The organism is Ruegeria sp. BF7 (assembly GCF_056538605.1).
The window spans coordinates 731,279-787,116 of the sequence record NZ_JBQFTM010000001.1 but is presented as its reverse complement, the minus strand read 5'-3'; the positions used below and the strand labels follow the sequence as shown (position 1 = coordinate 787,116).

Annotated in this window: 56 protein-coding genes and 1 pseudogene (1 of these 57 cut by a window edge); 30 read left to right on the top strand and 27 right to left on the bottom strand. The window is 58.2% G+C overall.

The features are described from left to right. From ACR0IK_RS03985 to ACR0IK_RS03960, 6 genes are all read left to right on the top strand, one after another. On the top strand, positions 1 to 1,233 hold the 3' portion of the coding sequence (locus tag ACR0IK_RS03985; protein WP_480590641.1) for an ABC transporter permease. The gene continues 39 nt to the left of window position 1, outside the view; 1,233 of the gene's 1,272 nt are visible here — the last part of the coding sequence; the start codon falls outside the window, past its left edge; it ends in the stop codon at positions 1,231 to 1,233. Between the two features lie 5 nt (positions 1,234 to 1,238). Continuing rightward, positions 1,239 to 2,450, top strand: coding sequence for an ABC transporter permease (locus ACR0IK_RS03980; RefSeq protein ID WP_480640526.1), 1,212 nt, complete (start codon positions 1,239 to 1,241; stop codon positions 2,448 to 2,450). Between the two features lie 160 nt (positions 2,451 to 2,610). Beyond that, a complete protein-coding gene (locus ACR0IK_RS03975) occupies positions 2,611 to 3,831 on the top strand; it encodes an aminopeptidase P family protein (protein ID WP_480640525.1) in 1,221 nt (406 codons plus the stop codon). A 110-nt stretch (positions 3,832 to 3,941) separates the two neighbouring features. Beyond that, on the top strand, positions 3,942 to 4,784 hold the full coding sequence (locus tag ACR0IK_RS03970) for a glycosyltransferase family 25 protein (protein WP_480640524.1): 843 nt from the start codon (positions 3,942 to 3,944) through the stop codon (positions 4,782 to 4,784). A 116-nt stretch (positions 4,785 to 4,900) separates the two neighbouring features. After that, complete coding sequence (locus ACR0IK_RS03965; protein WP_480640523.1) at positions 4,901 to 5,269, top strand: group I truncated hemoglobin; 369 nt, start codon at positions 4,901 to 4,903, stop codon at positions 5,267 to 5,269. Then, positions 5,266 to 6,324 (top strand): adenylate/guanylate cyclase domain-containing protein, encoded by a 1,059-nt coding sequence (locus ACR0IK_RS03960; RefSeq protein ID WP_480640522.1) that lies wholly within the window; start codon positions 5,266 to 5,268, stop codon positions 6,322 to 6,324. Before ACR0IK_RS03965 ends, ACR0IK_RS03960 begins: the two co-directional genes overlap by 4 nt. Before the next feature lie 3 nt (positions 6,325 to 6,327). Here the strand turns inward: ACR0IK_RS03960 and ACR0IK_RS03955 are convergent, their stop codons facing one another. From ACR0IK_RS03955 to guaA, 10 genes are all read right to left on the bottom strand, one after another. Then, complete coding sequence (locus tag ACR0IK_RS03955) at positions 6,328 to 6,942, bottom strand: TetR/AcrR family transcriptional regulator (protein WP_475209743.1); 615 nt, start codon at positions 6,940 to 6,942, stop codon at positions 6,328 to 6,330. 79 nt (positions 6,943 to 7,021) lie between these two features. Beyond that, positions 7,022 to 7,891 carry a polyphosphate kinase 2 gene (gene ppk2 / locus ACR0IK_RS03950; RefSeq protein ID WP_480640521.1) on the bottom strand — a complete coding sequence of 290 codons (870 nt, stop codon included), beginning with the start codon at positions 7,889 to 7,891 and terminating at the stop codon, positions 7,022 to 7,024. Between the two features lie 49 nt (positions 7,892 to 7,940). Continuing rightward, positions 7,941 to 8,891: an alpha/beta fold hydrolase gene (locus ACR0IK_RS03945; protein ID WP_480640520.1), complete on the bottom strand. Its 951-nt coding sequence runs from the start codon at positions 8,889 to 8,891 to the stop codon at positions 7,941 to 7,943. Between the two features lie 4 nt (positions 8,892 to 8,895). Continuing rightward, entirely contained in the window at positions 8,896 to 9,834 is a 939-nt protein-coding gene (metA, locus tag ACR0IK_RS03940; RefSeq protein ID WP_480640519.1) for a homoserine O-acetyltransferase MetA, read from the bottom strand. A gap of 39 nt (positions 9,835 to 9,873) precedes the next feature. After that, positions 9,874 to 10,746 carry an ATPase gene (locus ACR0IK_RS03935; RefSeq protein WP_480640518.1) on the bottom strand — a complete coding sequence of 291 codons (873 nt, stop codon included), beginning with the start codon at positions 10,744 to 10,746 and terminating at the stop codon, positions 9,874 to 9,876. A gap of 50 nt (positions 10,747 to 10,796) precedes the next feature. After that, entirely contained in the window at positions 10,797 to 11,081 is a 285-nt protein-coding gene (locus tag ACR0IK_RS03930) for an EamA family transporter (RefSeq protein ID WP_480640781.1), read from the bottom strand. A 209-nt stretch (positions 11,082 to 11,290) separates the two neighbouring features. Then, entirely contained in the window at positions 11,291 to 11,641 is a 351-nt protein-coding gene (locus ACR0IK_RS03925) for an EamA family transporter (RefSeq protein ID WP_480590663.1), read from the bottom strand. Between the two features lie 145 nt (positions 11,642 to 11,786). Next, positions 11,787 to 12,911, bottom strand: a complete 1,125-nt coding sequence (locus ACR0IK_RS03920) for an OmpP1/FadL family transporter (protein ID WP_480590665.1) — start codon at positions 12,909 to 12,911, stop codon at positions 11,787 to 11,789. A gap of 125 nt (positions 12,912 to 13,036) precedes the next feature. Continuing rightward, on the bottom strand, positions 13,037 to 13,939 hold the full coding sequence (locus tag ACR0IK_RS03915) for a DMT family transporter (protein WP_480640517.1): 903 nt from the start codon (positions 13,937 to 13,939) through the stop codon (positions 13,037 to 13,039). 72 nt (positions 13,940 to 14,011) lie between these two features. Further along, positions 14,012 to 15,571 carry a glutamine-hydrolyzing GMP synthase gene (gene guaA, locus ACR0IK_RS03910; protein WP_480640516.1) on the bottom strand — a complete coding sequence of 520 codons (1,560 nt, stop codon included), beginning with the start codon at positions 15,569 to 15,571 and terminating at the stop codon, positions 14,012 to 14,014. A gap of 81 nt (positions 15,572 to 15,652) precedes the next feature. Between guaA and ACR0IK_RS03905 the strand changes: the two genes are divergently transcribed. Beyond that, positions 15,653 to 16,090, top strand: coding sequence for a GNAT family N-acetyltransferase (locus tag ACR0IK_RS03905; protein ID WP_480640515.1), 438 nt, complete (start codon positions 15,653 to 15,655; stop codon positions 16,088 to 16,090). An 8-nt stretch (positions 16,091 to 16,098) separates the two neighbouring features. Here the strand turns inward: ACR0IK_RS03905 and ACR0IK_RS03900 are convergent, their stop codons facing one another. Next, positions 16,099 to 16,800 carry a DUF2270 domain-containing protein gene (locus ACR0IK_RS03900; RefSeq protein WP_480590673.1) on the bottom strand — a complete coding sequence of 234 codons (702 nt, stop codon included), beginning with the start codon at positions 16,798 to 16,800 and terminating at the stop codon, positions 16,099 to 16,101. Positions 16,801 to 16,955: 155 nt separating this feature from the next. Here ACR0IK_RS03900 and ACR0IK_RS03895 point away from each other — a divergent pair, with 155 nt between their 5' ends. Then, complete coding sequence (locus ACR0IK_RS03895; RefSeq protein WP_480590675.1) at positions 16,956 to 18,500, top strand: trimethylamine methyltransferase family protein; 1,545 nt, start codon at positions 16,956 to 16,958, stop codon at positions 18,498 to 18,500. Here the strand turns inward: ACR0IK_RS03895 and ACR0IK_RS03890 are convergent, their stop codons facing one another. Further along, positions 18,501 to 18,800 (bottom strand): DUF6477 family protein, encoded by a 300-nt coding sequence (locus ACR0IK_RS03890; protein ID WP_480640514.1) that lies wholly within the window; start codon positions 18,798 to 18,800, stop codon positions 18,501 to 18,503. It lies immediately after the preceding gene. 241 nt (positions 18,801 to 19,041) lie between these two features. On the opposite strand from ACR0IK_RS03890, the gene ACR0IK_RS03885 reads away from it, so the two are divergent. Together ACR0IK_RS03885 and ACR0IK_RS03880 are read left to right on the top strand one after the other, a co-directional pair. Further along, on the top strand, positions 19,042 to 20,163 hold the full coding sequence (locus ACR0IK_RS03885) for a DUF6456 domain-containing protein (RefSeq protein WP_480640513.1): 1,122 nt from the start codon (positions 19,042 to 19,044) through the stop codon (positions 20,161 to 20,163). Positions 20,164 to 20,207: 44 nt separating this feature from the next. Further along, complete coding sequence (locus ACR0IK_RS03880; RefSeq protein WP_480640512.1) at positions 20,208 to 21,131, top strand: LysR substrate-binding domain-containing protein; 924 nt, start codon at positions 20,208 to 20,210, stop codon at positions 21,129 to 21,131. Positions 21,132 to 21,186: 55 nt separating this feature from the next. On the opposite strand, the gene ACR0IK_RS03875 is transcribed toward ACR0IK_RS03880, so the two are convergent. Beyond that, positions 21,187 to 21,735 (bottom strand): redoxin family protein, encoded by a 549-nt coding sequence (locus ACR0IK_RS03875; protein ID WP_480590683.1) that lies wholly within the window; start codon positions 21,733 to 21,735, stop codon positions 21,187 to 21,189. Positions 21,736 to 21,997: 262 nt separating this feature from the next. Here ACR0IK_RS03875 and lipA point away from each other — a divergent pair, with 262 nt between their 5' ends. Next, the gene (gene lipA, locus ACR0IK_RS03870) at positions 21,998 to 22,948 is read left to right on the top strand and encodes a lipoyl synthase (protein WP_480590685.1); all 951 of its coding nucleotides are present in this window, start codon (positions 21,998 to 22,000) and stop codon (positions 22,946 to 22,948) included. Next, complete coding sequence (locus tag ACR0IK_RS03865; RefSeq protein WP_480640511.1) at positions 22,945 to 24,102, top strand: amidohydrolase; 1,158 nt, start codon at positions 22,945 to 22,947, stop codon at positions 24,100 to 24,102. The genes lipA and ACR0IK_RS03865 overlap by 4 nt, the downstream gene beginning before the upstream one ends. Here the strand turns inward: ACR0IK_RS03865 and hpt are convergent. Then, positions 24,089 to 24,631, bottom strand: coding sequence for a hypoxanthine phosphoribosyltransferase (hpt, locus tag ACR0IK_RS03860; protein WP_480590689.1), 543 nt, complete (start codon positions 24,629 to 24,631; stop codon positions 24,089 to 24,091). The genes ACR0IK_RS03865 and hpt overlap by 14 nt on opposite strands. Before the next feature lie 72 nt (positions 24,632 to 24,703). On the opposite strand from hpt, the gene ACR0IK_RS03855 reads away from it, so the two are divergent. After that, entirely contained in the window at positions 24,704 to 25,150 is a 447-nt protein-coding gene (locus ACR0IK_RS03855) for a type II toxin-antitoxin system RatA family toxin (RefSeq protein ID WP_480640510.1), read from the top strand. Positions 25,151 to 25,187: 37 nt separating this feature from the next. Next, positions 25,188 to 26,483 carry an MmgE/PrpD family protein gene (locus ACR0IK_RS03850; protein ID WP_480640509.1) on the top strand — a complete coding sequence of 432 codons (1,296 nt, stop codon included), beginning with the start codon at positions 25,188 to 25,190 and terminating at the stop codon, positions 26,481 to 26,483. Here ACR0IK_RS03850 and pyrC read toward each other — a convergent pair. Next, positions 26,480 to 27,517, bottom strand: coding sequence for a dihydroorotase (pyrC, locus tag ACR0IK_RS03845; RefSeq protein WP_480640507.1), 1,038 nt, complete (start codon positions 27,515 to 27,517; stop codon positions 26,480 to 26,482). The genes ACR0IK_RS03850 and pyrC overlap by 4 nt on opposite strands. 134 nt (positions 27,518 to 27,651) lie before the next feature. Here pyrC and ACR0IK_RS03840 point away from each other — a divergent pair, with 134 nt between their 5' ends. Then, positions 27,652 to 28,560: an AAA family ATPase gene (locus tag ACR0IK_RS03840; RefSeq protein WP_480640506.1), complete on the top strand. Its 909-nt coding sequence runs from the start codon at positions 27,652 to 27,654 to the stop codon at positions 28,558 to 28,560. Next, a complete protein-coding gene (locus ACR0IK_RS03835) occupies positions 28,560 to 29,816 on the top strand; it encodes a vWA domain-containing protein (RefSeq protein ID WP_480640505.1) in 1,257 nt (418 codons plus the stop codon). Before ACR0IK_RS03840 ends, ACR0IK_RS03835 begins: the two co-directional genes overlap by 1 nt. On the opposite strand, the gene ACR0IK_RS03830 is transcribed toward ACR0IK_RS03835, so the two are convergent. Further along, the gene (locus ACR0IK_RS03830) at positions 29,817 to 30,320 is read right to left on the bottom strand and encodes a hypothetical protein (RefSeq protein WP_480590701.1); all 504 of its coding nucleotides are present in this window, start codon (positions 30,318 to 30,320) and stop codon (positions 29,817 to 29,819) included. 234 nt (positions 30,321 to 30,554) lie between these two features. Between ACR0IK_RS03830 and ACR0IK_RS03825 the strand changes: the two genes are divergently transcribed. The 5 genes from ACR0IK_RS03825 to ACR0IK_RS03805 all read left to right on the top strand — a co-directional run bounded on the left by ACR0IK_RS03825 (position 30,555) and on the right by ACR0IK_RS03805 (position 36,485). Beyond that, positions 30,555 to 31,523 carry an XdhC family protein gene (locus ACR0IK_RS03825; protein WP_480640503.1) on the top strand — a complete coding sequence of 323 codons (969 nt, stop codon included), beginning with the start codon at positions 30,555 to 30,557 and terminating at the stop codon, positions 31,521 to 31,523. Then, a complete protein-coding gene (locus ACR0IK_RS03820; RefSeq protein ID WP_480640502.1) occupies positions 31,520 to 32,521 on the top strand; it encodes a molybdopterin-binding protein in 1,002 nt (333 codons plus the stop codon). Before ACR0IK_RS03825 ends, ACR0IK_RS03820 begins: the two co-directional genes overlap by 4 nt. A gap of 151 nt (positions 32,522 to 32,672) precedes the next feature. Further along, positions 32,673 to 33,158: a (2Fe-2S)-binding protein gene (locus ACR0IK_RS03815; protein ID WP_480640501.1), complete on the top strand. Its 486-nt coding sequence runs from the start codon at positions 32,673 to 32,675 to the stop codon at positions 33,156 to 33,158. An 80-nt stretch (positions 33,159 to 33,238) separates the two neighbouring features. After that, positions 33,239 to 35,599, top strand: coding sequence for a xanthine dehydrogenase family protein molybdopterin-binding subunit (locus tag ACR0IK_RS03810; RefSeq protein ID WP_480640500.1), 2,361 nt, complete (start codon positions 33,239 to 33,241; stop codon positions 35,597 to 35,599). 94 nt (positions 35,600 to 35,693) lie between these two features. Next, positions 35,694 to 36,485, top strand: a complete 792-nt coding sequence (locus tag ACR0IK_RS03805) for an FAD binding domain-containing protein (protein ID WP_480640499.1) — start codon at positions 35,694 to 35,696, stop codon at positions 36,483 to 36,485. Between the two features lie 43 nt (positions 36,486 to 36,528). On the opposite strand, the gene ACR0IK_RS03800 is transcribed toward ACR0IK_RS03805, so the two are convergent. Further along, a complete protein-coding gene (locus tag ACR0IK_RS03800; protein WP_480640498.1) occupies positions 36,529 to 37,428 on the bottom strand; it encodes a MurR/RpiR family transcriptional regulator in 900 nt (299 codons plus the stop codon). 61 nt (positions 37,429 to 37,489) lie between these two features. Between ACR0IK_RS03800 and ACR0IK_RS03795 the strand changes: the two genes are divergently transcribed. Both ACR0IK_RS03795 and ACR0IK_RS03790 read left to right on the top strand, forming a co-directional pair. Then, positions 37,490 to 38,296, top strand: coding sequence for a beta-keto acid cleavage family enzyme (locus ACR0IK_RS03795; protein ID WP_480640497.1), 807 nt, complete (start codon positions 37,490 to 37,492; stop codon positions 38,294 to 38,296). Further along, positions 38,293 to 39,609, top strand: a complete 1,317-nt coding sequence (locus tag ACR0IK_RS03790; RefSeq protein ID WP_480640496.1) for an aspartate aminotransferase family protein — start codon at positions 38,293 to 38,295, stop codon at positions 39,607 to 39,609. Before ACR0IK_RS03795 ends, ACR0IK_RS03790 begins: the two co-directional genes overlap by 4 nt. A 330-nt stretch (positions 39,610 to 39,939) precedes the next feature. On the opposite strand, the gene ACR0IK_RS03785 is transcribed toward ACR0IK_RS03790, so the two are convergent. The 9 genes and pseudogenes from ACR0IK_RS03785 to cobA form a co-directional block, all read right to left on the bottom strand. Then, positions 39,940 to 40,080, bottom strand: coding sequence for a hypothetical protein (locus tag ACR0IK_RS03785; RefSeq protein ID WP_480640495.1), 141 nt, complete (start codon positions 40,078 to 40,080; stop codon positions 39,940 to 39,942). Next, a pseudogene (locus ACR0IK_RS03780) lies at positions 40,080 to 40,658 on the bottom strand (SAVED domain-containing protein). Before ACR0IK_RS03780 ends, ACR0IK_RS03785 begins: the two are co-directional and overlap by 1 nt. A 503-nt stretch (positions 40,659 to 41,161) precedes the next feature. After that, positions 41,162 to 41,623 (bottom strand): translation initiation factor IF-3, encoded by a 462-nt coding sequence (gene infC, locus ACR0IK_RS03775; RefSeq protein ID WP_480640780.1) that lies wholly within the window; start codon positions 41,621 to 41,623, stop codon positions 41,162 to 41,164. Between the two features lie 246 nt (positions 41,624 to 41,869). After that, positions 41,870 to 42,703 (bottom strand): ferredoxin--NADP reductase, encoded by an 834-nt coding sequence (locus ACR0IK_RS03770; protein ID WP_480640493.1) that lies wholly within the window; start codon positions 42,701 to 42,703, stop codon positions 41,870 to 41,872. Between the two features lie 108 nt (positions 42,704 to 42,811). Continuing rightward, positions 42,812 to 43,219 (bottom strand): DUF934 domain-containing protein, encoded by a 408-nt coding sequence (locus ACR0IK_RS03765; protein ID WP_480590722.1) that lies wholly within the window; start codon positions 43,217 to 43,219, stop codon positions 42,812 to 42,814. Next, entirely contained in the window at positions 43,216 to 43,977 is a 762-nt protein-coding gene (locus ACR0IK_RS03760; protein WP_480640492.1) for a phosphoadenylyl-sulfate reductase, read from the bottom strand. Before ACR0IK_RS03760 ends, ACR0IK_RS03765 begins: the two co-directional genes overlap by 4 nt. Further along, on the bottom strand, positions 43,967 to 45,631 hold the full coding sequence (locus ACR0IK_RS03755) for a nitrite/sulfite reductase (protein ID WP_480640491.1): 1,665 nt from the start codon (positions 45,629 to 45,631) through the stop codon (positions 43,967 to 43,969). Before ACR0IK_RS03755 ends, ACR0IK_RS03760 begins: the two co-directional genes overlap by 11 nt. Before the next feature lie 65 nt (positions 45,632 to 45,696). Then, positions 45,697 to 46,011: a DUF2849 domain-containing protein gene (locus tag ACR0IK_RS03750; RefSeq protein WP_480640490.1), complete on the bottom strand. Its 315-nt coding sequence runs from the start codon at positions 46,009 to 46,011 to the stop codon at positions 45,697 to 45,699. Beyond that, positions 46,011 to 46,787: a uroporphyrinogen-III C-methyltransferase gene (gene cobA, locus ACR0IK_RS03745; RefSeq protein ID WP_480640489.1), complete on the bottom strand. Its 777-nt coding sequence runs from the start codon at positions 46,785 to 46,787 to the stop codon at positions 46,011 to 46,013. Before cobA ends, ACR0IK_RS03750 begins: the two co-directional genes overlap by 1 nt. 141 nt (positions 46,788 to 46,928) lie before the next feature. Here cobA and ACR0IK_RS03740 point away from each other — a divergent pair, with 141 nt between their 5' ends. Continuing rightward, positions 46,929 to 47,408 (top strand): Lrp/AsnC family transcriptional regulator, encoded by a 480-nt coding sequence (locus ACR0IK_RS03740; RefSeq protein WP_170324770.1) that lies wholly within the window; start codon positions 46,929 to 46,931, stop codon positions 47,406 to 47,408. Positions 47,409 to 47,414: 6 nt separating this feature from the next. Here the strand turns inward: ACR0IK_RS03740 and ACR0IK_RS03735 are convergent, their stop codons facing one another. Next, the gene (locus ACR0IK_RS03735; protein WP_480640488.1) at positions 47,415 to 48,587 is read right to left on the bottom strand and encodes a cytochrome P450; all 1,173 of its coding nucleotides are present in this window, start codon (positions 48,585 to 48,587) and stop codon (positions 47,415 to 47,417) included. A gap of 47 nt (positions 48,588 to 48,634) precedes the next feature. On the opposite strand from ACR0IK_RS03735, the gene ACR0IK_RS03730 reads away from it, so the two are divergent. From ACR0IK_RS03730 to ACR0IK_RS03705, 6 genes are all read left to right on the top strand, one after another. Further along, positions 48,635 to 50,368, top strand: a complete 1,734-nt coding sequence (locus tag ACR0IK_RS03730; RefSeq protein WP_480640487.1) for a sensor histidine kinase — start codon at positions 48,635 to 48,637, stop codon at positions 50,366 to 50,368. Continuing rightward, positions 50,365 to 51,594 (top strand): sigma-54-dependent transcriptional regulator, encoded by a 1,230-nt coding sequence (locus ACR0IK_RS03725; RefSeq protein ID WP_480640486.1) that lies wholly within the window; start codon positions 50,365 to 50,367, stop codon positions 51,592 to 51,594. Before ACR0IK_RS03730 ends, ACR0IK_RS03725 begins: the two co-directional genes overlap by 4 nt. Positions 51,595 to 51,962: 368 nt before the next feature. Further along, on the top strand, positions 51,963 to 52,964 hold the full coding sequence (locus ACR0IK_RS03720; RefSeq protein ID WP_480590738.1) for a DctP family TRAP transporter solute-binding subunit: 1,002 nt from the start codon (positions 51,963 to 51,965) through the stop codon (positions 52,962 to 52,964). Between the two features lie 115 nt (positions 52,965 to 53,079). Beyond that, the gene (locus tag ACR0IK_RS03715; protein ID WP_480640485.1) at positions 53,080 to 53,757 is read left to right on the top strand and encodes a TRAP transporter small permease; all 678 of its coding nucleotides are present in this window, start codon (positions 53,080 to 53,082) and stop codon (positions 53,755 to 53,757) included. Beyond that, on the top strand, positions 53,757 to 55,133 hold the full coding sequence (locus tag ACR0IK_RS03710; protein ID WP_480590742.1) for a TRAP transporter large permease: 1,377 nt from the start codon (positions 53,757 to 53,759) through the stop codon (positions 55,131 to 55,133). The genes ACR0IK_RS03715 and ACR0IK_RS03710 overlap by 1 nt, the downstream gene beginning before the upstream one ends. Before the next feature lie 287 nt (positions 55,134 to 55,420). Continuing rightward, a complete protein-coding gene (locus ACR0IK_RS03705) occupies positions 55,421 to 55,732 on the top strand; it encodes a DMT family transporter (RefSeq protein WP_480590744.1) in 312 nt (103 codons plus the stop codon). Positions 55,733 to 55,838 lie beyond the last annotated feature (106 nt).

Below are 55,838 nucleotides of genomic sequence, written 5' to 3'. Positions count from 1 at the left end.
GATGGCACGCCACTTAAGAAATCACTGGCGCGATCCCTTCGCCGCCGCAAACTTCGGGCGCTGGCCCTTGTCGCGCCCCTGCTGTTGTTTGTATTGCTCTCGTTTGTGATCCCGATCGTGTCGATGTTGTTTCGGTCGGTTGAGAACGGTATCGTCGCTGAAACGCTCCCGCTGACTGTGGTTGAGCTGAAGAACTGGGATGCTGAAAGCGGAGAGCTGCCCGACGAAGCCCTTTACGCCGCCTTTACCAAGGACATGGTCGCAGCTGTTGAGGAGAAAACGCATACCAGACTCGGCACGCGTCTGAACTATGAACAGACAGGCATGTCTTCGATGTTCCGTAAATCAGGACGTAATATCAAACGTCTGGACCCCGAAGCTGATGCGCCTTTCAAGGAAAAGCTGATTGAGATTCACGACGGTTGGGGTGATGTGGAAACCTGGCGCACGATCAAGACCCATGCGGTGCCAATCACCAATGGCTATTTCCTGAACGCAATCGATATGCGTCGCACGCCCGAAGGCGCCCAATCGCAACCCGAGGACAAACAAATCCTGATCAAGCTGTTCGGGCGCACGTTGTTCATGTCGCTGATTATTACCGGGTCCTGCATTCTGTTGGCATACCCGGTCTCGTACCTGCTGGCGACACTTCCGATGCGGGTGTCCAACATGTTGATGATCCTGGTGTTGCTTCCCTTCTGGACCTCGCTGCTGGTGCGAACCTCTGCGTGGAAAGTCATGTTGCAGCAGCAGGGCGTGATCAACGAAACGCTGGTCTGGCTGGGTCTGGTCGCTGATGATGCGCGACTTGTGATCATCAACAACCAATTTGGCACGATCATCGCGATGACCCACATTCTGCTGCCGTTCATGATCCTGCCGATGTATTCGGTGATGCAGACGATCCCGCCATCCTACACCCGCGCGGCCAAGTCGATGGGCGCGACCAACTGGACAACCTTCTGGCGGATCTACTTCCCGCAGTCCATTCCGGGAATCGGCGCGGGGTCGATCCTCGTATTCATTCTGGCCATCGGCTACTACATCACGCCCGAGATCGTGGGCGGCACCAAAGGTGTCTTCATCTCGAACCGGATTGCCTATCACATCTCGTCCTCGCTGAACTGGGGTCTGGCTGCGGCGCTGGGGACGATCCTGCTGGCGGTCGTTCTGTTGCTCTACTGGTGCTACGACAAGATCGTGGGCATTGATAACGTGAAGTTGGGATAAAGATCATGGCAGCACTTACACCCATATCCCGCAAACCGTTGTCGGTCGTTCTGCCGGCTGTCGCCATTGCCGGAGGTTTTGTCGGCATGTTCGTCGGCGCCGGGCAGGGCAATGTCCTCCTGGGCATCCTGATCGGCGCCGCGCTGATGGCGGCGCTGGCCTGGGTCTATATCACCGTGCTCGACAATGAACGGGTTGCGCGCTGGATCACTGTATTGGGGCTTGCCGCCATCGGGTTCTTCTTTGCCGGGATCACCGGTTTGATCGCCGGGCTGCTGGTCGGCTGGTTCTTTGCCTTCTTCATCTTCTGGCTGTACGAGGGCCGCTATCGGCAAAAGCTGTTGCCCTATCTGACAGGTCGGCAGGTGTTCGAGCATTACCTGTTTCGCGTGATTTGCGGCGCCATCTTTGTCTTCCTGATCACGCCGATCCTTGTGGTTCTGCCGCTGTCATTCAACGCACAGGATTTCTTCACCTTCACTCCCGAGATGCTGCGGCTGGATCCCGAGGGGTACTCACTGAAGCACTACCGCGATTTCTTCACCAACAATGAGTGGCAGCGCAGCTTCAAAAACTCGCTGATCATCGCGCCGATTGCGACGATCATTTCGGTGTCTCTAGGGACATTGGCGGCCATCGGCCTCAGTCAGAGCCACGTACCGGGGCGCCGGGCCATCATGGGCATCCTGATCTCACCGATGATCGTGCCGCTGATCATCTCGGCGACAGGGATGTTCTTCTTCTACAGCGACATCGGGCGCTTCCTTGAGGGCACGCTGGGCATGGACAAAAACTTCGTAGGCTATGTGAAGGTCATCCTTGCCCACGCGGTTCTGGGCATTCCTTTCGTGATCATCACGGTGACGGCTACTTTGGTCGGTTTCGATCAGTCATTGACGCGGGCAGCCGCGAATATGGGGGCAGGGCCGGTGCGGACCTTCTTCAAGATCCAGATGCCGCTGATCCTGCCGGGTGTGATCTCCGGCGGGTTGTTCGCTTTCATCACCTCGTTCGACGAGGTTGTGGTGGTGCTGTTTGTTGGTTCGGCCAGTCAAAAAACGCTGCCGTGGCAGATGTTCACTGGCCTGCGGGAACAGATCAGCCCGACCATTCTGGCGGTGGCGACGATCCTTGTGGTGATCTCGATTGCGCTGCTGACCACGGTTGAACTGCTGCGGCGGCGCTCCGAACGCCTGCGGGGCCTCAGCCCGGCTTGACGCGACTCGAAAGCTGATTTAGCGATTTCACCATGCACCCCGGTCACGATGGCGTCGTGACGTAGGGCGGGGTGCATGGCTCTCGGTTCCCGAGGCCGCTTGTCCTGAACGCCGGGACTTGTGGCCGGGCGGTGCCTGTCCGGCATTGAGGAGAGACCAAATGACTGAATTGCAAAATCGCCCCGAGTTCTTCACCAGTCACAATGGCGACAAGGCTCCGTTGCCCTTCAGCAAAGCGGAATACGCCCGGCGTTTGGCCAGTCTGCGCGCGACGATGGCGGCGCGTGATATCCCGGCAGTGCTGCTGACGTCGATGCACAACATTGCTTACTACTCGGGCTTTCTGTATTGCGCGTTCGGCCGTCCGTATGGCTGCGTTGTAACGCAGGACAGCTGCACCACGGTATCGGCGAATATCGATGCGGGCCAGCCGTGGCGGCGCTCGGTCGAGGAAAACGTGATCTATACCGACTGGAAGCGGAACAACTACTGGCGCGCAGTGGCTAGTCTGATTGGCTCGGCCCGTCGGATCGGCATCGAAGGTGATCACATGACGCTGGCCATGCGGGATACGGCGCTGGACATGTTGGGCGGGCCGGATCTGGTGGATATTGCTCCGGACACGATGGCTGCTCGGATGGTGAAATCTGCGGAAGAGATCGAGTTGATCAAGGGCGGCGCGCGCACTGCGGATGTTGGCGGCGCAGCCATTCACGCCGCTATTCATGAAGGCGCGACCGAGATCGAGATTGCCATGGCCGGACGCGACGCGATGGAGGCCGAAATCGCGCGTGCCTATCCGGATGCGGAATACCGTGATACCTGGGTCTGGTTCCAGTCCGGCCTGAACACCGATGGCGCGCATAACCCGGTTACCAAACGTGCGCTGCAAAAAGGCGATATCCTGTCACTGAACACTTTTCCCATGATCTCAGGCTATTACACCGCTTTGGAGCGCACCCTGTTCCTGGGAGAACCAGATGCGGAAAGCCTGCGTATCTGGAAGGCCAACGTCGCCGCGCATGAACTGGGCCTGAGCCTGATCAAACCCGGCGCGACCTGCTCGGGTATTACGGCCGAGATCAACCGCTTCTTTGCGGATGAAGAGCTGCTGCAGTACCGTTCTTTTGGTTACGGCCATTCGTTCGGGATCCTCAGCCACTACTACGGCCGCGAAGCCGGGCTGGAGCTGCGCGAAGATATCGACACCGTGCTGGAGCCGGGCATGGTCGTCTCAATCGAGCCGATGCTGTGGATTCCCGAAGGCCAGAAAGGCGCAGGCGGTTATCGCGAGCATGACATTCTGGTTGTCGGGGAAACCGGCGCCGAGAATATCACCGGTTTCCCGTATGGCCCGGAACACAACACGATCAGTGCCTGATCGCATTGCACGGAAGGGTCACCGGCCCTTCCTTTTTTCAGTGCCCATGGTGGGGTTGATTGTCCGGTTCTGAGGTGTGTATCTGGCGACACTATCGGAAAGGATATGCCGTGGGACAATTCGAACTGCCATCGGATACGGGTGTCTGTTTTATTAACCTCGACCGGGTGCCGGAACGGGCCAGCTTCATGGAAGCTCAGTTCGCCCACACAGGTTTGGTCGGTGCCCAACGGTTCAGCGCATTGGACGCGCAGAAACCCGGCGCACTTGAGGACAATGGCTATGTCCCCGGAACCGGCAGTCGCTGGGGACTGAAGCAAAGCGAAATTGCCTGTTTCGAAAGCCACCGCGCCGTGTGGCAAGCCGCTGTGGATCAAGGACTGAAGGCGGTGGCTGTCTTTGAGGATGACGTTGAAATGTCCGCGCAGGCTGGGGCGGTCATAGCTGCACTGTTGGATGGTGGAAACGGGTTTGACCTCATCAAGCTGGATTACTCGCCGCGGTCCATGCGGTTCGGAGTATTGCAGAGGATTGCAGACGTCCCGGTCAGACCAATGCTGGAAATGGCCCCTAGCGCGGCCGCCTATATCGTGACGCAGGCGGCCTGTAGAAAGCTGTTGTCGTGGTCGGAGCAGTATTCCGATCACTTGGACGACTTCATCTCGATCCCGCGTTCGGATTGGCGCATGTATCAGTGCTTTCCGGCGATAGGAGTTCAGGTGATCTGGTCGAAACAACAGGAACAGACCGCCGAAACCGTCAAGCTCAGTGAGCGGTCGCAGGACCAGAAAACCAACAGCGGTTTGGACAAGGGGCCATTTTGGTTCCGCGTTCGGCGCGAACTGCAGGCGGCGGGGCGCAAATTGTACTGGCGCACTGGCGGTCAGCGCCGTTTGTTGGATGATGGCGGGTTCGTCGGGTTCATTCCGTGCGCTGACGACCTGAGCGTGTGACTTATAATCAGGCTCTGAATCCCCTGATATCTGCCATGCAACGCATAAGCGTTAACAAAACTGTCGATTTGATATAATCTTCCAGTGTTTTTGTGGTTAACGTTCGGGTGTTTGGTGTGGGGCAGACTATTTACGAAAAATACGGCGGGTTCAAAACCATTAGTCGGATCGTGATGACATTTTATGAAATGGCCTTGGAATCCGATCAAATTGGCGGCCATTTCGAAGATATAGACATGCCACGTCTGATCGACCACCAAACCAAATTCGTGTCTTCCTTGGTGGGCGGGCCTGCATCTTTCAGTGATGATCGGATCGAAGCGGTTCACCGGCACCTCAATATCTCACATGCGGATTTTGACGAAATGGCTGAGCTGTTTGGCGAAGCGCTGGCCATGCACGGGATGGAAGACAGCCATATCAAAATCGCCCTGAATGCCATTGAATCCAAACGTTCAATCATTGTCGCGCGTGACGCCGCATGAGTATTCTGGCCATCAATGAGCAGCTGCTTCGGGCGATCGGAGTTGGTGTTGCGGTCGTTCGCGCCTCAGATCTCAGTTTCGTATTTCACAACGGGCCGTTCGCGGAGTGGTTCGGCAAGCCAAAGGAAGGGCAGACGCTGCTGGATGTGCTTCCATCGCTTGAAGTTCGTGAATTGGAAGACGTAAAGCAATCCGGTCTGCGCTATTCTGTTGAACTGCAGATCAAACCAAAGCGCAGAACGCTGATTTTCGCGACGACTGTGTCGCTGGCAAATGGCCTGTCTGAACAGGTTTTGGTCATCGAATGTCAAAACATCACCCGCATCCGCGAGCTTGAAAGCATGATCGACAGCTACTCGACCATGGTCGAGCGCAACACGCGTGAATTGGAGCGGGAAAAAGAGCGGGTTGAACGTCTGTTGCTGAACCTGATGCCACGCGCGGTGTACGAAGAGTTCAAGACGTTCGGCGTTGTCACGCCTCAGCTATACGATCAGGTGTCGGTGGTGATGCTGGATTTCGTAGGCTTCACGGATTTTGCGGCCAAGACCGACCCGACCGTGACACTGAGCGAGCTGAACGATATTTTCACTGCCTTCGACCGCATCGTTGAACAGTTCGGGTGCGAGCGGATCAAGACCATTGGCGACGCCTATCTTGCAGTGTCAGGTATGCCCGATGCGACGCCGGACCATGCAACTGCAGTAGCGCATTGTGCAGTACGGTTCCTGCGGTATCTCGAGCGGCGCAACGAAAGCCACCCGCATAAATGGCAGGCCCGGATCGGTTTGGGAATGGGGGCTGCTGTTGGCTCGGTCGTGGGAATACAGAAATACGTCTATGACGTGTTCGGTCCGGCGGTTAACATTGCCGCGCGCCTGCAAGTCTTTGCAAACCCGATGAATATCGTTGCTCCGGAAGAGATGAAATACGCCCTGATCGACGAGTTTCAGGTCTCGGACATTGGGCGTGTGGACATCAAGGGCATGGGTGAAATGGATCTGATCAATGTGACCTCTGGCCTTAGCGTGCCGCAGCCGTTGTCGCGTTTCTGACCATTAATCGTCCTGCGGGACAAGCCCCAGACCACGCAGATAGATACCGATCCCAGATTCCAGCAAGTCCTCGGGCGGGAAGGGGGAACTGGCGCCAGTGTTGCGCGCGAACAGTTCGACAACGCCGTGGCTCATGGCCCAGATATGGGCGCTGAACATCGACGCGGGTGGGCGTTTTTCGGGCGGAATGTGCTGCGATAGATCCGAGGCTGCTTTTTCCAGTACCGCTTTTGCCCGGTTCGCCGCCAGCGCCAGTTCGGGCGTGCGGTTGATGGAAATGCCGCTTTCGAACATGGCGATGTAATGACCCGGGTGCTTGCGTGCAAAGGCCAGATAGGCGCGGCCCGTCGCCTCGAACGCGGCTAGGGCCGAGGGCTGGCCTTTGTCATAAGCGTATTGCATCAGGTCCGCGAACATCTCATACCCCTGCCGGGCGGCCTCGGCGATCAGGTCTTCGCGCCCGTGGAAATGCCGATAGACCGCAGCCGGTGTGACCCCTGCGGTTTTGGCAGCCTCGGACAAGGTAAAGCCAGTTGGACCTTTTTCCTCGATCAAAGACAGTGCAGCCTCGATCAGAGCCTGTTTCAGGTTCCCGTGGTGATACCCGCGTTTCGTCATCCCCGTTTCAGGTGCCTTTGCTGTTTAAGCTTTCGGAATACATGACATAATCCGCGTTGTGGCCTTCGTCCACTCTTGGTCATGCATCCCAGATTTTCGGCCCGCCGCAGATTTTGGGATCATTCGGCCCAATTGCGTCCTCGTCCTTTTCATCATAGTCCAACGCATGCAGCACAGTGCGAATGGCCGCCAGCCGCGCGCGTTTCTTGTCGTCGGACCGGACGATGGTCCAGGGGCAATGCTCGGAATTGCTGCGGGTCAGGGTTTCCGAAATCGATTCGCTGTATTCGTCCCATTTGTTCAGGCCCGCTACGTCGATTGGGCTGAGTTTCCACTGTTTCAGCGGGTCCGTTTCACGAGATAGGAACCGGTTCAGTTGCTCGGCACGGCCGACATTCAGCCAGAACTTGAACAAGGTGATCCCGTCATTGACCAGCCCGGTTTCCAGCGGCAGAACCTGCCGAAAAAACCGTTCGCGCTCTTCTGCCGTACAGAAACCAAACACGTTTTCAACGACGCCGCGGTTATACCAGCTTCGGTCGAAGAACACGATCTCACCGGCTGAGGGAAGATGCTGAATGTACCGCTGGAAGTACCACTGGCTGCGCTCTGTATCAGATGGTTTGCTGAGCGCGACGTTGCGCGCGCCGCGCGGGTTCAGGTTTTCGCGGAACCGCTTGATCGTGCCGCCTTTGCCAGCCGCATCCCGGCCCTCGAAAATGAGGGCTACACGTCTATCAGTCTCTTTTACCCAGGACTGCATTTTGACTAACTCAATCTGCAGTTTTTCCATTTCTTTTTCGTATTCCTTACGCTTCATGCGTTCGTCGTAAGGGTAGGTCGGGTTCAGAATGTCGTCCTTTTCAGACCTTTCAATGGCTGAACGCACCTCTTTCGGGGCATCCTTTTTGAAGTACTTTTCGATGGAACCTTTTTCGGAACGGGCCATGTGTTACCTCGCCATAAAAGCCATATCCTACTATGGATTAGCCGTGGGCTTAACGCAAACCCGCACGTTGTGCGGCGCGGTCGATGGCGGCGGCAACCTCGGGGGCGGCCACGACCTGCGGCATGTGCCCGATGCCCGGCAGCTCGATCAGTTCTGCCCCAGGGATTTCGTCGATCAAACGATGTGAATGCCATTCGAGGCCAACGGTGTCATCGGCGGTGCCGTGAACAATCTCGGTCGGGACGTCGATCTCGCCGTATCGGGGTCGCAGTGCGGTGACCTCATCCAACAGATTGGCGCGCTGCTTGGCGTTGGTGTGCATCGAATTGCGGCGCATGGTCAGACCTGGGCCGAAGTGATCGGCATAGCCCGCAGGGGCCGTCTGGGGTGCGAACACGCCGTCCAGCGCTTTTTCGACGTACCAACTGGGTACAAAAGCGGTGATCAAAGGCAGAGTTACTGCGCTGCCGACCGAGGTGGATGCCAGTTGGTTGAAACCGTCCAGAGGCGTCTCCCACGGGATCGCCGCAGGCGCGATTAGAACCATTGCCGAAATGTTGTCGGGCCGTGTCACCGCCCAGGCGAGCGACACTGATCCACCATAGCTTTGGCCTGCGACGATGGGTTTTTCGGCACCAAGCAGGGCAGCGGCCTTTTGCAGGATTTCCGCCTGTTCTTCGATGGTTTCCCCGTCTGGGTTGAAACCGGCACTATAGCCTAATCCGGGGCGATCAAATACGATCACGCGGTAGTTTTCTGCCAGTATCGGGGCCAGCGCAAAGGTCATGTCGCGCGTGTTGCCACTGGACCCGTGAATCAGCACCACGTCCGGCCCTTCGCCCATCACAACGGCATGGACGGGCACACCATCGACGTCGACAATCTGGCCTTCGGGGGGAAAGGCGGCCTCGGCGCGCGCCTCGTTCCGGGCTGAGCGCCAGATTGCGACGGCCCATAGCATGACCATCAGGGTCAGAACTATGACGCCGACGCGTAACATGGGGTCAGGCCCTCAGATCGGTTTGATCGACACCGATCCGGCTGATGTCGTAGGGGGTGGTGCCGTAAATCTCACTGATCCAGTTGCCATAAAGCAGATGCGCATGGCTGCGCCATCTGTTTTGCGGCGTTTGGGTCGGATCGTCGTCCGGATAGTAGTTCATCGGCACGTTGATCGGGGTGCCATTGGCAACGTCGCGGTCATACTCCTGTTTCAGAGTGTCGCTGTCGTACTCGAAATGGTTGAAAATATAGATAGCCCGGTGCTCCCGATCTTCGACCAGGCACGGCCCGACATCATCACTGCCCAGCAAGGTCACCAAGCCGTTCGCGGCATCAATCTCGTTTTGCTTCATCTCAGTCCAGCGGCTGACCGGGATCACGCAGTCATCTGAAAATCCGCGCAAGAAAGGCGAGGCCGGGTTGAGGTTCGAATGACGGAAACAGCCGAAGGCCTTTGCGTCCAACATATGTTTCTGCACGCCGTGGAAATGATTGATCATCGCCATCCCGCCCCAGCAGACGCCAAAGGTCGAATGCACGTTTGTCTGTGTCCATTCGAAAACCTCGCGCATTTCGTCCCAATAGGTGACTTCGGTGAAATCCAGATGCTCAATCGGCGCGCCGGTGATGATCAGGCCATCAAACTTCTCGTTCTTGACCTCCTGAAAAGGGCGGTAGAACTCGGCCATATGCTCAGCGGCGGTGTTCTTGGTGCGATGTTCGGTCATGCGGATCAAAGACAGGTCAATCTGCAGCGGAGTCGCCCCGATCAGGCGCGCGAACTGGTTCTCGGTCTGAATCTTCTTGGGCATCAGGTTCAACAACCCGATCCGCAGAGGGCGAATATCCTGATGCATCGCCTGATCCTCGGCCATGACCGAGACGCCCTCTTTGGTGAGGACATCAAAAGCAGGAAGGTCGGAGGGGATCTTAATCGGCATCAGATTCAAGCCTTTGGAGTTTCAGTGTAAAAGTGGAAACTAAGCGTCGTTCGCGCGGGTCTCAAGTGTGCGTTCGATCAACTCATCGAAATCAGCGGCATCACGGACCTTGTGCATGTCGTCCGCAGTGACCGTGACGCCCCAGTTCTCGGCCATCGCCTGATAACGCGGCTGGCGATGCGCCAGTGCTTGCGCATAGGTCCAGCGGATGAACGCGTCAGGGTCCACGTCCTCGGACCGGCAGTTGTGTTGGGTCAGGTAATCGTCCCAAACACGGGTCAGGAATTCTGCCTGATAGGACATCGGCTTGGGCGCCTTGTCGAAACGGCGGATCAGTTCGACCGTATGGTCTTCGTCCCCTTGAATCCAGATCATCAGGGTTTGGCGGGACAATTCGGATAGAACGTGATCCGTTGGGTTTGTCGGATCCACCCATTCGCAGATCGACCCGCCCGTGTCACAAATGAAATGTGGATATCTGTACAGGCGCTGCGCCCGGTCGATGAAATACTCGGTGTCCAAAAGCGCGTGAATTTCAGCCTGTCGGAATTGCTCCTGCCTGCGTTTGTATTCGGGCAGATCCAGGCCACCCAGCTCTGGGTTTCCGGGCTTGCCCAGATAAGCGGCTACGGGGGTCAGGTTTTCGAAGGATATATTCGATCCAATAAAGATCGAATCCGAAAGCAGAAGCTGGCGCAGAAAAGGAATCTTCATCGCCTCGGCCTTGGCGTTATCCGCGATGTATTCGCCCATGTAACGGGTGCCTATGCGATAATCGATCGAGTAATGAAACCAGTCGCCGGAATCGCGCAGGACGTTGGATACATAAGTCTTTCCCAGACCCGACATGCCAAAAAACAGCACCTTTTTCCGCGCCGCGCCGCGCCAGTCGTTTGCCGAGCCGTAGATCATTGTCCGCTGTCCCTTTTTTCCGACCTAGCTAAAACGGGCGGCGGGCGGCGTCAATCGCGTGCGCCTGCAAGGTTGAGGATCAATAGCCCCAGCGCAAGGGTGGCGAAACCCAGATAAGCTTGCGGCGGTAAGGCCTCATCCCGCAAAACCGCGCCCAGTACGATGGCGACCGGGGGGATGACCAGCGTGACCAGCAACAGATTGCCTGCACCGGCCATAGCCGGAACCCGATAGTACAGCAGGTAGGCTCCGGCCGTGGCAATCAAAGCGTAATAGCCAATCGCCGCCCATGTGATCAGGGGCAAGTCCATACTTGGCACGCCATCGACCAGCAGTGTAATGGGCAGGATCAGCAGGGTCGATCCGGTTAGAATCCCGGCTGTCTCAACTACGGGGTAGTTTAGTCAAAGTGGCTCGCGCCCAAGCGCCGGCCAGAGCGTAGGACATCGTGCCTGTATTGACCGCCAGTTTGGCCATACTCTGCGGGTCGAAACTGGCAAAGTTCCGTATCCCGATTGCAAATGTAACCCCAAGAAGTCCAAGCCTATCTCCGATAGCGCGTGCGGCTGAGGCGTTCATCCTTGAAAAACAACACCGCGACTATGACACCGAAAATGGCCGTCATTGCATTCAGGATCGAGGTCAGGCCAGTCTCGATGTAAAGCTGCCCCGAGGTCATCAGCGAAAACGGAATTGCGTTGTTCAGCAATCCCATGATCAGGAACGCCAGCCAAACGCGAGGGCTGTGTGGAATGGTCAGCCACCGGAAACAGACCTCAATCCAAAGCGCCAGCATTGCCCATAAAACCCGATGAAGCACTGAGGTCGTCACTGGGATCGTGTCCAGCGCGAACTGGATTGACAGGAACGATGCGCCCCAGATCAGGCCCAACACAAGAAACTCGCCCTATGCTTTCGGTGAAAGATTATTTTGTGCCGCCATGCCATTTTTTCGCACTGTCTGGGCACCCTTTCGACCCGAAACCTGTGCAAAGAAAAACCCCGCCGAAACAGCGGGGTTTTTTAGATTAGGCTTGAAATTAGTTCAGAGCGTATGTGATCTGAAAGCCAACGCTCCAAGCCGAGTTGCCCGAGAATTCACCGCCGGTTGTGGTGGTCGCGTCACCGATATCGGTATAGCGAACGCCGCCGGATATCTGTGCGTTTTCAAAGCTGTAGGTGCCACCAAGGCCCACACTCCAGAAGCCGTCGGTCGGGCCGAGGTTCGTAACCGGTGTGTCCGATGACGTTTCATATCCTGCTGTGATCGCGCCTGAGAACTCCTCGGAGAACTGGTATCCCAGACCCAGCGTGTAAGTGAACGTGTCGTCTGCATAATCGACCAGGTTTTGGTTTGCTGCGCCGACGTAAACATCCGGGGCCAGGACGGTCTGCGGCCAGTCAACCCAGCGGATCGAACCAAACAGCAAGGTCTTGGGTGCGACACCGGTTTGGAAATCCAGGTTCACCGACTGAGGCGTCTCAACCTCGGTTTCATCGTCCACCGTCACAAGCGCCGCCGGGATGGGGGGAACGCTGTTGATCGATTCCGTCGAGTCGAAATTGTGCGTGATTTTTGAGTTGTAGGTTAAAGCCACACGTGCCGCGATGTCGGGGCGCTCCCAAGCGACACCTACGACGTAACCAAAGTCAATCTCGGCGTCGGTTTCAAATTCGTAGCCGGCAACCACCGGGACTGCGACATTAGCCTTCGCGCGTTGGGCGCGGACACCGCCGATGGCACTGAATCCCCCATCGATCTTATAGCGGAGCAGTGCCGTGATCGCGTCAACATCCGCCTTGGCACGCAGGACGTCGGAGCGACCACCAGCAGGTGCCGTAGGGTTTTGCGAAAGAGGGTAGTTTGTCGGGTACCGTACGTCTGCGCCAAATGGTTCATCGTAGACGAGTGCGAAATCCAGACGATCGGTGAAGGCACGTTTGTAGGCCAGATGCGGTGTGAAGAAGTCGTTGGCGATATTGCCGGAGTCGACGCCGAACTGCTCACCGCTAACGTCAGGGTTGGTGTAGCCGAGACGGAACTGTACGACGGACCCTTCCTCGAACAAGATGTTGACGCCTTGGCCGCTGCGATCAAGGCCACCTGCATAGGCTCCTGTCGCCCCGACACAGACTGCGCACGCCTGTAGTAGCGCTTTTTTCATTAGTTCCTCCCTTAAGGTCTCCTGTAGGTCAGGCACGGGTTATTGAGTGGTTGCGATCAACCTGACTTATGGTGCTCGATACTTTCTTAAGGCCTATTAATCCGTCAACTGGTGACGGTGCGTTATTACTGGTGATTGTGGCGTGAATCTGTTGCTAAACTGTTACGATTCTCGGCTTGGACGTTCATAAAGATGCCCGAAAAGATCACGGCGGCCCCCAGCAGGGTCCAGTGATCTAGTGGCTCATGATACAGAATCATGCCGACCACCGCGATTGTCGGCAGGCGGGCAAAGTCGAATGGCACCACCACGGTTGCCGGTGCAATGGCCAGTGCGTTGGTGATGCAATAGTGCGCCAACAGGCCTGCCAGCCCCACCAGCAAAAGAAAAGGCGCCGTGGCGAGTGTGGGCAGCGAAACCTGGCCGTCGATCCCCGCCGCGATCAGGCCCAGAACAGCCTGCATGACGGTCAACCAGAACATGATGCAGCCGATACTGGCAATCCGCGTCAGGGTTTTGGTGGAGATGGTAGTCAACGCAAAGAAAACCGCCGACAGGGCGGCCGCCAGAACGCCCGCGCTCAGTGGTACGGCACCGGGGCGGGCAACAATCAGGATACCGGCAAAGCCGATCAGGGCCGACAACACCCGGACCGGCGTCAGCCTTTCTTTCAACAGCAGAGGGGACAGCAAGATAACCCAGATGGGTTGGGTAAACTCCAACGCAAAAACCTGCGCCAGAGGGATGACCGAGACTGCATAGAACCACAGGTTCTGGCCGGTGAAGTGCATTAGGTTCCGGATACCGTGCAAACCCAGTTTGAATGTCGAAACCTGATGCCATTTGCCAGTGAACGACAAGACCAGCGCGACGACGCAGATGCCGACAAGGCTGCGGTAGAACATGATCTCAAAAGTATCATGCGTGACGCTCAACTCTCGCCCGGCAACAGCCATCGACGAGAACGAGGCTATTGCCCCGGTCATCCAAAGCGCGGCCTTGCCGATCTGCGGTTTACTGCTGTCCATTAATCTGCCTGAGGGAATTGCGGGTTTCCGGCTGAACTTAAACAAAAAAGCCGGGACAGTGCCCGGCCTTTTTTATTCCCACTCGATTGTTCCCGGAGGTTTCGAGGTGATGTCATAAGTGCATCGGTTGATGCCCTTTACCTCATTGATGATCCGCGTGGCGGTTTCGCCAAGGAATTCATGGTTGAAAGGATAATAGTCAGCGGTCATGCCATCGACCGAGGTCACCGCCCTCATGGCGCAGGCATAGTCGTAGGTCCGCCCGTCTCCCATCACGCCTACGGTACGGACCGGCAGGATGGCGACAAAGGCCTGCCAGATCTCGTCATATAGCCCGTGCTTACGAATCTGGTCGATGTAAACCGCATCGGCCTCGCGTAGGATTTCCAGTTTCTCGCGGGTGATCTCGCCGGGGCAACGGATCGCCAAGCCCGGCCCGGGAAAGGGATGGCGACCGATGAAGCTCTGGGGCAGACCCAACTCACGACCCAGCGCGCGGACCTCATCCTTGAACAGTTCGCGCAGGGGCTCGACCAGTTTCAGGCCCATCTTCTCCGGCAGGCCGCCGACATTGTGGTGCGATTTGATGGTGACCGACGGACCGCCCGAGAACGATACCGATTCGATCACGTCAGGATACAGCGTACCTTGCGCGAGGAACTCGGCGCCTTCGATGGTATCAGCATGTTTCTGGAACACGTCGATGAACAGCTTGCCAATGATCTTGCGCTTGGTCTCGGGGTCGGACTGGCCGTCCAACTCGCCCAGAAACAGATCGCTTTCGTCCGCGTGAATCAGCTGAATGTTGTAGTTGTCGCGGAACATGCCGACGACTTCTTCGGCTTCGTTTTTGCGCAGCAGGCCGTGGTCGACGAACACACAGGTCAGCTGATCGCCAATCGCCTCGTGGATCAGGATTGCCGCGACCGAGCTGTCGACGCCGCCGGACAGGCCGCAGATAACCTTCTTGTCGCCGACCTGTTCGCGGATTTTGCGGATCATTTCATCGCGATAGGCGCCCATGGTCCAGTCGCCGCTGAACCCGGCCAGTTTGACGAAATTCTCATACAGTTTCGCGCCCTTGGGGGTGTGATGCACTTCGGGGTGGAACTGAACGGCATAGAAGTGACGGTTGGCGTCGGCGGTGATCGCGAAGGGTGCGTTGGGAGAGGTTCCGAAGACTTCGAACCCCGGAGCGATTTCACTGACGTGGTCTCCATGGCTCATCCAGACTTGTTCGTCTCCACCGTCGAACCAGCCATCCAGAATATCCAGCTGGCCTTTCGGTGTGACAAAGGCGCGCCCGAACTCGGCGGTGCCGTGGCCGCTTTCGACCTTGCCGCCCAGCTGGTGCATCATCACTTGCTGGCCATAGCAGATGCCGAGGATCGGTACGCCATAGTCAAAAATCTCTTGTGGGGCGCGTGGGGAGCCCTCGCGCGTCACGCTGTCCGGCCCGCCCGAGAAGATCACGGCCTTTGGCGCCATATCGCGCACAAAGTCCATGGTGACATTCTGGTAGGGGTGGATTTCACAATAGACATTCAACTCGCGCAGGCGGCGTGCGATCAGCTGCGTCACCTGGCTGCCGAAGTCGATGATCAGAAGGCGGTCATGGGATGTCTGGCTCATGACTGGCTCTTAGGTCGCGCGGCGGTTATGTGCAAGCGTTATGAAGGCGTTTCCAGCCAGATACAGAGGGAGATCGGATCAATGACCGCCATTCGTTTCGTGAACGCGACACAAGAAGACGCTGGGGCGATCACCGAGTGCATCGCAGCGGCCTATGCTGAAGCGCGCAAAACAATTGCTGATCTTCCGGATGTGACGGCCGGGATCGCAGAGGAAATCACGGAACATCGGGTGGTGTTAGCACTTACAGAGTCCGGGTTGGCCGGGGTGATCATTTTTGACCAGCTGGGCGACGAGATGAAGGTTTTTAACTTGGCTGTTTCACCACCGGTGCAAGGACAGGGGATCGCCGGGAAGCTGCTGGCAACCGCCGAGGTTGAAGCGCGCGAGGCAGGATGTTCGCGCATGGTTTTGCGCACCCATCGGCTGATGGGGGGAACACGCGCGATTTATGCGCATTTGGGTTGGGTAGAAACGGAAATGAGCGGCAATTCCGTCGCGATGGAAAAAACACTCTGAGCCTGTGTCTAACCCATTGATTCCGACTTTTCACTGCCACGGTGAGAGGCGCGGCTGACATCTGCCCGGTAGCTCCAGATCGCGATGATTGACCAGCAAAGAATGTAAAATGCGCCCGTAAGGATAAGCGCCTCACCAGGAATTGGACCTACATCGGCCCGTTCGATGGCCTCCGCGAAACTCTCGGCCGGGGTCGGATGGACCGAGATTTTCACGCAGAATGCCAGGCTCTGGATCAGCAGAATCCAAAGATAGTTCCTGCGGATTCGGCGCCCGATCGCGATCATCTGGGTGACATGGTAGCGCGGGTGCAGATAGTCCTGCGCCAAGACTTTTTGCCAGTTCTCCTCCATATGAAGATCACCATCATAAAGCAGCGGTGCATAGAAATGGGTCTCCAGCCATCTGGCCCGTGCGCGCCATACGTTGAAGTATCGGTAGCGCCGCGCCTCAAGCATAAGGAACAAGATGATCAGAACGCCCACAAGCACCAGGGGCAGGGGTGAGGCCTCGGGCGAAGAAAATGAAATCGACAACGCAACACCCAGTGTGACAACCGCCCAGTTCGTCGTTGTGTCCAATCGGGTGCGCCAGATCGTGCTGCGATAAACCTCACCTCGGTACAGGTGCGCTACGGCGCCGATTTCCGCCGCATCAAGGGATTTTCTTTCAATTAAAGTGGAAGGTGCTTTTTGCGTTTCCGATTCCATGCTCCTATCATCAACATTAGGAAAAACGGGTCAAAGCAATTTCGAAGTGGCGATCATGTCGCTTTTACCCCTATTGCGCCGCAATCCACGTCTGGTGTGATCGGCGGTTCCGGTAACACGATTTGCAACGTGAACATGACTAACGGGATTATCTCATGGCAGAGGCAAACACCCGACGCAGAGCTAGAGGCGGTGGCGGAGCCGCCCGCCGGGCCGAGCGCACCGCGGTTCGAATCGAAACGGCGAAGTACATCGAACGGAATATTCCGAATTTCGAGGTTCTCAACGAAGAAGCGTTGGAGATTATCGAGGCAAATGCGGAAACCATTCTGGCCGAGGTTGGCGTCAACTTTGTTGACAACCCGGCTGCGTTGCAGCGTTGGAAAGACGCTGGCGCTGATGTTGATGGTGAGCGCGTACGCATCCCACGCGGGTTGGCGCGTGAACTGATCAAAACGGCACCCAGCGAGTTCACCCAGCACGCCCGCAACCCCGAGAAATCGGTCGTCATCGGGGGTCGCAATCTGGTTCTGGCACCGGTCTACGGTCCTCCCTTCGTGCGCGATATCCATGGCGGCCGTCGCTATGCGACCATGGACGATTTCAACAAGTTCGTGAAACTGGCCTATATGTCCAAGTGGCTGCACCATTCGGGCGGGACCGTGTGCGAACCGACCGACATTCCGGTGAACAAGCGTCACCTGGACATGCTGATGGCGCACATGACCCTTTCGGACAAGCCGTTCATGGGCTCGGTAACCGATCCAAGCCGCGCGCAGGATTCGGTCGAAATGTGCGAAATCCTGTTCGGCAAAGAGTTCGTGCAGGAAAACACCGTCATGACCTCGCTGACCAACATCAACTCGCCGATGACTTTCGACGACGTGATGATGGGCTCGCTTGAGGTGTATGCGAAGAACAATCAGGCTTGCATCATCTCTCCGTTCATTGTCGGCGGCGCGATGGCGCCGGTTTCGGTTGCAGGTACGCTGACGCAGGTTCTGGCCGAAGTTCTGGCCGGTGTGGCGTACAGCCAGATCGTGCGCCCCGGCGCACCTGCGATCTTTGGTGCCTTCGTGTCGTCGATCGACATGAACTCGGGTGCGCCGACTTTCGGTACTCCTGAGGCTTCGATGGTCACCTATGGCGCGGGTCAGCTGGCGCGACGTCTGAACCTGCCGTTCCGCTCTGCCGGATCTTTCTGTGGCTCGAAGCTGCCGGATGCGCAGGCGGCATATGAAACAGCAAACTCGCTGAACATGGGTCTGATGTCTGGTGTGAATTTCATGCTGCATTCGTGCGGCTGGCTGGAAGGCGGTCTGGTCGCCGACTTTGAGAAGTTCGTCATGGATGCCGATCAGTTGGGTGTTCTGCACGGTCTGGCCAAAGGCATTACCTATGATGAAAACGCGCAGGCGATGGAGGCGATCCGTGAAGTCGGTCCCGGTGGCCACTATCTGGGTTGCGCCCATACGCAGGCCAATTTCAAAGAGGCATTCTGGAAAAGCGAAGTGCTGGACTACAAGCCATTCGAGACCTGGGAAGACGAAGGCGGGCGTGACACACGGACACTGGCCGCCGCGCGGGTCGAGCATCTGCTGGCCAACTACCAGCAGCCTCAACTCGACCCGGAAATCAACGCCGCGCTGAACGAATACGTGGCGGAAAAGAAAGCATCCATGCCGGATGCCTTCACCTGATCACTGAAATTGCGAGGCGCGGCTGGCTTGATACAGCTGCGCTTCGCCCAGCAACGCAATCAGCAGGTCAAGATGGCGCACCAGCGAATAGGTCGCGTCTTCCTCTGACCGCTGCGCGTTAACCTCTCGTTCCATTTCCATCAGTCGAACCAGTGCTGCACCCGTTCCGGGCAGTGAGCCGTATCCCAGAATACGTTGCAGATGTCGTTCCCGATCATAGTTCTGCGCCCCGAGTTTTGCGGCCCGTGCCAGCAGGCGGGGGCGGCGGAGGGTGGTAATCATGGTCATCAGGTCCTGCATCTCGGGAGTTCCTCGTTCAAGTGGAAGTTGCCCCTTTTGTCACACAACTTAAGCGGGTGTTGCCTTGATTAGGTTCGCTCCGAACTCTGACTTCATGAGTGTTTATGATTTTGAATCAAATCTGGTTCTTGTCCCTGCGGGTTAACGAACGAGTAACGAAAGCAACTCTAGTTAGAATTGGTTAACAAACTCATCGGGGGCGATTGAGAACAGATTGTTGTGTCGACGAGGGCAAGGAACTATGCAAAATAACATGGCTTTCACCATTCCGGCTTGGGTACCTGAAGGGGTGCAAAGATATCTTGCCCACACAGAGACCGGCCAGTCGATCCGCGATATCGCGCGATCCGCCGGGTGCCATGCTTCGACCATTCTCAGGCAAATAAGACGGATCGAAATGCGCCGGGACGACCCTTTGGTGGATGCTGCGCTGCAATCGCTGGCGGAAACACATTTCTCCGATCCCGGTGGCCGTAAGACTAGGGCCGTGCATGGGATTCTGCCTGTCGCTAAAGAAGAAACGGCCGCCGCAAAAGATGAGGAGTTCAATCGCGAGGCCCTACGGATTCTGCGCCGCTTGTGTGAAACGGGGTCGGTCTTGGCAGTGGCCGAGGAAATGGACAAGGCCGTTGTGGTTCGCGACACCGGCGACGCTGGGGCCACCAGAACGGCCGTGGTGGAATGCAGGATCGCACAGGCGCTTGCTCTTAATGATTGGATTTCTTGCGATAATCCGGCTCGGATTTCGCGGTATCGAATATCGTCAGCAGGCCGGACCGCGCTGAGCCGTCTGGTCGCCGAGGTTGAGAACAAGGCGCGCGAGCGCAGTGAGATTGGAATGGCCGAGGCGCAGGCACACTTCAAGGCTCAAATGGCGCAGGGGCAGCGCGCGGCAGCGAAACCCGACCGACCAAGGCGCATTCGCTACAGCGTTGCAGAAAGCCCCCTGATTGCGCTGGCGCGTAGGCGGGACCGGGATGGCAAGCCGTTCCTAGATGAATCGTTGGTTGCTGCAGGCGAACGTCTGCGTGAGGATTTTGAACTGGCGCAAATCGGTCCCCAGGTTGCGCAGAACTGGGACCACTTTCTGACTGCTGGTGGACGCGGCAGTTTCAAAAGTGAGACCCATGGTGGGCGTGGCTCGTCCGATGCGCGGGATCGCGTTGAGCACGCCTTGTCGGATCTCGGGCCGGGGTTAAGCGATGTGGCGTTGCGTTGTTGCTGCTACCTTGAAGGGTTGGAACTGGCCGAAAAACGTATGGGTTGGTCGGCGCGGTCGGGTAAGATTGTGCTGCGGATCGCGCTGCAACGACTCAAGCGGCATTACGAATGCCAGTCAGAGCGCAATCGTATGATCGGGTGATATGTTTTGATTGCACTCGCGACGCCAAGTGATAGTCACAGGTTATGAATTTCACCCTCAGACAGTTGCAATACTTCAGCGCCGTTGCCGAACAGCGCAATTTCGGTCGGGCGGCGCAGACCTGCCATGTGTCGCAGCCCGCCTTGTCGGTGCAGATCAAGGTGCTGGAGGAGAGTTTGGGCGGCCCGCTTTTCGAACGTCAGGCCCGCGACATACTGCTGACGCCGCTGGGGCGCGATGTGCTGGATCATGCACGCAAGGTTCTGGGCGCCGCCGACAGGCTGGACCAATTCGCCAGGGACCGGTCCGGCGGGCACAGATCGCTGGCGATTGGCATCATTCCGACAATCGCGCCTTATTTGCTGCCTGGCGTTCTGGCAGGACTGCGCGCCTCAGACGTTTCGTTGCGCGTGCAGGTACGCGAAGCTAGAACCGAGCGTCTGCTGGCCATGCTGCGCGCCGGAGAAATCGACGCCGGTGTTGTAGCCCTGCCGGTTGGTGGAAATGAGCTGTTCGAACTACCCCTGTTTCAGGACCGGTTCCTTCTGGCCGGCAGCACAGCGCGCCTGCAGGGCATGGCAACGAACCCCGAGGCCCTTCGCCCACTGGATCTGAAAACCGCGCAATTGATGTTGCTGGACGATGGCCACTGCCTGACGGATCAGGCGCTTGACGTCTGCGGTCAGGACCGCAGTAGTGGTCTCATCAATATGGGCGCGTCGTCGCTGGCCACCTTGTCGCGACTGGTGGCCGAAGGCTTTGGCCTGACCCTGATGCCCGAGCTTGCGGCGCGGTCGGAATCCGAAGCTGTACCCGGGCTGAAGCTGATGCGTTTCAGTACGCCTCAACCGGCGCGCACGGTTGGTTTGGTGCGGCGTGCTTCAACTGGGGGAGAAGGCTGGTTCGACGGTCTTGCCGAGGTCATCCGACGGGTCGGCGAAGGCATCGTGACTGCCACCCGAGCCTAAAATCGAAAAGACCCGCCGATGGCGGGCCTTTTTTTGTTTTGGATCGCAAAAAGGCTTAGGCCAGAGCCGGTTCCTTGGCTTCGTCCAGGTGCTTTTTCAGGTTTTCCGGCGACGAAACGCCATAGGGGTCTTCGGGGCAGTTGTCCATCAAGCCGGGCTCTTCGAACCATGCCTCGACCACACCGTTGTTGACGATCGCGGCATAGCGCCACGAGCGCATACCAAAACCAAGGTTGTCCTTGTCGACCAGCATACCCATCTTGCGGGTGAACTCGCCCGAACCATCCGGGATGACCTTGACTTTATCCAGGCCCTGATCCTGCGCCCATTTGTTCATGACAAAGCTGTCATTTACGGACATGCAGTAAATCTCGTCGATTCCTTTTTCTTTGAATTCGGCATAACCGTTTTCAAAACCGGGCAACTGGTAGGTCGAACACGTGGGGGTGAACGCACCGGGCAGCGAGAACAGGATCACCCGTTTGCCGGCAAAGTAATCTGCGGTGGTCTTATCTTCCCAACGGAACGGGTTGGGGCCTTCGACGGCCTCGTCACGGACGCGGGTGTGAAAGGTTACGTCAGGCAGTCTGGTACCGGATTTCATGCTTAAGTTCCTGTGATTCATGTGTGAACTGCCGATGATTTAAAACAGTTCTAAATTGGCTTCAACGCCATTATTGCCGCAAGGGCGAATTCTGATGGATGCCGCAAAATGCGCTGTTTTCAATGGGTGTTTGACGAGATTTGTTAGGTTTTTCTGCAAATGCATAGTGCGCTGTTATGGCAGCTATGCACGGGTGGCGTAGCTAAGCGCTGCAGTTTATATTATGTCGAAGCAAAGTGACCCAAAGTCAGGAAAGCCGACCGTGCGTGATCTGAAGATCCCCGAACAACGTCATCCCGAAAAGGCGCATCGCCAAGACAATGCGCAGCCGAAAAAGCCGAAATGGATTCGGGTGAAGGCCCCGGGTGGGAAAGGGTATGCCGATACCCACAAGATCATGCGCGAGAACAACCTCGTGACCGTCTGCGAAGAAGCCGGGTGCCCGAATGTCGGTGAATGTTGGAGCCAGGGTCACGCCACCATGATGATCATGGGCGAGATCTGTACTCGTGGCTGTACCTTCTGCAACATTGCGACTGGTCGCCCAGACGATCTGGATGCATTCGAACCCGGGCGCGTGGCGCATGCGGTGCAGAAACTGGGGTTGAACCACGTGGTTATCACCTCGGTGGACCGGGATGACCTTGCGGACGGCGGGGCGGAGCATTTCGCGCAAACTATTCGCGCCGTGCGGCACCGTTCCCCTAAGACGACAATTGAAATTCTGACGCCGGATTTCCTGAAATGCGATCCTTCGGTGCTGGAAGTTGTGGTCGAGGCCAAGCCGGACGTGTTCAACCACAACCTCGAAACCGTCCCCGGCCTGTATCCCGAAGTGCGCCCCGGTGCGCGCTATTTCCACTCGCTGCGCCTGTTGCAACGTGTCAAGGAAATGGACCCGTCAATCTTTACCAAATCGGGTATCATGGTCGGCCTAGGGGAAGACGAACAGCAGGTCCGGCAGGTCATGGACGACATGCGCGCCGCCGATATCGATTTCCTGACCATTGGCCAATATCTGCAGCCGACACCAAAACACCACGGCGTTGATCGGTTTGTCACGCCCGAAGAGTTCGCGTCTTACGAGAAGGCGGCATTTGGCAAGGGATTCCTGATGGTGTCTGCAACGCCTCTGACGCGGTCGTCCTATCACGCGGGCGACGACTTTGCCCGTTTGCGCGATGCCCGTCAGAAAAAGCTGGAGCAAGGGTGACACCCGAAGCAATCGCCCGGCTGACCCGGCTGCGCCAAGAATTGCATCAATATCCTGAGGTTTCCGGGCAGGAGGAACAAACCGCTGCTCGGATCGCAGATGAGCTGCGCGCCCGTGGTGCCGATCAGGTATTGACGGGTATCGGCGGGCATGGTGTGGCGGGCGTCTTCGACGGCCGTCAGGCCGGGCCAACCGTCGCTATTCGGTGCGAGTTGGATGGACTGCCGATTCAGGAGATTTCTGACGCGGCCTATGCCTCGCGTATTCCGGGAAAAGGACATCTGTGCGGGCATGATGGCCACATGGCGATGGTTTTGGGTGTTGCCGAATATCTGGTGCACACCCGCCCGGAAACGGGCCGTGTGGTTCTGGTTTTCCAACCGGCCGAGGAAACCGGGCAAGGTGCCATCGCATTTCGGGCTGACCCAAAATTTGCGGGAATCGCGCCTGACTTTGTGTTTTCCCTGCACAACTTGCCGGGATTGGCGCAGGGTGAAGTTTTGCTGTGTGAAGGACCTGCCAATTGTGCCTCGCGCGGGATGAAGATTGTTCTGACCGGCAAGACGTCACACGCGGCAGCGCCACAGGATGGTATATCTCCGGCTGGGGCGCTGGCGTCCCTGATGCCACAATTGGCGGGGTTGGGAAAGGGTGGTTCTTTGGACGCCGACTTTGCCCTGACGACGGTGACACATGCAAAACTGGGAGAGCCGACCTTCGGCGTTGCCCCTGGACAGGCCGAACTATGGGTGACCCTGCGCACCGTCGCGGACGCGCGGATGCAGGACCTGATGAACGCGGCTGAGGCATTGGCAGCGCGGGCTGCATTGGATCAGGGGCTGGATTTTGAGATCAGCTATGAGGATGTATTCGAAGCTTGCGTGAACGCGCCCGAGGCTGTCGATATCCTCAGCCGGTCTTGTTTCGAAACAGGCGTGCCCTGCGCGTTGACGTCCAGTCCGCAGAAATTCTCGGAAGATTTCGGGCAGTTCGGCAAGGGCGCCAAGTCCGCGATGTTCTGGCTTGGCTCAGGGGTGGATCACCCGCAATTGCACAACCCGGATTACGATTTCCCGGATGCCCTGATCCCGGTCGGAACCGGGATTTTCCTGGCAGCGATTCAGCAGGTGTTGGGCCCGCTTAGCCCTCGGTAAACCGTACCTTACCGATGAAAGGCAGGTTGCGATTGCGCTGCGCGTAGTCGATTCCATAGCCCACGACAAACTCGTCCGGAATTTCGAACCCGATCCAGTCAGACCGGAAATCAACCTCGCGGCGGCTGGGTTTGTCCAGCAGAGCGATGGATCTCAGCCGCGCGGGCTTACGGCTAAGCATCAGCTTGGTCACGTGGTTCAGCGTGTGGCCGGTATCGACTATATCCTCGACCACGAGAACGTCGCGCCCTTCAATTGCGCCGCGTAAATCTTTTAGAATACGTACTTCTCGGCTGCTCTCCATTGAATCTCCATAGGAGGACGCCTCAAGGAAATCCACTTCGATCGGCAGGTCCAGTTCACGTACGAGGTCAGCGATGAAGACGAAACTACCACGCAACAGGCCAACCACGACCAGCTTGTCGGTGTCGGCGAATTCGGTACTGATTTCACGGCAAAGTTCCTCGATCCGGGCGGCAATGGCCTTGGCCGAGATCATCTCATCTATCACATATGCGCGGTCACTCATCGCTGCCCCCTTGATCTTTGGCGCGCAACATACGAAATCACGCGCCATTGTCACCTGTTAATACCGGACGCCATGCCTACTCATTCGGAAACCCGCCTCCTGCCGTATTCGGCTCAGCAGATGTACGACCTGATTGCGGATGTGGCGAAATACCCCGAGTTTCTGCCCTGGTGTGCCGCCGCCCGTATCCGCCGGACTTATGCGGCAGGTGAGGCGCAGGTGATGGAGGCAGATCTGGTCATTTCCTTCAAGGTGTTCCGCGAACGTTTCGGTAGCCGGGTGACGCTGTTCCCGGATCAGATGAAGATCGACACGGAATATCTGGACGGCCCGTTCAAATACATGAAATCAGATTGGCAGTTCGAGGACTCGCCGGAGGGGGGCTGCAACGTGTCCTTTCACGTAGATTTCGAATTCAAGAACGCCATCTTGCAAGGCATTATAGGCGTGGTGTTCAACGAAGCCATGCACCGGATCGTACAGGCATTCGAAACCCGTGCTGCCGATTTGTACGGCTAGGCCTTTACCCGCAAACGGCGCACGCTAAACTGCGCCCATGAGCGATTTTTCCACTTCTCTGGCTGCGTTTGCAGCTGGGCCTATCGAGACGACATTGCAGACGCGAGTCGTCACCTCTCTGTCCGTTCTGGATTGGATCGCCGTGGGACGCGCCGGGGTCGACGAGCCGGTATCAAAAGCCGTGCGTGATCTGGTGCTGAGCGAAGACGGCACGGCGCAGGCGCATCTGTTTGGCGGTGGCGCGGCTCCGATGCGCGGTGCGGCTTTGGTCAATGGCACCGTCTCGCACGCACTGGACTATGACGACACCCATTTCGCCCATATCGGGCACCCCTCGGTTGCTGTATTGCCCGCCGCTTTGGCGCTGAGTGAATGGGACGACCGTATTCTAGTTGATTTTCTCGAGGCTGCGCTTGTGGGGATGGAGGTTTCGATCCGCATGGGCCTCTGGCTGGGGCGCGACCACTATCAGGCGGGGTTTCACCAAACTGCGACGGCGGGAGCGTTTGGTGCAGCCGTTGCAGCGGGCTGCATTCTGGGCTTTGAGGCCGGGCGGATGCGCAAAGTGTTGGGTCTGACGGCGACTCGTGCGGCAGGGCTCAAGACCCAATTCGGCACGATGGGCAAACCGTATAACGCGGGTCTCGCGGCCTCGGCCGGAGTGGAAGCTGCCTTGCTGGTCGCAAGGGGCTTTGAACCCAACGCGGATGCGTTGGAGGGGCCGTACGGGTTTGGTGCGACACACAGTGGTGAAGGTGATGCGCCGACCGCTTTGGCCGGGCTGGGCGAGGAATGGTTGTTCGAAACCGTCAGCCACAAGTTCCACGCCTGCTGCCATGGCCTGCATGCGGCTCTTGAGGCCGCGCGTGATCTGGACATCGCAGAACCCGAGGTGGCCGAGATCAAGATCAAGACCCACCCGCGTTGGATGAGCGTGTGCAATCAGATGTCTCCGATCACTGGTCTGGGGGCCAAGTTCTCGTATAGGACGGTGATCGCCATGCAGGCGCTTGGATATGACACTGCGTTGCCAGGCAGTTACACAGACAAGGTTTGCGCAGATCCGCGCGTGATATCCCTGCGGGACCGGGTGTCAGTCGTGGCGGATGACTCCCTGTCGGAAACGCAGGCACACCTGACACTGTTGCGCCGTGACGGTGCCCGACTTGAGGCGACGCATGACCTGATGGCGCCGATGAGCTTGTCGAACCGCGAAGACCGCGTGCGCGGTAAGGCCAGCAAACTGATCGGTAGCGAAGAGTCGGACGCAATCTGGTCGATGTTGCGCACCGGCGGCCGCGCCCACGATCTGGCAAACAGGCTGGCGGGTTAAACCACGCGCCAGTGCAGCGGGAAGCCGGGGTCAAAGACGGTTACCGGACCATCTCCGGTTTGGATCTTATCGGGATAAACCTCGGGCTCGCCCTTGGTCAGTGTGATGGTGTCCTCGTTCACTGGCAGGCGGTAGAAGGCAGGTCCGTTCAGCGAAACGAAACCTTCCAGCTTGTCCATCGCATTTTCACGATCAAACATCTCAGCCACCAGAGACATGGTGTTTGTCGCCGTGAAACACCCGGCACAGCCACACGCCATTTCCTTGTTGTCATCCGTGTGCGGTGCACTGTCGGTGCCCAGAAAATACCGCGCGTCGCCTGATGTAGCAGCGGCCAGCAGCGCCAGCCGGTGTTCTTCGCGCTTGGCGACGGGCAGGCAGTAATAGTGCGGTTTGATGCCGCCAACCAGAATGTGGTTGCGGTTGATGATCAGATGGTGCGCAGTGATAGTCGCGCCCAGATTCGTGTCGTTGGCCTTCACGTAGTCCACGCCGTTGGAAGTGGTGATATGCTCCATCACCACGCGCAGACCCGGTGTCGCTTTGCGGATCGGGTCCAGAACGCGGTCGATAAACACGGCCTCGCGGTCGAAGATGTCGATATCGGGATCAGTGACCTCGCCGTGGACACACATGGGCAGACCGATCTCGGCCATCTTTTCCAACACCGAACGTACTTTGTCGAAATCCTGAACGCCCGAGGCCGAGTTGGTTGTCGCCCCCGCAGGGTACAGCTTGACCGCCTTGACCAGACCGCTGGCATGGGCCGCGGCTACATCATCGGCATCCGTATCCTCGGTCAGGTACAGCGTCATCAATGGCTCGAACGTCATGCCCTCGGGCAGCGCGGCCATGATGCGGTCGCGATAGGCGGCGGCTTGATCACCTCGTACCACGGGCGGAACAAGGTTGGGCATGATGATCGCACGGGCAAAGTGGCGCGCTGTTTCGGGCAGGACGGCCTGCAACATTGCGCCATCGCGCAAGTGCAGATGCCAGTCGTCGGGGCGGCGGATCGTGATGCTTTCGGTCATGGCGCCTCCGCTATCACACAGGCCGCCGCCGGAAAAGACCTTGTCAACGCTCCGGATCGCCGTAAGTCCCGGAAAGGCCATGGCCTTGACGTGCACGCGCTGCCGTGACCTGTTGTGCCGAGGGAGAATTGCAGATGACACAGCCAGACACCATTGATGCCGTTCGAAAATTGCTGGGCGCGCAGGGTTATGTCTGCGGGCGGGCACTGGCCACCGTAGTCTTTCTGTCGCTGAAACTTGGCCGCCCTCTGTTTTTGGAGGGTGAGGCGGGTGTCGGCAAAACCGAGATCGCCAAAGCGCTGGCCGCAGGGTTGAACCGCCGCCTGATCCGACTCCAATGCTACGAGGGCCTGGACGCATCCTCGGCTGTGTATGAATGGAACTTCCCGGCGCAGATGGTGGCAATCCGTACAGCCGAAGCGTCAGGTGGCGCGGATCGGGGCGCGTTGCAGTCCGAGCTGTTCTCGGACGAGTACCTAGTTGAGCGCCCGTTGCTTCAGGCCATGCGCCCGGATGAAAACGGCGCTCCCGTGCTGTTGATCGACGAACTGGACCGTACCGACGAACCCTTCGAGGCATTCCTGCTGGAGGCGCTCAGCGACTTTCAGGTGACTATTCCCGAACTGGGCACCATTACAGCCCCGGAACCACCGATCGTCATCGTCACCTCGAACCGCACGCGCGAGGTGCACGACGCGCTGAAACGCCGTTGCCTCTATCATTGGGTCGACTACCCCGATTTCGATCGCGAGATCGAAATCCTCCACGCCCGCGCCCCCGAGGCAGCCGCGGAGCTTAGCCGCGAGGTTGTGGCCTTCGTTCAGCGCCTGCGCACAGAGGATCTGTTCAAGAAACCCGGCGTGGCCGAGACCATCGACTGGGCCAAATGTTTGCTTGCGCTGGACGTGATCAACCTCAGCCCCGAAGTGATCGGCGACACGCTGGGCGCGATCCTGAAGTACCAGGACGACATACAGAGACTTCAGGGATCCGAAGCGAAGCGGATTTTGGATCAGGCGAAAGCGTCACTTGAGCCGATTTGATGGTCGAACAATTCCCCCTCGATATTCCCGACAACCCCAAGCTGGCGCATAATATCACTCATTTCGCGCGGGCCTTGCGCAAGGCGGGGTTGCCGATTGGAACGGGGCGGGTGGTTGATGCCATTCGGGCCGTGCAGACCGCCGGGTTCACGGAGAAGCGGGATTTCTACTGGACGCTCCACGCCTGTTTTGTCAGCCGCCCCGAACATCGGACGGTGTTTGCACAGGTCTTTCGCATGTACTGGCGCGACCCGCGCTACATGGAGCACATGATGTCCATGATGCTGCCCGCCATCCGTGGAGTGCAAGAGGAACGCATGGCCGACCCTGCTGAAAAACGCGCGGCCGAGGCTTTGCTGGACGGGGTCGAACGCGATCTGCCCGAGGCGGTCGAGCAGGAAGATGAGACCGAGCTTGAGATTGACGCCTCGCAAACCGCGTCCTCCGAGGAAAGATTGCGCAGTCTGGATTTTGAGCAGATGAGCACCGCCGAGATCGTACAGGCCAAACGTATGCTGGCGCGGTTGACGTTGCCGGTGAAACCCATCGACTCGCGGCGCGGGCAGGCCAGCCATCTGGGTCATCGCATCGACCGTGCTCGGACCCTGCGCGCTGCGATGCGTCAGGGTGGAGAGCTGCGCGATATCGCGCGCCTGAAGCCTAAATCGCGTTGGCCCAACCTCGTGGTGCTTTGCGATATCTCGGGGTCTATGAGCCAGTACAGCCGGATCATCCTGCATTTCCTGCATTCGGTTTCGAACGCCAAGGGCGCCGGTTGGGCAAAGGTTCATGCGTTCACCTTCGGCACACGCCTAACCAATGTAACCCGTCACTTGAAGCAGCGCGACGTGGATGCCGCGCTGGCGGCTGCCGGGGCCGAAGCGCAAGATTGGGAGGGCGGCACCCGGATCGGAGAATGCCTTCACGCGTTCAACCGCGACTGGTCGCGCCGGGTCATGGGGCAGGGGGCGGTGGTGCTGCTGATCTCGGACGGGCTGGACCGGGGCGATCCCGACGCTTTGGGAAAAGAGATGGAGCGTTTGCACCTCTCGGCGCGCCGTCTGATCTGGCTCAACCCGTTGTTACGTTGGGATGGGTTCGCGCCCAAGGCGCAGGGCGTTGCTGCGATGCTGCCGCATGTCGACAGTTTCCGCGCGGGTCATTCAATTACGTCTTTGGAGGATCTTGCCGCTGTCATCTCACAACCCGACGACGTGGGAGAGAAAGCGCGGCTGATGACCGCGCTTTCGGGGTGATTAGCCACCCACCTGTTCTTCGTTGCACTTGCGCGCCATTTCCATGGCCTTGTAGGTGCCGGTCAGATCAACAGTGAAGGCAAATTCCTTTTCGGGGAACACGACCATAACCTTTTGCTTGGCGATATCTTCGGCGAATTGAGGGTCGTCGGACAGAACATAGCCGCCGGAATACCCTTTGGTAATGTTGCCCTTCATGCCGGTAGCTTCGCCCAGGTAGATGTTGTCCCCCAGCAGGATCGCCACGGCTTCTTTCTCGCCGCGTTTGATGTCTGTTTTGGCCTTGGTGAACACGCCCACATAGCCGACGCTGCGGTCCTCGGTCAGCCCCATCTGAACCACGTTTTCCGAGTCATCAACTGCTTCGATCAGACAGGACTTTTTGTCCTGATCGATAAAAACTTTCCATCCCTCGACCTCACCGTAGCGCAGGAAGGTATCCGCGCTGACTGCAGTCGAAGCCAGTAGTCCAATTGCCATTCCGAGTGTAAAAATGCGTTTCAACTCTCTGTCTCCCTTGTGAAAAATAAATATGCGCATACAGGAATGCACCAGTTGCGCGTGTAGGCTAGAATCAGGACTGATGACAATCAATCCTTTGCCTAAACTGTGGGAATTCGGGCTTCTTCGTGCCGAAGACCCGGTATTTGGGGCCGGTGGAGCGACCCTCGGCGCATGGGTTCCTTTTCATCCCGCCAAACCTGCCTATGTTGGGTTTGAACACTCCGGGAGGGTGCAATGGACAGATTCGACAACAGCCCCGAAACGGCCTTGCGCTGGTACCGAGACGGAAAACCTGTCGCAATAGCCACGGTGGTCGAGACCTGGGGCAGCGCGCCTCGGCGAGTGGGCGCTCAACTGGTCATCGGTGGCGACGGCCGCATCGAAGGGTCGGTCTCGGGCGGTTGTGTCGAAGGCGCGGTCGTGGTCGAAGCGCTGGAGGCGATCGACGAAGGTGAAGCACGGCTGTTGGAATTCGGCGTCAGCGATGAGGATGCCTTTGCCGTGGGGCTCGCCTGTGGTGGCACCATCCGCGTTCTGGTCGAGCCGGTGGGCAAGGTGCTGCTCGAACCGATGCTGCGGGAACTGGTTGAGGCCCGCGCCCGTCGGGAGGCTGTGGCCTATGAGGTGAATATTGAAACAGGTCAACGCGCCCTGCGACGCAATGCTTATGCAGACCGTCTGCGCATGGATCGATCCGGGTTTGAAGAGGACGGTCAGACCTTTGTCGCGGTGCACAACCCGCCGCTGCGGCTTATCATCGTTGGCGCAGTTCATATCGCACAAGCTTTGGTGCCAATGGCGCGGATCGCCGGTTACGATCCGGCCATCATTGACCCGCGCGATGCGTTTGCGTCCAGTGCGCGTTTTCCTGGTGAGACGATCCTTACCGATTGGCCAGACGAAGCCGCTGCCAAGCTGGGGATGGACGCACGGACGGCGGTGGTACTGTTGACCCATGACCCCAAGCTGGATGACCCGGCTTTGCAATCTGCTCTGCGGGCCGGAGTTTTCTATATCGGCGCATTGGGTTCGACACGAACCCATGCCAAACGGGTGGTGCGGATGAAAGAGGCCGGGTTCACTGATGAACAGATTACGCGCATCCACGGGCCGGTTGGTCTGGACATCGGCGCTGCGGACCCTTCGGAAATCGCAGTGGCCATACTTGCGCAAATGACAGCCGTATTACGGGGTAAAGCGTGAAGTTCGGTCCAGTTCTTGTTGATCAAGCCGCCGGAGCGATACTGGCGCACTCCGTAAAGGCCGGAAAGACCAAACTGCGTAAGGGCCTCTTGCTGACGGCCGAGCATCAGGAGGCATTGGTCGCAGCCGGGTACAGTTCGATCACAGTTGCCCGGCTGGAGCCGGGAGATTGTCATGAAGACAAAGCGGCCGGGATGCTGGCCGACGCTCTGGTGCCAGACCCCAAGTCGGCCACGTTGCGGGTGACGAAACCGTTCACCGGCCGCGTGAACCTGTTGGCGGAGGGACCGGGTGTTGCCGTGCTGGATGTTGCCGCACTTGAGGCGTTCAATCAGGTCAACCCGATGATCACCGTGGCCACCGTGCCGCAACTCCAGCAGATGACTGTCGGCGGCATGGTTGCGACGATCAAGGTGATTTCCTACGCCGTTCCGGGGGGGGACGTTCTTGAAGTGTCACGATTGGCAAAGGGGGCGATCCGCCTTGCCACGCCCGTCTACCGAAACGCCGGGCTGGTTGTGACCGACATTCCCGGCGGGCCGCCGAACGAGAAAGGCATCGCGGCGATTCAGGGGCGGGTGGAGGCCCTCGGATTGGAACTGGCCGATGTGCGGGTTGTACCGCACCAGACTGAAGCGCTTGCGTCGACAATCAGGGAAACGCGGGGGGATGTGTTGATGATCCTGACCGGCTCGGCCACCTCGGATGTGTCGGATGTGGCCCCTGAGGCGGTGCGCGCTGCAGGCGGGCAGGTGGACCGTTTCGGAATGCCGGTCGATCCGGGGAACCTACTGTTTCTGGGGTCTCTGGACGAACGCCCGGTGATCGGACTGCCGGGTTGCGCGCGGTCTCCTGCGTTGAACGGGGCGGATTGGGTCCTGTCCCGCGTGGCCTGCGGTATCGAAACGACCGGCGCGGACATTGCGGCGATGGGGGTCGGCGGGCTGCTGAAGGAAATCCCGACGCGCCCGCAGCCAAGGGCCGGGCGCAAGGTGTAGCACAGCGGTTATTTGCCTTTCCGGTTCAACGATATAGGTGTTAGTGTTTGGCCGAGTGACCGACCAAAACAATCGCTAAATATTTTTGTTCTCAAACAAAAACTCCCGTGTTTAACTCGGCCTAGGGAGAGTTTCATTTTGGGAGGAACATATGACACAGGTCTCAATGACCGTGAACGGGAAATCCGTGAGCGGTGATGTCGAGGGCCGGACATTGCTGTCCAGCTTTCTGCGTGATCACCTGTCGCTGACCGGAACACATGTGGGCTGCGACACCGCACAATGTGGCGCGTGTGTGGTGCACGTGAACGGTGAGGCGGTGAAGTCCTGCAATATGCTGGCGCTTGAGGCGGACGGGGCCGAGGTCGGCACGATCGAGGGACAGGCGAACGCCGATGGCTCGTTGAACGTCATCCAACAGGCGTTTCAGGATCACCACGGTCTGCAATGCGGTTTCTGCACGCCGGGCATGGTGATGAGTGCTGCGGCCCTGCTGAAAGACAACCCACGTCCGACCGAGGCCGAGATCCGCAAATATCTGGAAGGCAACCTGTGTCGCTGCACCGGCTACCACAACATCGTCAAGTCGATCATGGCTGCATCCGGCCAGGACGTCAGCAGCATCGCTGCCGAATGATGCCACTGCGGGCGCAAGAGGAGACGCCCGTGGGATGACAAAGGGTGCATCAGCATCCGTTTATGGGAGGAGAACAAGCAATGCCCAAAGACAGTGGCATCGGAGCCAGTTCCAAGCGGCGCGAGGACGTACGCTTTCTGACCGGAGCGGGCAATTACACCGACGACATCAACGTACATGGCCAGGCCTATGTGCATTTCCTGCGGTCCGACATCGCGCATGGCCGGATCAATTCCGTGGACACTTCGACAGCCGAGGATATGCCCGGTGTGGTCAAGGTCTTCACCGGCAAGGATTTCGAAGGCGTGGGCGGGATGCCCTGCGGCTGGGAAGTGACCGACAAGCACGGCGCGCCGATGCAAGAGCCGCCGCACCCCATTCTGGCGCAAGGTAAAGTGCGCCATGTGGGCGATCCCATCGCCGCAGTTGTGGCCGACAGTCTGGAACAGGCCCGCGACGCGGCCGAAGCGATCGATGTTGATATCGAAGAACTGCCCGCAGTGATCGACATGAAGGCCGCCGCGCAGGATGGCGCAACGCTGGTCCATGACGATCTGAAGAACAACATCTGTTATGACTGGCAATTGGGTGAGACCGACGACGCCAAGGTGAATGAGGTCTTTGCCAATGCAGCCCATGTCACCACTCTGGATTTGGTGAACAACCGACTGGTCGCAAACCCGATGGAACCGCGCGTGGCGGTGGGCGAATACAAGCGCGGCACAGATGAATACACGCTGTTTACAACATCGCAGAACCCGCATGTGATCCGGCTGCTGATGTGTGCCTTTGTTCTGGGCCTTCCCGAACACAAGGTGCGCGTGGTGGCCCCGGATGTGGGCGGCGGCTTTGGCACCAAGATTTTCCATTATGCGGAAGAGGCGTTCTGCACCTTCGCCGCCAAGGCATGCAACCGTCCGGTTAAGTGGACCTCCAGCCGGTCCGAGGCGTTCATGTCGGACGCCCATGGCCGTGACCATGTCAGCAAGATCGAACTTGCGCTGGATGCGGACAATAACTTTATCGGTTTGCGCACCAATACTTATGCCAACCTGGGCGCGTATCTTTCGACCTTCTCCAGTTCGGTTCCGACTTGGCTGCACGGCACGCTGATGGCAGGCAACTACAAGACGCCGGTCATTCAGGTGAATGTGAAGGCGATGTTCACCAACACAGTACCGGTGGACGCCTATCGCGGCGCGGGCAGGCCCGAGGCGACCTTCCAGTTGGAACGCGTCGTGGACAAGGCCGCGCGCGAACTAGGCGTCGACCCGATTGCCTTGCGCCGTCAGAACTTTGTCACCCAATTCCCCTATGACACGCCGGTGGCGCTGACCTATGACACTGGGGACTACAATGGGACGATGGACAAGCTTGAGGCCGCCGCCGATCTGGCAGGCTTTGCCGCGCGTCGGGCGAAAAGCGAGGCCAATGGCAAGCTGCGTGGTCTGGGCGTCAACTGCTACATCGAGGCTTGCGGTATCGCGCCTTCGAACATCGTTGGCATGTTGGGGGCTCGGGCGGGTCTCTATGATGCAGCGACTGTGCGTGTAAACGCCACCGGTTCGATCAGCGTCATGGTTGGTGCGCACAGCCACGGGCAGGGGCATGAGACCGCCTTCCCGCAGGTTGTGGCCGACATGATCGGCATCGACGAGTCGATGGTCGAAATCGTGCATGGCGACACTTCGAAGATCCCATTTGGTATGGGCACCTATGGTTCGCGTTCGCTGGCGGTATGCGGCTCGGCGATGGTCAAGGCGACCGAGAAGGTGATCGAGAAAGCCAAACGGATTGCGGCCCACTTGTTGGAGGCGTCTGAGGCCGATATCGAGCTGAAGGACGGTCAGTTCAGCGTCGCGGGCACCGACAAGTCGGTGGCCTGGGGCGATGTGACCCTGACGGCTTATGTGCCGCACAACTATCCGCTGGAGGTCGAGCCCGGACTGGAGGAGACCGCGTTTTACGACCCGGCCAACTTCACCTTCCCGGCCGGAGCCTATGCCTGTGAGGTCGAGGTTGACCCCGAGACCGGTCAGGTCACCATCGAGGCCTTCACCGCCGCGGATGACTTCGGAAACATCGTGAACCCGATGATCGTGGATGGTCAGGTGCATGGCGGCATCGGTCAGGGCATCGGGCAGGCGCTGCTTGAAAACTGTGCCTATGACGAGAACGGCCAGCTGCTGAGTGCATCCTACATGGATTACGCCATGCCGCGTGCGGATGACGTGCCGTTCTATGGTGTGGATCACTCCAGCCAAACGCCTTGTACCCATAACCCGTTGGGCGTGAAGGGTTGTGGCGAGGCCGGTGCGATTGGTTCGCCGCCAGCGGTGGTCAATGCGGTGCTGGATGCGCTGAACTCGGGTGGCAAGGCCGTCGATCACATCGACATGCCGGTAAGCCCGTCGCGCGTCTGGGCGGCGATGAACAGCTGACTGGTTGGGGTGCGAGGGGCCGGCCCCTCGCGCTACCCGGAGTATTTCCAAAAAGATGAAGGGCAGCAGAGTGCCTTTCGGAAAGGAAGACGAAATGTACAATTTCGAGTTTGAGAAACCCTCGACCATTGCGGACGCGGTTGCCGCTTTGGGGTCCGAGGATGCGCAAGCGCTAGGGGGCGGACAAACCCTGATCCCGACGCTGAAGCAGCGGCTGGCGTCCCCGTCGTCGTTGGTATCGCTGAGTGGGATTGCCGAGATGAAAGGGGTTTGTGTCGAGGATGACGGATCGGTGGCCGTTGGCGGGGCGACGACCCATGCAACCGTCGCCGCCGATGCGGCCAGCAGCTATCCGGCTCTTGCGGCGCTGGCAGGTCAGATCGGTGATCCCGCGGTGCGTAACCGGGGCACCATTGGCGGGTCGATTGCCAATAACGATCCGGCGGCCTGTTATCCGGCTGCTGTGTTGGGTTCAGGCGCGACCGTCGTCACCAATGCACGGCAGATCGAGGCGGACGACTTCTTTGAGGGTTTGTTCTCCACCGCGCTGGACGAGGGTGAGATCGTCACCTCGGTCCGCTTCCCGGTGCCGGAGGCGGCGAGTTACCAGAAGTTCCTGCAACCGGCTTCACGGTTTGCCCTTGTGGGTGCCTACGTGGCGAGGTTTGCCGATGGCGTGCGTGTTGCCGTCACCGGTGCAGGCGAAGATGGCGTGTTCCGCTGGTCCGAGGCGGAAGAAGCGCTGAACAAAGAATTCCGTGCGGATGCGCTGATGGATTTGCGCATCAACCCGGCCAACATGATCGCGGATCTGCATGGCAGCAAGGAATACCGTGCGCATCTTGTCGGAGTCATGACCAAACGGGCCGTCGATTCCTGTTTGTGAGACTCAGTAACTGAGAATAGCCCCGGTTAAAGGCCGGGGCTTTTTACGTGCGGCGCAGTCTTGGCGGTTTGGCGGGTTGCCAATAGGCTCCGGTGTCCTCACGCGCCTTTTGATAGGCTTCGATCCGCTGTCGGGCCGCGTCGCCTCCGGCATCGAAGAGGTGGCCCAGCAGGCACTCCAGAACGGCCATCGCTCCGGTGAAACAGGAAAACGGGTACAGGGCGCGGGTGCTGACGGTAAAGGCGACGTCGGGCTCGACCCCGGGCGCAATCACGTCGCTGTCCGAGATCAGGATCAGGCGCAACCCTCTGAGTTTCGCGAACCGCATCGATTGAATGGTGTCCGCGGAATAGGGGTGGACGGTGATGGCGACCAGGCAGTCCTGTTGATCGGCATCCAGTAAATCATCGGCGGCAGACCCGATATAGCGCGGCACCAGTTGGATGCCCGGGTGCGCCATGCGGCCGGTATAAGAGAAGTAGTACGCCAGCGCGTAGCTTGCGCGTGTCGCGGTGACGAAACACCTGCGGGATGTCGTAATGTGCCGGATGGCCTTGCGTGTCTTGTCGGGCTTCATCAGGCGCAAGGACCGGGTGACCACGTTTTGCTCATTCTGGGCCAGTTTGGACTGGATGTTACTGAAGGCGTCCTCGGATTGTAGTGTGTTCAGCCAATCCTGACCCAGTTCGCCTTCCCGGTCCGTGACCAAGGCGTTGCGGAACGGAGTGCGGAAGGCTTCGAAACTGTCAAATCCCATGCGCTGCGAAAGCCGGACCAAAACATTCGAACTGACGCCGATCCGGGTGGCCGTTGTACGGATCGGGTCCAGTCCGAAATCTCCGGGGTGATCGATGATGTACTTGGCGGCGGCTTGTAGGGCCGAAGGCATCCGTTCGATATCCTGACGCAGGCGGTCAGTGATCTGGTTGGGTGTGTTTTCCATCGGAAAAGAAAAAACATATGTTTTGTGTTTAGCAAGTAAAAAACGACCAAGGTTAGATTACATGGCAGGTGTCATCCAAGGTATGAGCATGTCAGACACGCGAATAGATAACGAATCCTCCCGACGCCCTTATGTGCTGGTCGCTCCAAATGGTGCACGGCGGGGGGCTTCAGATCACTTGGAATTGCCGGTCTCAATTGATCAGATCGCGGACACGGCGCGTGCCTGTTTCAAGGTCGGGGCGCATGGGCTGCATCTGCATGTTAGGGACAAGCTGGGGCGGCACTCGCTGGACGCGGGTCAATACCTTGAAACGATGGCCGAACTGCGTCGGGGCGTTCCGAAGATGGATATTCAGATCACGACCGAGGCTGCCGGCGTGTTCGACGTTTCCGCCCAGTTCGCCTGTCTTGAAAAGGTGCGGCCGGATTGGGCTTCGGTGTCTGTCCGGGAAATCTCGCGGGCGCCCGAATTGGCACCACAAGTGTATGGGCTGTGCGCCGAACAGGGAACGCGGGTGCAGCATATCCTGTACGACGCGGATGACGCGGCCTTGTTGACACAGTGGCAAAAGGCCGGGATCGTGCGGGATAGTCAGGTGGATCGTATTTTGGTTCTGGGGCGATACACTTCAGGTCAACAATCCTCACCTCAGGATTTGGATCAGTTTCCCCAAGCCCCATCGCCTTGGATGGTTTGCGCCTTTGGTGCGCAGGAACATGCTTGTCTGGCGTATGCTGCCCGGCGGGGCGGAGACGTTCGGGTTGGCTTTGAAAACAGCCTGACCGATCAAAACGGAAAATTCTGGAAAGACAATGCCGCGTCGGTGACGGCGCTTGTTGCCATGTTGGAAGGGACAGTCGAATGAGCCACGTATTCCCGCGTCACACGAAATCAGACCTGCCTGTCGCCGCAGGGGGGGACGGATGCTATCTGATCGATGCGCAAGGCCGTCGTTACCTGGATTGTGGTGACGCCGCCGTGTCCTGCCTTGGCCATTCCAATCCGGCGGTAATCCGGGCGGTACAGGAGCAGGTAGAGAAAATCGCCTTTGCACATACGGGGTTCATGACGTCGGAACCGGCTGAAGCGCTGGCGGATTTGCTGGTCGAGCAGGCTCCGGGCGATCTCGATCGTGTGTATTTCGTCTCGGGCGGGTCCGAGGCGACAGAGGCGGCAATCAAACTTGCGCGGCAGTATTACCTGGAGATTGGTCAGCCCGAGCGGCGGCACGTGATTGCCCGGAGGCAGAGTTACCACGGCAATACTCTGGGCGCCCTGTCGGCTGGAGGGAACGAATGGCGGCGGGCGCAGTTTGCGCCGATGTTGATCGACATGACCCATATCGCGCCTTGCTATGAATATGCCGAGAAGCCAGAAGGCGAGAGTAGCCATGACTACGGTCAGCGTGTCGCCAACGAGCTGGAGGCTGAAATCCTGCGGCTGGGTTCCGAGACCGTGATGGCCTTCATGGCTGAACCGGTTGTCGGGGCCACCTTGGGCGCAGTGCCTGCGGTTGAAGGGTATTTTAAGCGCATCCGCGAGATCTGCGACCAGTACGGCGTGCTGCTGATTCTGGATGAGGTGATGTGTGGCATGGGTCGTACAGGGCATCTGTTTGCCTGCGATCATGACCGAGTCGCTCCGGATATCCTGTGCATCGCCAAAGGGTTGGGGGCTGGGTATCAGCCGATCGGGGCGATGATGTGCACCGGCAGGATTTACGATGCGATCCGCGACGGGTCCGGGTTCTTTCAGCACGGCCACACTTACATTGGCCACCCGGTCGCTACTGCGGCGGCATTGGCCGTTATCAGCGAACTGACCGGGCGTGATTTGCCCGCGAGGGCAGGTGTCATGGGGGAGAAACTGCAATTGGCGCTTGAGGCCGCGTTAGGACAACATTCCAACGTCGGAGATATTCGGGGCCGTGGCTTGTTCCGAGGAATTGAGCTGGTTGCGGATCGCGACAGTAAAACACCGTTCGACCCAGCGCTCGGCGTGGCAGGAAAGATCAAGAAGGCTGCGCTGGCCGAAGGTCTGATCTGCTACCCGATGTCCGGCACACGGGATGGGCGGTTGGGCGATCACATCCTGCTGGCGCCGCCGTTCATCATCGAAGAAGCAGAGATCGACGAGTTGGTCGGAAAGCTGAGCAAGGCAATATCAGCAGTGATCTGACGGACGAAAAAGAAAAGCCCCTTCGGATGATGATGCATTCCATAGGGTGGAACACAAAATCGCAAGCTTTACAGTAAGCGAAGATGCTTAAGATATGGCCGCCTCCACACCGGACGCGGCCATATTTAGTTCAGTACATCGAACACCTTCGCGTATTAAGTGTTTCGAGGCTCCTCCTTTGGGATTTTTGCTACTCGATCGGACCTTCTCAAAATGGTGGTAAGTCTGCCTAAGGATCCGTTTTCAGGAGTTCCAGGCGACTTGCGACTAAATGGCTCCAAGAGGCATCGTAAAATACTGTTTTAACGTCTAAAAATCGGTATTTCGGACTTATACGCCAGCCAGAAGAAGCCTTCGAACGAACCCATCCTCTTTGGTTTGATCGTAGATTTCCATGTCGGGGTGGGCTTTAGGTTGCCAGGTGCGGCCAAATTCAACCGCGCAGGAAACAGGGATTGCTGGAAACACCATCACCTGACATCCATGCCATGCTCATTCTTGATTTCGTCAAGGGTTGAGCGGACTATCGTTCCAAAACGGCTGAAGTCGCCTTTGTGCCGGATAACTCCGTGCCGTTGCATATTGCTGCATATCTCCCAGATGGAAACGTTGCCACCAACTGCAGCGGCGATCCGATCGTCAGAAAAGTGCGAGGTGATCGAGACCTGCAAGGCAAGACATTTGGCCCCCTGAGTTCCCTTCGAACAGGAGAATTCGACTTTCGGGCCATCCTCAGGCTATGCCCATTGCGCAGGTTCACGGTGGCGCTCGTTAACATCGGCTTCCGAAACCTCAGAGGTGAGGCGCCCCGAGTCCATCAGGTGGGGGACCGGAGCCAGGCCAAACACCGACAGATGGCGAACCTCACCACTTTCGAAGCGGCCTTGGATCAACTTTGAAAATCCCTCTCGCAGAACTTCAGGATGAATGGACCAGTATGTCGGGTCACTGTCATTGAAGTGCATACCTCGGACCTCGATCTCGGCCAGCCGCCTTTCAGCCGGTTCCCGGTTCGGAATGATTGCATCCAAGCAATCTTCGAATGGCACAGCTGTTTCGTTTGGACCAATCGGCGCCGAGAACTGTAAAATGTGGGACCTGCTGTCAAGTCCGGCCGAAAGCACTGTATCAACCCATTCTTCATGCTCTCGCTTCATTTTTAGAAGCAGTTTTCAGGGTAATCGCGCCATGTCATTTTGTCGTCGATGATGCGGCGGTGTATACCGCACATCAACATGAGGTTTTCGACACGGGCAGTGAGATGGTGCGATCGTTTTTCGTCGCCTTTGGGTCCGTTTGGATCAGGTGAAACGATGTGCGCGAGAAAATACTTGGTTCGAACAAATTTTTTCGCGTAGATTAACAGCTTTCGGTGCCCGAGAAAGTTCTCTCAGGAATTTCGCGTTGTGGTCCTGTCAGCGGTACATCAATTTCCTCTTCAAAATTAAAACCCTGCCGCGACTTGCGCGACAGGGTTTGTTGTAGGCGTGTCCCACCCCACGGAATGCGTCACTCGGATGAGGGGGTTTTGAATTTTCGGTCGATCAAGACCTTATTTCTGCGGCAGAGGCCCGATCATCATGATCATCTGACGGCCTTCCATCTTGGGCATGTTCTCGACTTTGCCCAGATCCTTTATGTCTTCGGCCACACGTTCCAGCAGCTCACGGCCCAGATTCTGGTGCGCCATCTCGCGACCGCGAAAGCGCAGAGTCACTTTGACCTTGTCGCCCTTTTCCAGGAACTTGAAGACATTCTTCATCTTGACGTCATAGTCATGGGTGTCGGTGTTGGGCCGGAACTTGACCTCTTTCACCTCGATGACTTTTTGCTTTTTGCGGGCTTCACTTTCGCGTTTCTGCTGTTCGTACTTGAACTTGCCGAAGTCCATGATCTTGCAGACCGGCGGGTTCGCGTTGGGCGAAATCTCGACAAGGTCAAGGCCGGCATCGGCCGCAAGTTGCATGGCTTTGGCGGGATGAACCACCCCGACGTTTTCACCTTCGGCGCCGATCAGGCGAATTTCGGGGGCACGGATCTTTTCATTGACGCGCGGGCCGGTGTCTCTCTGCGGCGGCGCGTTGTGAGGTCTGCGGGCTATGGGTTCATTCCTTTGATAATTGCAGAAATTCGAGCCCGGAATTTAGACTGCTGCGCGTCTTGATTCAAGCTCCAACCTTGCCGAAAGGGCTCAATTAATCAGGTTTAACAGCAGGTTTATGCGCGGGCCGCGGCCATTCCAGGGGCCCGCGCGAATGTATCAGCCGACAAAGGCCTTTTCGATCACGAATTCCTTGGGCTCGGAATTGGCGCCTTCGCGCAGACCGAACTCTTCCAGAATGGCTTTGATGTCCAGGTTGAAGGCCAGCGAACCGCAAACCATGGCGCGGTCGGTTTCCGGCTTGATGCCGCCCTCTATACCCAAATCGGCAAATACGGTGCCGTCTTTCAGCAGGTTTGTGATGCGGCCCATCTTGGGGCTGTCTTCCCGTGTGGTGGTCGGGTAATAGCGGATCTTGTCCGCAAAGTCTTCGCCCATCAGTTCAGCCAACATTTCATCCTGGCGGATGCTATCTATCAACTGGCGGCCATATTCCAGTTCCGCCACCTCGCGGCAGGTGTGAGTGATGATGACCTCGTCATAGTCTTCATAGGTCTGCGGCTCGCGCAGCAGTGAGGCGAAGGGCGCAAAGCCGGTGCCGGTGGCGAAGAACCACAGACGCTTGCCGGGCAGCAAGGCGTCGTGGACCAGCGTGCCAACGGGCTTGGGGCGCAGGATGATCTGATCGCCCGGCTTGATGTGCTGCAGTTTCGAGGTCAGCGGGCCGTCCTGCACCTTGATCGAGTAGAACTCCAGTTCTTCGTCCCAGGACGGCGAGGCAATCGAATAAGCGCGCAGCAAGGGTTTGCCGTTGTCGCCAAGCAGACCGATCATCACGAACTCGCCCGAGCGGAACCGCAGCGAGGCTGGGCGCGAAACCTTGAAGGAAAACAGGCTGTCGGTCCAGTGTTTGACGTCCGTTACGGTCTGGGCGTCCGGCAGAACGGGGGCCTTTACGGCGGTTGCTTCGGTCACGGGCTTCATCTCTGTCATCGTTTCACTGCCGGTCTGCTAAACCGACATCTCCGTTTAAGCTTTGATCCACATCAGGAAAAGGGGCAGATTGCCCCTTTCCTTAATTTAAGCTGGCTGTTGGCGGTCTTAGCCGCGCAGGCGAGCCTGATAGCTGTGGTCTTTCCAGTTTGCGCGGGCCAGCCACTGATCTTCGGGTTGACGGGCGGCCAGAGCATCGTCGATCTCGACTTCGTCAAATCCGCTGCGGCGCGCCATGGCGTATTGATCAGCCAGGACGTGTCCTTTGGCGCGCAAGCGGCCGGTATAACCTTTCAGGCGCAGTACACGTGCGATTGTAAAGCCACGACCATCGGCTGAGGACGGAAAGTCAACGCGCACCATCTGGGCATTGCCCAGACGGTCAATCAGCTCATCCGGGTCAATGTCCGAGGCCACATCCAGCGCGACCACATCATTGGCCGCGTCTTCCAGCGTGACAAAGCCGTCGGTCCAGTCATCGGGGGCAAACCCCGTATCCGATACGATTACGTTCATGTTTTCTCTCCGGCGCGCACCATCTTGCCATCGACAAAATGGATACCGCATTCTTCTTTGTTCTGATCGCGCCAGCGTCCGGCGCGGGGGTCTTCGCCCTCTTTGACCGGCGAGGTGCAGGGCGCACAACCGATCGAAGGGTATCCTTTGGCCACCAGCGGGTGCCGGGGCAAGTTGTTTTCGTCCATATAGGCGCGCACGTCCTCGGGCGCCCAATGGGCCAGCGGGTTGACCTTGATCCGGCCTGTGCCGTCCTCAACTTCAAAGAAGTCGAGCGTGGCGCGGGTGCCGGACTGGAACCGTTTACGCCCTGTGATCCAGCCGTCATACCCTGCCAGTGCCCGCTGTAGCGGGAAGGTCTTACGCAGGTTGCAGCACGCATCCATGTCCCGCAGACGCAGCGCGCCATAGGGGTCGTCGCGCTGCAAGTCTTCATCATCGGCGCGGATGATGTGAACATTTTTAAGGCCCAGACGTTCGCTTACCTCCTGCTGGTATTCCAGCGTTTCGGTGAACAGTATCTGCGTGTCCACAAACAGCACCGGGGTCATCTTGTTGACCACCGCCGCCATGTGCAGCAACACAACCGATTCCGCACCAAAGCTGGAGACCAGAGCAAGCTCTTCGATCTCCTCCAATGCGCCATGCATGACGTCATGGGCGCTGTGGTGGCGGAACTGGGCGTTAAGCGCCTCGACCTTTTCGGTCAGTTCGCTTCGGTCTTTGCCCAGTTCCGTCTGGATCAGGTCAAGCGGCATTGGCCTGCGCCTCGGGGTAGAGCGCCGCTTTGAACGGCGCCATGCCTACCCGACGATAGGTCTGCAGGAAAGTTTCCTCGCTGCTTACGCGTTGCTCCAGGTACGTGTCGACGATGCGTTCCACGGCGGGTACGATCTCGTCATAGGCAAAGCCCGGACCGGTGCGATCGCCGATGGCAGCCGTCTCGGTGCCGTCGCCACCCAGAGTGATTTGATAGTTTTCGACGCCAGCGCGATCCAGACCCAGAATGCCGATATGACCCACGTGGTGGTGACCACATGCGTTGATGCAGCCCGATATCTTGATCTTCAGGTGACCGATATCATGCTCCAGCTTCAGGTCTTCGAAGCGGGTCGCGATTTCCTGCGCCACCGGGATCGAGCGGGCCGTCGCCAGCGCGCAGTAGTCCATGCCGGGGCAGGCGATGATGTCGCTGATCAGGCCGATATTGGCAGTCGCCAGTTCGTACTCTTTCAGCTTCGCGTGGATCGCGGGTAGGTCCGACTTGTGGACATGCGGCAGGATCACGTTCTGCTCATGGCTGATGCGCAACTCGTCATAGGCGAACTCTTCGGCCAGATCGGCCATCACGCGCATCTGTTCGGCGGTCGCATCACCCGGCGTTTGGCCGTGTTTCTTGATCGAGATCGTGACAATCGCGTGGTCCGCGTTCTTGTGCGGCGCGATGTTGGTATCGACCCACGAACGGAAAACCGGATCGTTGGTGTAGGCGCTTTCGAACGAAGCAACCGAATCTTCACGGAAGGTGGGCGGGGCGAAGTGGCCCTTGATCTCTTCCAACAGGTTCATGTCGGCGCCCTTGAATTGCGGGCGAACCTTAAGGAACCGCTCGTTCACTTTGGCGCGGATCGCGTCGATACCATGCTCATGCACGGTGATCTTGATGCGCGCCTTGTACTTGTTGTCGCGGCGGCCGATCTGGTTCCAGACGGACACAGTGGCTTCCAGGTAAGCCAGCAGGTCGTCAAAGGCGACGAATTCGGACAGTTCCTTGCCGATCATCGGCGTGCGGCCCAAACCGCCCCCAACGATGACGCGGGCACCCAGAACGCCGTCACGTTCGATCAGTTGCAGACCGATGTCATGTGCTTTGATCACCGCGCGGTCGTTTTCCGAGCCGGTGATGGCGATCTTGAACTTACGCGGCATGAACTGGAATTCCGGGTGGTCGGTGGACCACTGGCGCAGCAGTTCGGCATAGGGGCGCGGGTCGGCGACCTCATCCGCGGCGGCACCGGCAAAATGGTCGGCGGTCACGTTACGGATGGTGTTGCCCGAGGTCTGGATGGCGTGCATGCCAACCTCGGCCAGCGCGTCCAGCATATCCGGCACATCTTTCAGCTTCGGCCAGTTGTACTGGATGTTCTGACGGGTGGTGAAGTGGCCATAGCCCTTGTCCCATTTTTCAGCCAGCAGTGCCAACTGACGCATCTGCGCGCTGTTCAGCGTGCCGTAGGGAATGGCGACCCGCAGCATGTACGCATGCAGCTGCAGATACAGGCCATTCATAAGGCGCAGGGGTTTGAATTCGTCTTCGGTGAGCGAGCCGTCAATGCGGCGCTCGACCTGCGCTCGGAATTGCGCGTTACGTTCTGCCAAAAATGCTGTGTCGAACTCGGAGTAGCGATACATGATTAGCTGTCCTTAGTTGCAGCCCCGAACCTTGGGGCCTTGAAGGGGAGAGAGAGGGCCGAGGGTCAGGCCCGGGGCTGCGTTGCTGTTTCCTGCTTGCCATGGGCATAGTTGGACGGTCCGGTGCGCCGGAAATCCTCGCGGAAATGGGTGGGTTCGGGGCCGTTTTCGCCTGCGGTGGCATCGGCCAGATAGGCACCGACGATCTTGCTTGCCTGACGAGTGGCATCCAGCAGACGGACCTGTGCGTGGGCCTCATCCGTGATCAGCTCAGCCTCGGAGAGTTCACGCGACCAGCGATCATCTTCAGTCAGGTAGATAACGTCGCCTTCCAACAGATCGTTGGCGGTGACCACTTTGGGGGTAAAAGCGCGGGCCATCAGGCGTGCTCCTTCTTGAATTCGGTCAGGGCCTTGGCCGCTTGGCGCGGGGCGAGGCCATAAAAGGTCAGGGTGGGGCCGTCCATTTCGGCGGCGTTCAAATCGGTGGGCAACTGGTCCAGCGTCGTGGCCAGAATGCGTTGATCAGGGCGTGAGGCGTTTTCCACCAGCGTCACCGGCGTTTCGCGATCGGCGCCGTGCATGATCAGGCGGCCCTGAATGAAACGGGCGGATTTCTTGCCCATATAGATCGCCGCCACGGAACCGGCGCGTGCCAGCGCGGTCCAGTCGTGATCGGCAAAGCCTTTCATGTCGTGGCCGGTCAGGAACCGCACCGAGGAATTGCGGCCGCGGCGGGTCAGGCTTTGACCAATTCCTGCAACCGCAGCCGATGCCGCGGTGATGCCGGGAACAATTTGCCAAGAGATGCCAGCAGCCTCGACCGCTTCGATCTCTTCATCCAGACGGCCAAACACAGTGGGGTCACCGGATTTCAGGCGCACGACATGGTGGCCCTTCACGGCGTAGTCGACCAGCAGTACGTCAATGTCTTCCTGTTTCCACGAGGGGCCGAACCCAGCTTTTCCCACGTCAACCAATTCAGCTGTTCTGCCGGCTAGTTCCAGAACCTCGGCGCTGATCAGACGGTCATGCAGAACAACATCAGCACGCTCAAAGGCATTCAGCGCCTTGAGCGTCAGCAATTCCGGATCGCCCGGACCCGCGCCGACGAAGTCGACGTGACCTGTGCCATCATATGAATGCGTAGCTTGCATGTTACGTTCCGCTTGGTTTGACTTGACCTGCAATATAGGAAATATTCCCGGTATTACGCCATATGGGCGCTAAAATAAGAACAAACGTTCCGTCAGTGCTTTGATCTGGGACGCGAGTTTCGAAACGAAGGAAAAATTGGAATGTCGGTGCGGATTGATGACACGGATCGGAAAATTCTGGTCGAGCTACAGCGCGATGCCAGCCAATCGCTGGACGAAATAGCCGCCCGCGTCGGCAGTTCCAAGACGCCGGTCTGGAATCGAATCCGCAAGCTGAAAGGAGCCGGAGTCATCGGTCAGCAGACCGTTTTGCTGGACGCCGAGGCGCTGGGTTTCGAGGCGACATTCTTCGTTCTGATCCGCACCTCGGAACATGAGGCAGAGTGGCAACGCAAGTTCCTCAAAGCCCTGCGGGATCGACCGGAAGTGCAGGAGGCGCACCGGCTGGCCGGGGACATTGATTATATCCTCAAGGTCCGGGTCAAGAATGCGCGGGCCTATGACGAATTCTACCAGACCCTGATTTCCGAAGTGCGTGTGCACAACGTGACCGCACTGCTATCGATGGAAGAGATCAAGTCCACCACCATGCTGCCGCTGAACGCGCTGATCGAAAGCTGAAACAAGTCAGACCTGTACCATCAACCGGGTCAGGCCGTGGAAGTGGTAGGTGTTCGAGTATTCCGGTTCCGCTACAAGGCGCAGGTTCGGGTGGCGTTCGAACAGCGCCCTCAGGGCAATCCGCATTTCCAGCCGTGCCAGCGGGGCACCGACACAGAAATGCAGCCCGCCGCCGAAACTGGTATTGGTCACGATCGGCCGAGCGGGATCAAAGCGGTCTGGATCGTTCCAGACCGAAGGGTCTCGGTTGGCCGCCCCTAGCAACAGCGCAACCTCATCGCCGCGTTTGAATCTGTGGCCGAATAGCTCGACCTCCTTATAGGCATAGCGGGTAAACATATGCAGCGGAGGGTCGAAGCGCAGGATTTCCTCGACCAGACCGTGCAGTTCCCAGGACCGAGGGTCGAGGCCCAATTGCAGAACCGTCTTCACGCCGTTGCCCAGCGAATGAACAGTGGCTTCATGCCCAGCGTTCAGCAGCAGAATGCAGGTGGCGACAAGCTCGTCGCGTGAGAGTTTCTCGCCATCCTCTTCAGCGGAAATCAGGCGGGTGATCAGGTCGTCCTGAGGGTCAGCGCGTCGTTTTTCAACGTAGTCGCATAGGAAAGCGGTGAAATCCTGTGCGGCGGTTGCGGCGAAGTCCTCGGTTTCTCGCGTGCGGCTGGCCTGATACATCGCCACCATGGCATGAGACCAACGTAACAGATCGGGGGACATCTCCTCGGGCACGCCCAACAGGCGGCAGATTGTGATCACGGGAACCTGCGTAGAGAATGCACCCAGCAGGTCAAAGGGGGTATCCGGAAAGCGGTCGATCAGGTCGTGACTGAGATCGCAAATGGACGGCTCAAGCGCAGAGATAGCGCGTGATGTAAAGGCCCGCATGACCAGCGCCCGCAGGCGTGTGTGGCGGGGCGGTTCAGCTTCCAGCAACGAATGCGCCTCGACATTCAGCCACGGCGCCAGATGGGCGGGGCCGGGGCGCTGCAACTCGGCAGGGGCCTCGCGGCCGAAACGGCGATCCTTCAGCAAAGCCTGCACAGCCCGGTGTGAGACAGCCGCGACTTTTTGGTAATCTTCCCAATAAACAAGGTCCCCATACGCGCGTATCTTGTCATAAAAGGGGTAGGGGTTTTGCACGAAACCCGGATCTACCGGGGATTGGAGTACTGTCTTCATGCGGTGCAGACTTGCCATGCGGCGCGCTGAATGCAAGACCCTATACTATGCAACGGGTTTGGGTGATCCTGGGATTTCTGTGTGCTGTCGGGCTGTTGTCCGCCGGGGTCTGGTCCTATGGCTATCGGCAGGCGCTGTCGCAGCTGAGTGAAAAAGCCGAGGCCGATCTTGAACTGGCCGCTGACCGGCTGAGCACGCAGATGCAGGTTTATCAGGAACTGGCTGTGCTGATGGCAAAGCACCCAGCCCTTCGAAAGCTTGAAACCCTGGAACAGCAAAGCACGGCCCGGGAGATACTGTTGGATGTGGCGGACAAGACTGCGGCTGTGAACATGATGTATCTGGACCGAACCGGAGAGGTTCTGGTTTCGGCGCAGCCCGTCGAACAGGACAACATGACCGGGCACCCCGCTTTTCAGCGTGCATTGCAGGGGGCGTTGGGCAGCGCACATGGTGTGATGCCAATCAGCGGCGACCGGATCTACTCCTATGCGGCCCCGGCGTTTGATGCCTCAGGCCGGGTCGAAGGCGCGCTGATGGTCGTAGCCGACGTACAGGATGTGGAACAGACTTGGCGTGGCAGCACCGAGGCCGTGTTCTTTATTGATGGGGACGGTGTGGTCTTTATCTCGAACAGATCTGACCTGTTGTTCTGGCACCGTGCCGATGGGCAACAGGGGTTGACACCGCCAGAGGGCGGTAAGGTCGATTTTTCTTCGACCCGGGTCGGGCCACATGAACTGTGGAAGCTCAACTGGGGTCGCTACCTGCCAAGCCGCGCGTTGCACCTGATGCTTGATTTGCCGGTTATCGACATGACGGCTGAGGTGTTGGTGGATGTTGCGCCCGCCCGGCGTCTTGCTGGATTGCAGGCCGCAACCGTCGCTGCGATCTGTCTGGCGTTCGGAGCGTTGCTGTTTCTCGCAACCGAGCGCAGGCGTACATTGGCCGAAGCCAACGCGGTTCTGGAAAGTCGAGTCGCGCAGCGTACCCGCGCCCTGACCGCCGCAAACACGGCCCTGCGCCGCGAGGTTCATGAACGGCAGGAAGCGGAAACAGCACTGAAGCATGCGCAGGAGGAGCTTATTCAAGCTGGCAAGCTGAGTGCTTTGGGGCAGATGTCCGCGGGCATCAGTCATGAGTTGAATCAGCCCTTGATGGCGATCCGGCAGTTTGCCGACAACGGGGCGGCGTTCCTGTCCCGAGGGCGTGAAGAAAAGGCCGCTGAAAACCTGACTCGCATTTCCGACATGGCCGCTCGGATGGCACGGATCATCAAGAACCTGCGCGCCTTTGCCCGCAACGAAAGTGAGCCGATGGGCAAGGTCGATCTGGTGCAGGTGATCGAAACGGCTGTGGAGTTGACCGAGGCGCGGCTGCGCGCTGAAGGAGTGACCTTGGACTGGCATCCGCCCAAAAAACCGGTCTATGCGTGGGGAGGCGAGGTGCGGCTGGTTCAGGTCTTTGTGAACCTGATCAACAACGCTGCAGACGCAATGAGCCAGCAGGATAAGCGCCTAATCCGCATTGCGATCGAGGCTGGTGAAAGGCTGACCGTTACGGTGCGCGATATCGGTCCGGGCATCGAAAACACCGAGAAACTGTTTGAACCCTTCTATTCGACCAAGGCGGTAGGATCGTCCGAGGGGATGGGGCTTGGTCTTTCGATCTCCTACGGTCTGGTCCAGAGTTTCGGGGGGAATATTCGCGGTTCCAACGCGCCGACCGGTGCAATGTTTACCGTTGAACTTGAATACTACCGTGAAGATGAGGTGGCATGACCCGCAAGGTTTTATTGGTTGACGATGACGCCGCTGTGCGTGAGGCACTGGCGCAGACGCTGGAACTGGCCGACTACGCGCCGGTCACAGCGGGATCGTTCGTTGCCGCCAAAGATCAAATCCGTGCCGATTTCCCCGGTGTCATCGTGTCGGACATCCGTATGCCCGGGCGGGATGGCTTTCACCTTTTGACCTACGCCCGCGAAATTGACCCTGAACTGCCCGTCATCCTGTTGACCGGAGAAGGAGATATTCCCATGGCGGTTCGGGCAATGGGGCAGGGTGCTTTCGATTTTCTCGAAAAGCCATGTGCCGCAGCCGACCTGTTGGAGGTTTTGAACAGGGCTTTTGATGCGCGTAAGCTGGTACTGGAACAGCGCACGCTGAAACACGAATTGGAACGCGGCGACCCCGCCGCGCGCCTGTTGTTCGGATTGTCCGCTCAGGCCGAAGCATTGAGAGAGCGGGTGCGGGCCGTTGCCCCGACCGGGGCCGAGGTTCTGGTCACTGGCCCTGCAGGCAGCGGGATTTCCAAAGTGGCCGAAGTTGTGCATCTGATGTCGCCGCAGGGACAAGGCCCTTTTGTAAAAAGGCCGTCGTCCGGTCTGACCCCCGATGCGTTAGTTCAGGTCTGTGAGGATGCGGCCGGAGGGTCGCTGTTTCTGGACGAGATCTCGGCGATGCCCGAAGCCACTCAATACGCCGCGCTGGAGGCGGTCGAGCAAGGTATTGGCGCGCGGATACTGGCCGGCACAACGGCTGATCTGGCCGCCTTGTCGGCAGAGGGGCGGTTTCATGCGGACTTGTTCTATCGGTTGGACGTGATGCGGGTGCGTATCCCGTCTTTGGCTGAGCGACCCGAAGACATTCCGGTGATCTTTCGACACTATGTAGAGCAGGCAGCCGAACAGGCAGGCATCGCGGAACCCGAGATTTCGTCCGAGCATCTGGCGTTGTTGATGACCAGCGATTGGCCCGGGAACGCCCGGTCGCTGATGTCCGCGGCCATGCGGTTTGTACTTGGGATGCCGGAAGAGGTTGCGCAGGCCGCCGATCTTGGGTTGAGCGAGCAGATGGCACGGGTGGAACGGTCTTTGCTGATTGCTGCACTGGGGCGGTATAACGGTAAGGCCTCGGACGCCGCCAAGGCGCTGAAGCTTCCGCGCAAAACTTTCTATGACAAGCTGGCCCGGTATCAGATTCGACCTGAAGACTACCGCAGATGATCGAAGGGCTTCAGCCACTTTGATCGCATTTTCATGCGGTTAGTAGTGTCCGAAAAGGAAGGCCACAGGCGTGGGCTGCAGCTGACGCAATGTAGCAGGCGCGTGATTCTGTGACTCGATTCGGGAGGCGTGCGGAAATCCGCACAGCGAGCTTCTTGCATGTGCGAAAATTCGCACACCGAGTCATGGTGCCGAAAACGTGACGATGCGAGACGGCTTTTATGCGATTGTTACAAAAGGAAAAAACAGAACACAGCGAGAGTTGTAATAAATCGTTGAGCCGCATCCACTGATTCGGTTCACTTCCCGGCACGAGGCGCTGTTTCGGCGCCCTTTGGAAAATTGAGGAAGTCTGGGAGGAAAAACAGATGAAATTCCTGACAACGGCTGCAACCGCAGTCGCGCTCACCGTAACTGCGACCGCCGGTATGGCCGCCTGCGATGACGGTGAGATCGTCGCAAAGTTTGCGCACGTAACAAACAGTGACAAGCACCCCAAAGGTATCGCGGCATCGCTGCTGGAAGCGCGTGTCAACGAAGAGATGAACGGTGTCTTGTGCGTAGAGGTCTATCCGAACTCGACGCTCTACAACGACGACAAGGTGTTGGAAGCAATGCTGCAGGGCGACGTCCAACTGGCTGCCCCCTCGCTGTCCAAGTTTGAGAAGTTCACAAAACAGTTCCGTCTGTTTGACCTTCCGTTCATGTTCAAGAACATCGATGCCGTGGATGCGTTCCAGGCCTCGGCTGAAGGACAGGCGATGAAAGACAGCATGCAGCGTCGCGGCCTTCAGGGGCTGGCTTTCTGGCACAATGGCATGAAGCAGATGTCGGCCAATAAACCGTTGGTTGATCCTGCCGATGCAGAGGGTTTGAAGTTCCGCGTACAGTCTTCGGATGTTCTGGTGGCGCAAATGGAAGCCATCGGCGGCAGCCCGCAGAAAATGGCATTCTCGGAAGTTTATGGCGCACTACAACAGGGCGTTGTAGACGGGCAGGAAAACACCTGGTCGAACATCTACGGCAAGAAGTTCTTCGAGGTGCAGGACGGCATTACCGAGACCAATCACGGTATCATCGACTATCTGGTCGTGACCTCGGTTGACTGGCTGGACAGCCTTGACCCCGAAGTGCGCGAACAGTTCCTGACAATTCTGGCCGAGGTCACTGAGACCCGGAACAAGGAAGCCTTTTCTGTGAACGAAGCCGCCAAAGCCTCGATCACAGATGCTGGCGGTATCATTCGCGAACTGGATCCTGAACAGCGTCAGGCTTGGGTCGATGCGATGAAACCGGTTTGGGACAAGTTTGCCGACGACGTTGGTCAGGACAAGATCGACGCTGCTCAGGCGATCAACGCCGGGTTCTGATCCTGAAAAAAGCCGCGCGTCCGAAGACCGGATGGTCACCGGAGCGAAGGTGGGGCGGGCCCCCGGAAGGCCCGCCTGAAATCACTCTCATCACATAAATTGCGGGGACAATGAGATGTCTGGTGCGAAACCCGGCCAAGGCGGGCTGACCGACCATATCGAAGAAACCCTGATTGCGTTGCTGCTAGGCCTCATGACGGCCGTGACATTTGCCAACGTAATCGCGCGGTTCGTTTTTAACTCCAACATTCTGTGGGCGCTTGAGCTGACAGTGTTTACCTTTGGCTGGCTGGTTTTGCTGGGCGCGTCTTATGCGGTGAAGAAACACGCGCATCTGGGCGTCGATGCCATACTAAACATGCTGGCCCCGGCACCGCGCCGGATTTTGGCGCTGATAGCTGTTGGCTGCTGTCTGGTGTTTTCGCTGCTGATGCTCAAAGGTGCGTATGACTATTGGGCCGTGTTTGCCGATCTGCCGCCCACTTCGGGCCGCTGGTTCCCGACCGGGTTTAATTTTGATGCACGAAGCCAGAGTTTCTACGAAGTTGACGACATCCCCATGGTCGCCCCGCTGCGGTTTCTGGAAGAAATGATCAACTACGGCGAGTCCTACGAGAAGCTGCCCAAGGTTGTTCCCTATTTCATTCTGCCGCTGTCGATGCTGCTGTTGGTGATCCGTTTCGCGCAGGTCGCTGTACAGATCTGGCGCGGTGAGACCGACCGTATCGTCGCCAGCCACGAAGTCGAGGACGAGATCGAAGAGGTCCGGGCTCAGCAAGGAGAGCATGACTGATGGACGTAGTACTTCTTTTCTCGATGGTCATTGGCCTGCTGCTGATCGGCGTTCCGATTGCGGTGGCTCTGGGCCTCAGTTCGACGCTGTTCCTGCTGATCTATTCCGATAGTTCGCTGGCATCTGTCGCGGGTACGCTGTTTGAAGCGTTCGAAGGGCACTTTACCTTGTTGGCGATCCCGTTCTTCATTCTGGCCTCGTCCTTCATGACGACGGGCGGTGTGGCGCGGCGGATCATCCGGTTCTCGATTGCCTGTGTTGGGCATCTGCCCGGTGGTCTGGCGATTGCGGGCGTGTTTGCCTGTATGCTGTTCGCGGCACTGTCGGGGTCGTCCCCGGCGACTGTGGTCGCCATCGGTTCAATTGTCATCGCCGGTATGCGGCAGGTTGGCTATTCCAAGGAATTCGCTGCTGGCGTGATCTGTAACGCCGGTACGCTGGGCATTCTGATTCCGCCGTCGATTGTGATGGTTGTCTATGCGGCAGCCGTTGAGGTCTCGGTCGGGCGCATGTTCCTGGCGGGCGTCATTCCGGGCCTGATGGCCGGTCTGATGCTGATGATCACCATCTATGTCATGGCCAAGGTCAAGAACCTGCCAAAAGGCGAATGGAAGGGCTGGGGCGAGGTCATAACCTCGGCACGTGAAGCCGGTTGGGGCCTGTTCCTGATCGTTATCATTCTGGGCGGTATCTACGGTGGTATCTTCACACCGACTGAAGCTGCTGCGGTTGCGGCGGTCTATGCCTTCCTGATTGCAAGCTTTGTCTACAAGGACATGGGACCGCTTAGTACGGAAGAGGGAACGGAAAACGTTCCGCTGCTTAAGAAACCCTATGCGCTGATTACTGCATTCATTCACCCGGACACAAAACACACGCTGTTCGAAGCCGGCAAGCTGACCGTCACGCTGCTGTTCGTGATCGCCAACGCGCTGATCCTCAAGCACGTGCTGACGGACGAGCAGGTACCGCAGCACATCGCCAACGCGATGCTGTCTGCGGGTTTGGGTCCTGTGACTTTCCTGATCGTGGTCAACGTGATCCTGTTGATCGGTGGCCAGTTCATGGAACCGTCAGGCCTGCTGGTGATCGTGGCCCCCCTGGTGTTCCCGATTGCGATCGAGTTGGGTATCGACCCGATCCATCTGGGTATCATCATGGTGGTGAACATGGAGATCGGGATGATCACACCTCCGGTCGGACTGAACCTGTTCGTGACGTCGGGCGTGGCGGGAATGCCGATGATGAAGGTGGTGAAGGCGGCGCTGCCGTTCCTGGCCGTGCTGTTCGTCTTCTTGATCATGGTGACGTATATCCCGTGGATTTCGACCTTCCTGCCCAACACATTCATGGGGCCGGAAATCGTGACCAACTAACGGGTTTCGACAAACCAAGATTGAGCCGGGTCCGTGCAAGGGCCCGGCTTAATTCGTTCAGGTGTCATATTTCTGCAATTAGTGCTGAACCCTGCCAACGGCTTCGAACGCACGGCGGCGGCCACAGGGGTGCTAGTACCCGGGACATTTTAGGTATGTGACTGTTTTCAGTCAAAAGCGCTTAGACCCTTGAACGCCGTGTGCGAGTTCTTATCTCTGGGTCAGAGGACGACCTCCCCACAATGGGTGATCATTCGGGACGACCCGAACAGGATTGAGGTGTCCTGATGTCTTGGATTTTCCTGTTATTTGCTGGCCTGCTTGAAATTGTGTGGGCGGTTGCCATGAAACAATCGGCCGGTTTCACCCGGTTGTGGCCAACTGCCATCATGGGTGTGTCCATGATCGGCTCTTTCGGGTTGCTGGCGCTTGCGATGCGTACGTTGCCGCTTGGAACGGCATACGTCATCTGGACCGGTATCGGCGCGGTGGGTGCGTTTCTGGTTGGCGCGATGTTCCTGGGGGAGGCTCTGACCCCATTGCGTATCGGTGCCGCGATCCTGATCGTGTCCGGCCTGATCGTCATGAAGATCGCGTGATCGGGCAGGTTGTATCAGACATTCCTGCTGCCCGTTCGGGCTATTGGCTGCCAATGATACCGAAGGCGGGTCTGAGCCAAATCAGTACAGACCCGGACCTTCAGTC

Excerpts from the sequence above, each read along its gene's own strand:
- ACR0IK_RS03980 (WP_480640526.1), top strand. The coding sequence starts at position 1,239 with ATGGCAGCACTTACACCCATATCCCGCAAACCGTTGTCGGTCGTTCTG.
- ACR0IK_RS03975 (WP_480640525.1), top strand. The coding sequence starts at position 2,611 with ATGACTGAATTGCAAAATCGCCCCGAGTTCTTCACCAGTCACAATGGC.
- ACR0IK_RS03960 (WP_480640522.1), top strand. The coding sequence starts at position 5,266 with ATGAGTATTCTGGCCATCAATGAGCAGCTGCTTCGGGCGATCGGAGTT.
- ACR0IK_RS03955 (WP_475209743.1), bottom strand. The coding sequence starts at position 6,942 with ATGACGAAACGCGGGTATCACCACGGGAACCTGAAACAGGCTCTGATC.
- ppk2 (WP_480640521.1), bottom strand. The coding sequence starts at position 7,891 with ATGGCCCGTTCCGAAAAAGGTTCCATCGAAAAGTACTTCAAAAAGGAT.
- ACR0IK_RS03945 (WP_480640520.1), bottom strand. The coding sequence starts at position 8,891 with ATGTTACGCGTCGGCGTCATAGTTCTGACCCTGATGGTCATGCTATGG.
- metA (WP_480640519.1), bottom strand. The coding sequence starts at position 9,834 with ATGCCGATTAAGATCCCCTCCGACCTTCCTGCTTTTGATGTCCTCACC.
- ACR0IK_RS03935 (WP_480640518.1), bottom strand. The coding sequence starts at position 10,746 with ATGATCTACGGCTCGGCAAACGACTGGCGCGGCGCGGCGCGGAAAAAG.
- ACR0IK_RS03920 (WP_480590665.1), bottom strand. The coding sequence starts at position 12,911 with ATGAAAAAAGCGCTACTACAGGCGTGCGCAGTCTGTGTCGGGGCGACA.
- ACR0IK_RS03915 (WP_480640517.1), bottom strand. The coding sequence starts at position 13,939 with ATGGACAGCAGTAAACCGCAGATCGGCAAGGCCGCGCTTTGGATGACC.
- guaA (WP_480640516.1), bottom strand. The coding sequence starts at position 15,571 with ATGAGCCAGACATCCCATGACCGCCTTCTGATCATCGACTTCGGCAGC.
- ACR0IK_RS03905 (WP_480640515.1), top strand. The coding sequence starts at position 15,653 with ATGACCGCCATTCGTTTCGTGAACGCGACACAAGAAGACGCTGGGGCG.
- ACR0IK_RS03900 (WP_480590673.1), bottom strand. The coding sequence starts at position 16,800 with ATGGAATCGGAAACGCAAAAAGCACCTTCCACTTTAATTGAAAGAAAA.
- ACR0IK_RS03895 (WP_480590675.1), top strand. The coding sequence starts at position 16,956 with ATGGCAGAGGCAAACACCCGACGCAGAGCTAGAGGCGGTGGCGGAGCC.
- ACR0IK_RS03890 (WP_480640514.1), bottom strand. The coding sequence starts at position 18,800 with ATGCAGGACCTGATGACCATGATTACCACCCTCCGCCGCCCCCGCCTG.
- ACR0IK_RS03885 (WP_480640513.1), top strand. The coding sequence starts at position 19,042 with ATGCAAAATAACATGGCTTTCACCATTCCGGCTTGGGTACCTGAAGGG.
- ACR0IK_RS03880 (WP_480640512.1), top strand. The coding sequence starts at position 20,208 with ATGAATTTCACCCTCAGACAGTTGCAATACTTCAGCGCCGTTGCCGAA.
- ACR0IK_RS03875 (WP_480590683.1), bottom strand. The coding sequence starts at position 21,735 with ATGAAATCCGGTACCAGACTGCCTGACGTAACCTTTCACACCCGCGTC.
- hpt (WP_480590689.1), bottom strand. The coding sequence starts at position 24,631 with ATGAGTGACCGCGCATATGTGATAGATGAGATGATCTCGGCCAAGGCC.
- ACR0IK_RS03855 (WP_480640510.1), top strand. The coding sequence starts at position 24,704 with ATGCCTACTCATTCGGAAACCCGCCTCCTGCCGTATTCGGCTCAGCAG.
- ACR0IK_RS03850 (WP_480640509.1), top strand. The coding sequence starts at position 25,188 with ATGAGCGATTTTTCCACTTCTCTGGCTGCGTTTGCAGCTGGGCCTATC.
- pyrC (WP_480640507.1), bottom strand. The coding sequence starts at position 27,517 with ATGACCGAAAGCATCACGATCCGCCGCCCCGACGACTGGCATCTGCAC.
- ACR0IK_RS03840 (WP_480640506.1), top strand. The coding sequence starts at position 27,652 with ATGACACAGCCAGACACCATTGATGCCGTTCGAAAATTGCTGGGCGCG.
- ACR0IK_RS03835 (WP_480640505.1), top strand. The coding sequence starts at position 28,560 with ATGGTCGAACAATTCCCCCTCGATATTCCCGACAACCCCAAGCTGGCG.
- ACR0IK_RS03825 (WP_480640503.1), top strand. The coding sequence starts at position 30,555 with ATGGACAGATTCGACAACAGCCCCGAAACGGCCTTGCGCTGGTACCGA.
- ACR0IK_RS03815 (WP_480640501.1), top strand. The coding sequence starts at position 32,673 with ATGACACAGGTCTCAATGACCGTGAACGGGAAATCCGTGAGCGGTGAT.
- ACR0IK_RS03810 (WP_480640500.1), top strand. The coding sequence starts at position 33,239 with ATGCCCAAAGACAGTGGCATCGGAGCCAGTTCCAAGCGGCGCGAGGAC.
- ACR0IK_RS03805 (WP_480640499.1), top strand. The coding sequence starts at position 35,694 with ATGTACAATTTCGAGTTTGAGAAACCCTCGACCATTGCGGACGCGGTT.
- ACR0IK_RS03800 (WP_480640498.1), bottom strand. The coding sequence starts at position 37,428 with ATGGAAAACACACCCAACCAGATCACTGACCGCCTGCGTCAGGATATC.
- ACR0IK_RS03795 (WP_480640497.1), top strand. The coding sequence starts at position 37,490 with ATGGCAGGTGTCATCCAAGGTATGAGCATGTCAGACACGCGAATAGAT.
- ACR0IK_RS03790 (WP_480640496.1), top strand. The coding sequence starts at position 38,293 with ATGAGCCACGTATTCCCGCGTCACACGAAATCAGACCTGCCTGTCGCC.
- ACR0IK_RS03785 (WP_480640495.1), bottom strand. The coding sequence starts at position 40,080 with ATGGTGTTTCCAGCAATCCCTGTTTCCTGCGCGGTTGAATTTGGCCGC.
- ACR0IK_RS03770 (WP_480640493.1), bottom strand. The coding sequence starts at position 42,703 with ATGACAGAGATGAAGCCCGTGACCGAAGCAACCGCCGTAAAGGCCCCC.
- ACR0IK_RS03765 (WP_480590722.1), bottom strand. The coding sequence starts at position 43,219 with ATGAACGTAATCGTATCGGATACGGGGTTTGCCCCCGATGACTGGACC.
- ACR0IK_RS03760 (WP_480640492.1), bottom strand. The coding sequence starts at position 43,977 with ATGCCGCTTGACCTGATCCAGACGGAACTGGGCAAAGACCGAAGCGAA.
- ACR0IK_RS03755 (WP_480640491.1), bottom strand. The coding sequence starts at position 45,631 with ATGTATCGCTACTCCGAGTTCGACACAGCATTTTTGGCAGAACGTAAC.
- ACR0IK_RS03750 (WP_480640490.1), bottom strand. The coding sequence starts at position 46,011 with ATGGCCCGCGCTTTTACCCCCAAAGTGGTCACCGCCAACGATCTGTTG.
- cobA (WP_480640489.1), bottom strand. The coding sequence starts at position 46,787 with ATGCAAGCTACGCATTCATATGATGGCACAGGTCACGTCGACTTCGTC.
- ACR0IK_RS03740 (WP_170324770.1), top strand. The coding sequence starts at position 46,929 with ATGTCGGTGCGGATTGATGACACGGATCGGAAAATTCTGGTCGAGCTA.
- ACR0IK_RS03735 (WP_480640488.1), bottom strand. The coding sequence starts at position 48,587 with ATGAAGACAGTACTCCAATCCCCGGTAGATCCGGGTTTCGTGCAAAAC.
- ACR0IK_RS03730 (WP_480640487.1), top strand. The coding sequence starts at position 48,635 with ATGCAACGGGTTTGGGTGATCCTGGGATTTCTGTGTGCTGTCGGGCTG.
- ACR0IK_RS03725 (WP_480640486.1), top strand. The coding sequence starts at position 50,365 with ATGACCCGCAAGGTTTTATTGGTTGACGATGACGCCGCTGTGCGTGAG.
- ACR0IK_RS03720 (WP_480590738.1), top strand. The coding sequence starts at position 51,963 with ATGAAATTCCTGACAACGGCTGCAACCGCAGTCGCGCTCACCGTAACT.
- ACR0IK_RS03715 (WP_480640485.1), top strand. The coding sequence starts at position 53,080 with ATGTCTGGTGCGAAACCCGGCCAAGGCGGGCTGACCGACCATATCGAA.
- ACR0IK_RS03710 (WP_480590742.1), top strand. The coding sequence starts at position 53,757 with ATGGACGTAGTACTTCTTTTCTCGATGGTCATTGGCCTGCTGCTGATC.
- ACR0IK_RS03705 (WP_480590744.1), top strand. The coding sequence starts at position 55,421 with ATGTCTTGGATTTTCCTGTTATTTGCTGGCCTGCTTGAAATTGTGTGG.